Origin of the sequence: Salinibacterium sp. SWN248 (genome assembly GCF_015864575.1) — a bacterium.
Lineage (GTDB): Bacteria > Actinomycetota > Actinomycetes > Actinomycetales > Microbacteriaceae > Rhodoglobus.
Window position 1 is genome coordinate 571,051 of record NZ_JADYWW010000001.1, and the last position, 56,213, is coordinate 627,263.

Here is a 56,213-nt window from a genome sequence, read left to right on the forward strand (position 1 = left end):
TTGCGTCGTTGGGTCAGTTCCATTCCGGTCGCGCCTGCCACGACGCCCGCCGGTACCGCGGCGGCCGCGCGCGCTGCTAGCGCTCAACGGTCATCCGCCACTCCCACCCGTGTGCCGGCCGCCTCGCGACGTGACTTTCTGCGCATCGTCGGCGTCGCCTCCGTCGGTGCGGTGCTCGTGGGAGTCGGCGCGCGCGTCGTCAACGCCAGTGCCACCGTCGTGGATGCCGTGCGCACTGCTCTCAAGCTGCCGGCGCCGGCCATTGCTGCCCCTGCAATTCCGGCCAGCGCGAGTCTCGATGTGCCCGGAATCTCATCGCTCATCACCCCGAACTCAAACTTCTACCGCATCGATACCGCCCTCGTCGTTCCTAACGTCGACGCGGATGAGTGGCGACTGCGCATCACGGGAATGGTCGAAAACGAGATCGAAATTTCGTTCGCCGAACTGCTCGAGCTTCCCCTCGTCGAGACCGCCGCGACACTCTCGTGCGTATCGAATGTGGTCGGCGGCAACCTCGTGGGCAACGCGATGTGGCTCGGCTACCCCATCCGGGATCTGCTGGCGAAGGCGAAGCCGCTGGCCGGCGCCGACATGGTGCTCTCCCGCAGCATCGACGGGTTCACCGCGAGCACTCCGCTCGAAGCGCTGCAAGACGAGAACCGCGAGAGCATTTTGGCGGTCGGGATGAACGGCGAACCGCTTCCGCAACAGCACGGCTTTCCGGTGCGGATGGTTGTCCCCGGCCTCTATGGCTACGTGTCGGCGACCAAGTGGGTTGTCGAAATGCAAGTCACGCGCTTCGCTGACGCGACCGCCTACTGGACCGATCGCGGATGGTCGGCCAAGGGCCCCGTCAAGACTCAGTCACGCATCGATGTGCCGAGCTCAAGCGCCACGGTCACCGCAGGTAGCGTCGCTGTCGCGGGTGTCGCCTGGGCTCCGCACACGGGAATCACCGGCGTCGAAGTCCGCATTGACGGCGGCGAGTGGCAGGCCGCCGAGCTGGCGACCGCAATCTCCGCCGACACGTGGGTGCAGTGGGTGTACCCGTGGGAAGCCACGAGCGGCAGCCACATCATCGAATCACGCGCGACGGATGCCGGCGGCACCACTCAATCCGGAGACCCCGTGCCCGTCGTGCCCGACGGTGCCGAGGGTTGGCACCGTGTTGGGGTGCAAGTCTCGTAACTGCCACCGCTCATCGCTAGCCGGCTCTGATCTCGGCCCGCGACTGTCCGCCGCGCCCCTGCCCGCTAGGCGCGGTCGTGCAGCGTGATGTTGTAACCGTCAAGGTCGGCGAACGTGAAGGTGCGACCGAACGGACCATCGACGGGTGCCGCGGTGATGGTGATGCCGTCGGCAGCGAGAGTGTCGTGGATGCCCTGAGCGTCGGGAGCGTGCATCCAGATGCCGACACCCAGCCCGAGTTGCGTGACCGAATCGAGGTCAACGCCGGGGGCAGCGGAACGTACGGCGAATGCGGCCGGGGTGGTGCCGAAAACGATCGCGTGGGGTGGGCCTGGCTGGCGGGTCAGACCGAGGTACTTTTCGTAGAAGGCGCCGGCGGCGTCGAGGTCGCGAACCTGCAGTGAGATGAAGTCGGGGCCGGATGCGGTAGTCATGGTCCTCCTTGGATGCATGTCAATTAGTTGACACTGCACACTCTATGTCAGAATATTGACATGACGCAACAGGCGACCGGAATCGATCTTGAAACCTCGCTGGGCTACCTCCTGAAGGAAGCCTCCAGCGCCCTCCGGTCGTCGATGGAGGCCGTGCTGCGCCCGCACGGGATGAACATCACGCATTACTCCTGCCTCGAACTGCTGGCCCAGCGCCCCGGCCTCTCGAACTCTGAACTTGCTCGCGGAGCTTTCGTTACACGCCAAGCCATGAACGTGCTGCTGCAGTCCCTTGAGCGCGACGGACTCATCACTCGAGCAGAGCAGCCGGTTGCCGGGCGCGTTCTGCCGGCCGAACTCACGGTGAAGGGTCGTGGCCAGTTGGCCACTGCCAGTGCGGCCGTCAAAGAAGTTGAAGACCGGATGAAGTCCACCCTGAACGCGGGCGAGCAAGCGATGCTGGGGGATCTCCTCTCGCGGTGCGTGACATCGCTGCGCGAGCAACCGGCATCCGTTGCCCAGCAGGCCGGATCACGGCCGCGATCGTGAGCGAGTCGGTCTATCGTCGCGTGCTCGGTGCCGAACTCGACGAGCTAGCACCCGAGCTTCGCCCCTACTTCGACGGCGGGCAGCGCGTCGGCGTCGGCAGCGGCGTTTTCGACGTTGCTGGGTCGCCGCTGCGCATCCTGAAACCGGTGCTGGCGTTCATGGCGTGGCAGCGCATCCTCTTCCCGGAATACGCACGAAACGTGCCGTTCGATGTCACCAACACCCCAACCGCGGATGGTGCCCTTGGCGCGGTGCGCACCTTCCACTTCCCTGGTCGTGACCGCGCACTTAACGACGAGATGCGCGTCGTTGACGGCCAGTTGCACGACTTTCTGGGGCGCAACGGCGGCTTCGAGGTTCGCATGGCGCTGAGTGTGACCGCTGGGAGGATGCGGCTGCGCTCCGACCGCCAGTGGCTGCACCTCGCTGGCCTGCGCCTCCGCATCCCCGCGCTCGCCACCGTCACGGTCGACGAGTCCTGGGCCGACGGCCGTCAGCACGTGGATGTTCGGCTCACCACCCCGCTGCTGGGCGACTGGTTCCGCTACGCTGGGCACTTCACCTACGGCTACCAGTAGATCGGTGGCGGGGATCCCCGCAACCACCCGTTTACATCGGCGTACCTCAGGCGCAGTATTGGACTCATGAGCCCACAGCGCGAGTTGCTTCAGGTCGAAATCGAAAAAGTCGAGATTTCCGGTTTGGCGAGGATGCTCACCACGTTCACCACCGGCGTTCCGAACCAAACGCTGCGGTTCATCGGTCGCGTCGGCGACGAAGCCCGCTATACGAGCGGCCCTTTCTCGTCGAACCACATGTTCGACCCGATGAACCCGGATGAGGCTTACGCGCCCCGCATGGCCGAAATCTTGGCCGAGCTTCGCCACGAGATCGAAGCGGATGGCTGGGTTGAGACCGCCCAGGGCGAACAATCGTGGGCGCTCACATTCGGTCGACCGATTAGCGAGTAAGGCGAACCGCTCTGAGGTCGCTGCTTCTCACCTCCAGAGCTGGAAGGTCCGCCAATGCTCAGTCGTACCGAGAGCGCCAAAGTTGAGGCCACTGTCGAGTGGGAATGAGCTGAGTGCAGCGGGGAGCAATCTTTTGTTGTGCCCCTGAGTTTTCGAGCTGAGGTGCTGCACCAGAGAGAGCATCCCGAAGGTGCTCTGCTTTGACGCTGCGATCTCGTCGAGGGCAGGGTTTTCGCCAAGTCTCGTTAGCTTGGGCGATATGGCGTAGTGGCGATTGAAGAAACGTGAGTGATGAGCGCAGACATTTCGTGCCGTGTTGAGGGATCTGAGCCACGAGAGAAGCTGCGCCGCGCTGAGATCGAAGTGCGCGGCCACGGTCTCGCGCTCGCGAAGCGGCATGAAGCTGTAAAGGTACGAGAGTCCGCCCCAGTCGAGAACGTCGACGGCGACCCACACGGGGATAACGTTCTCACGGTTATCGCGATGGTGGATCACGAAGTCTTCGCGCGAATCCTCTACTTTTGCCTTGAGCTTTGCCGACCACACGCGGTAGTCCTTCGTTCTCGAGATCGACAGCAGCGCGGGCTTCATATGGATGAGTGGATCAACCGCTCCCAATGAGTATCCGATGAGGGCTCGAAGGTGGGTCTCAACTGTCTGTAGCGAGGCAAAAGTAGCTGCTCGGAGTCGATTGTCGAATGCCCACAGGGCATGGATGCTCTCGAACGTAGTGCCCTCGCGGAATCGTTCAGAGCGCGAGCCGTCAGCGGCCTTAAGCCTGAACGTATGTGAGTACCCGCTCAGCGTGTAGTAACCGGCCCGTTGAAGAAGAGCCAGCGCCGCGCCATCATCCTCAACTAACATGCTGCGATCTTTAAGCACCGCTAGCTGTTCGGCGTATGTTTTGTGCGGCTTTGGTTCCACGGGCGAGGACCTGTCTGGGCAAAGTAAAGACCGGCCCTGGACCCCTCAGGGGCGGAACCGGTCGTGTTGGTACTAATTTAGCAGACCCCGCGGAGAACAGCGGAGTTTTCCACAGAGTTTAATCCGTCGTGAACAAGTTTCCGCGGTCTGAAGCGGAGCGGGAGAGGCGCCGCTAGATCCACCCCTGCTGCCACGCCTTGTCGGCGGCATCGTGCCGCGATTGCGCGTCGAGTTTCGTCATCGCCGCCGACAGGTAGTTGCGCACAGTCCCGGGAGCCAAGTGCAGAGCGTCGGCGATTTCTTGCACGCTCATCGTGGAGCGGCTGAAGCGCAGCGCGTCCAGCTCGCGGTCAGTAAGAGGGCAGCGTTCGGCGGTGAGGGCCGTCGCCGCAATTTCTGCATCGATGTAGCGTTTGCCGGCCACGACATCCCGAATCACGGTGGCCAAATCTTCGGCGGGCGTCGACTTGGGAACGAAGCCCGAGACGCGGGCGGCGAGAGCGCGACGCAGCACTCCGGGGCGAGCGTGGCGGGTCACGATCACGACTTTCGTCGCGACAGTCGAGAGGATGCGCGTGGCCGCTTCGATCCCGTCGGCCCGGGGCATTTCTAGATCGAGCAGGCAGACATCCGGTTGCAGCTCAAGGGCTTGCTCGGCTGCCGCATCACCGTTGTCGACGCTCGCGACGACCTCGATGTCGGGCTCGAGATTCAGCAGCGCGCTGAGGGCGCCGCGAATGAGGTGTTCGTCGTCGGCAATCAGAAGGCGGATGACGCGGGCAGGCGCCTTAGGCTCCGGTGCCGCAGGTGCAGTCAGGCCAGTCTCGCTCACGCCAGTCTCGCGCATGCCAGTCTCGTTCACGCCTTCACGCCTTCACTCCCTCACGAGCGGGAATCCGCACGCTCAGTTCGAAGCGCTCGCCGCTGGAGTCGAGAGCGGCCACAAGTTCCCCATCAAGCGCGGCGACCCGACCGCGCAATCCGGCGAGCCCGCTGCCGGGAGTGCTGCTCGAGGAGACATTGGTCTGCACAGCATCATTGCTGATCGAAAGAGTGCTTTCGGCGTCAGTGGAGTCGAGGTGAAACGACACCTGAGTGGCTTCGCTGTGGCGCAGGATGTTCGTGGTGGCTTCCCGCACGACCAGACCAAGCACGCGCCGAGCGTCAGCGTGCGCTGGCATCTCGCCGACAACGAGCTCGCACGCTGCGCCAGCTGCGGTCAGTACTTCGCGCGCATTCTCCAGCTCGTCGCCGAGCTCGACTTCGCGATAGCCGGCCACGAGCGAGCGAGTTTCTTCCATGGCCTGTTTGGCGATCATCCGCGTCTCGTGAATGTGTTCGCGGGCTGCTTCGGGATCGATGGCGAGCATCCGTTCGGCTAGCTCAGATTTAAGGGCGATCACTTGCAGGTGATGTCCCTGAATGTCGTGCAGGTCGGAGGCGAAGCGCAGTCGTTCTTCGGCGACCGCAAGTTCGGCGGTGCTGGAACGGAGTCGGTCCAGGGTGACAACAATGTCCCACCACCACAGCCCAGAGAGCACCATAAGTGGCAGGAGTAGCCCGTAGAAAAGCACGAGCCAGGCATCGGCAGTCGATTCGGCACTGACGGGGTTGCCAAAAATGGCGGCCGCGAGCACAGGGTGGGCGATCGATACTGCGAGCCCGCCCGCCAAGAGGCTCCAGCGTTGGCGTCGAGGAAAGAGAGGCGCGATCACGCAGGCGGCCATCCAGAGCGGAACTGCTGCCAAGAACCCGACCTCAGGCCGGAAAAGCCCTATCGCCCACACTGCAGCGGCGGGCGCCACCAACGTAATCAGCCAGACAGCGTTCGGGATGCCCTCTCCGCGCCCCGTGCGCAGGAACCAGCATCCGCGTATCTGGGCCGCAGCCGCAACCAGAGTGAGCGCGATGAGAAGCGCGTCGACCGGTGAGCGGCTGAGCGCGAGAACCGCCAACAGATTCAGCACCACGACCGCGTTCAAGACGACGTAGAAGAACACAATAGAGCCGAGCGTGTAGTTCCAAGTGGCGCGCACTCCGCGAACAGGCGCAAGGGCAGTCGAGGCAGGCATGGCCTCCAGCGTAGAGCAGTGACATTTGTCACGGTCGCGGGTGCGAAAGTGCTGCGGATGCCGTGACACGGGGGCACTGCCGGGCCGCGTAATCCGCGGCGAAGATTGAATCATCGCCGGCACCCCAGCCGATGACGAGCCGGGCGATTCACGTCATCACCTCACGAAAGGCATTTCATGTACGACGCTTTCACCTCTTTCACTTCTGGACTCCCCGAACTGCTGCAGTGGGTGGGCGTGATGTTGATCGCGGCGATCCCGTACGTGGAGTCGTATGGCGGCTCGGTGATCGGGATTGTCGCCGGCGTGAATCCGGGCGTGGCGATCATCGCTGCGATCGTCGGAAACGTGATCTCGATGCTGATCTTCGTGTTCGTCGCCCACGGGGTTCGCGCCACGGTGGCAGCGGGTCGTGAGCCCAAGCCGGAAACGCCGCGTCGCCAGAAGTTGCGCGAGCGTTTCGACCGCTACGGAGTTGTCGGAGTCAGCCTTCTCGGCCAAACCCTGCTGCCTAGCCAGATCACCTCGGCCGCGATGGTGTCATTCGGGGCTTCGCGCAACGCCGTGATCCTCTGGCAGATCATCTCGATAATCATCTGGGGCGTCGCCTTCGGGGTGCTCGCCACGTTCGGGATCACCGCTCTGCGCTGAGCGACGCGACGCGGCGTGCGTGCGGGTGTGATTGCGCAACAACACCCGCGCGCTGTCGGTCAATTCGACACTTTCTCTTGTTTAACTCTTGCGACACAAGGTATGTTCAACCGCATGGTTGAAAGCGCAGCAAGCACCCAACTCCGACGAGGAGTCGTTGGCCCGTGCATCCTTGCGCTGCTCTCGACCGGCCCGCGCTTCGGGCTACAAATCGTTCGCGAACTGAATGACGTCGGTCAGTTGCTCACGAGCCAGGGCACCGTCTACCCGCTGCTCAGCCGACTGCAAGAGGCCGGGCAAGTCAGCAGCCACTGGGAAGTGAGTGACAGCGAGCGACCGCGCCGCTATTACAGCCTTACGGATGTCGGTCGTCGCGACCTCGAACTCTTCCGTGAAGATTGGCGCCAATTTTCGGGCTCTGTCGGAACGCTTCTGCAGACCATCCCTTCCGCATCCACTGAAAGCGAGCAGTCATGAATTCTGCAGCCGAGCATCCACTGGTCACGGCCTACCTTCGCGAGTTCGATGCCTCCTCCGTGCCCCTCTCTGCACCTCGTCGTCTCGAGCTTCGCGAAGAAATTGCGAACCACCTGCGCGAGACGGTTCCGCCGGAGTCGTCTGATCTCGAGGCGATGCATTCGATCGCCGCCTTCGGCTCGCCCGCCGAGATTCTGGGGCAAGAGGGCGTCACGGATCGCGGCGGCGCAACTACTGACCCCCAGCAACGCCGTACAGCGCTCGTGCTCGGCGCCGTCGTTATCGCTGCTGCGGGTCTCGCGGCCGGGATGTTCTTCTGGCCGCCGACACCGACGGGCAGCGGCACCGACTCAGAACCGCAGCAGCCCGCGGCCGGGCCAACCTCGGTGGTGAACGAAAGCCCGACGGGGCCTGATCGCGTCACCGATGGCACCGCTTATTTCGAGTATCTCGCCGCCATCGAAACTATGCCCGAGCCGCTGCCTGCCGGTGCGGCCTACCCCACTGGGGTGCCAGCGGGTTTGGATTCCGGACAAACGGATGACGGACTGCTGCAGTCTGGTGCGGGCGCAACGGTCGCCCGCTTCAGCTGGTTGTGCGCGTGGGAAGCGGAGTACTTGAACGCCGCCGCGGGTGGCGATGCCGAACGCCAAGTCGCCGCCGGGGCGATGCTCGCGGAGTGGCCAAGCTACGGTTTCGTCGCTGACCCCGATGGCGGCTGGGCGACGAACGTTCTCGAACCCTTGAGTTTCGGTGATGTGGGTGGGCTGCAGAAAGATCTCCCGCAGACATGCGCGCAGGCGGGCATCCTTAACGTCACTGCTCCGTAGAGGGCAGCGCTGCGGTGAGTCGAAGCGGCGGTATCGACCCGGCTGCCTTGTGTCGTTGGGAATAGTGCTGTTTCCCGTGGTTCGCGTTAGATGTTTCATTTTGCGTACATTGTGAGCGACGATGCGTTGCACGTACATTTGAAGCGCCGGCGAGCTGTAAGCGTGGCGACTTCCGCAGGAAAGGGCGCAGACGATGGCAATCCTTACTACGTCAATGGCTTTGAGTTTCGGGATCCGCGAAAAACGCAGAGAATTGGGCCTCACTCAACAAGAACTGGCTAATCGAGTTGGTGTTGCTCGCCAATGGGTAGTAAAAATCGAGAGCGGTAAAACCCGAATCGACCTCGAAGCGCTGCTTCGCACTCTGGTGCTGCTCGAGCTCGAGCTGCACCTCGATGACGCACCGCCGGCAGGCGACCTCGACGACTACGTGCAGTCGTTCGTGAGTGGCGACTTCGCCTGATCCCGACTGCTATAGCGACGGCGTATCGGCTGACACCGTTCGCAGTTCTACACTGGGCAAATGCCGATCCGCCTACTCAATGCGTCTGACCGGCCGCTTCTGAGAGAGGCGACGCTGGCGAACATGAACTGGTGCGGTTCACGCTTCAGCTTCGACGACCTCGACCAGTCAGCAGAACTCGCGCACTACTACTCCGACTTCCCGGGCGAGAACGACTTCGGGATGCTGGACGAAGCTGGCGGTGTTGCCCGCGCAGTCGCCTGGCTGGTTTTCTTTTCCGCAGAGCACCCCGGCTACGGTTTCATCGAGGCGGCCACACCCGAGCTGAGCATCACGACGTTCGAAGGTTTTCGCGGGCAAGGCGTCGGCTCGGCCCTCCTGGAGCAACTCATCGCGGAAGCCGCAGCGAGAAGCGTGCCCGGCATCAGTCTGAGCGTGGAAGATGGCAACCAGGCCCGCTCGCTGTACGCGCGGCTGGGGTTTCAGGTGGTCGGCCGCTCGGGCGACTCCGACACGATGCTGCTGCGATTGCCGCGATTGCCGCGAACGGCGTCGACGAAGTCGCAGCCTTAAAGAAAATCAGCCCGAGCCGTGAGGCGAGCGGGCTGATCGTGATTCATTCAAGCTAACACTCAACTACGCCGTAAGTCGCTCAATTAGCTCGCGATAGCGCGCCGCGGTCTGCTCCACGATGTCGGCGGGCAGCTCAGGCGGAACGCCCTGCTTGTCCCAGTGGGCGGAGAGCCAGTTGCGCACGATCTGCTTGTCGAAGCTGGCGAGGCGGCCGGGGCCGCCGGCGGCGTAGAGTTCGGCATCCCAGTAGCGGCTCGAGTCGCTTGTCAGCACTTCGTCGGCCAGCACGAGAGCACCGGTCTCGGGGTCAGCGCCGAATTCGAACTTGGTATCAGCGAGAATCACGCCACGAGTTTCCGTAATGGCGGAGGCACGGGCGAAGATGTCGAGCGAAGCATCCCGAAGCGCAGTCGCAACCTCAGCACCGACGAGTTCGACGGTGCGCTCAAAGCTGATGTTCTCGTCGTGCTCGCCCAGCGGCGCTTTCCACGCCGGGGTGTAAATCGGCTCGGGCAGGCGGTCGCCATCGCTCAAACCGGCCGGCAGCGCGATGCCGCACACGCTCTGCGATTCCTGATATTCGAGCCAGCCACTTCCCGACAGGTAGCCGCGAACGACACATTCCACGGGATACATCTCCAGGCGCTTCACGATCATCGACCGATCGGCGAGCTCTGCCGGAGCCTCGACGTTGGGATTCGCGACACCGGCGGCATCCGCCAAATGGTTCGGCATGTCTGCCAGCTGCTCAAACCACCACTTGCTCAGTTGCGTCAGCAAAGCACCCTTGCTCGGGATGCCCGGCTCCAGCACATGGTCAAACGCACTGACCCGATCACTGGCCACCATGAGCACAAGCTGTGGCTCGTCGGCGCGCACGTACAGGTCACGGACTTTGCCGGAATACGTCAGCGTCCAGGCGCTCGACGCAGCATCAGCCGAAGCCGAGTCAGAGCCAGCAGCATCAGCCGGCGCAACACCGTTCACAGCGTCACTCACTGGGCGACGCGCAAAGCGATATCGCTGCGGAAGTGTGAGCCCTCGAGGTGAATATGCTCGAGAGCTTCGTAGGCACGTTCGCGGGCGACCGCAAAGGTTTCGCCGGTCGCGACGACGCTCAGCACGCGTCCGCCGGTGGCGACAAACTCGTCACCCTTTTTGGCGGTGGCCGCGTGGGCGATGGTGATGCCGGGAACGGCGAGGGCGGCATCCAGTCCGGTAATCGGGCGACCGATCTTGGGGTTCTCGGGGTAGCCCTCGCTCGCGAGAACAACCGTCACGGCAACGTCGTCGCTGAAAACAGGCGATGCGTGGTCGGCAAGGCCGCCAGTTGCTGCGGCGTAGAGCAGCGAGCTGAGCGGGGTGACCAAGCGGGGGAGCACAACTTGCGTCTCGGGGTCACCGAAGCGGGCGTTGAACTCGATGACGCGGATGCCGTCCCGAGTGACAATGAGGCCACAGTAGAGCAGTCCGATAAATGGTGTCTGTTCTTCGGCGAGCTGGCGGATCGTGGGCAGCGCGATGGTGTTGATCACTTCGTCAATGAATCCGTCGGGGAGCCAGTTGAGCGGCGAGTACGCACCCATGCCGCCCGTGTTGGGTCCGTCATCGCCGTCGTAGGCGCGCTTGTAGTCCTGCGCAGGCGAGAGCGGAACAACGTTGTGGCCATCGCTCAGCAGGAAGAGGGAAACTTCTTCGCCGGCTAGGTATTCCTCGACGAGCACGCTGCCGTAGGTGAGCCAGTGCTTGGCGTGATCGACGGCGGCGTTGCGGTCGCCCGTGACCAGAACACCCTTGCCGGCAGCGAGGCCGTCGGCCTTCACCACGTAAGGGGCGCCGAACTCATCGAGAGCCGCAGTGGCTTCGTCGAGCGAGCCGGCGCGGTGGGCGCGACCGGTGGGCACGTTGGCGGCATCCATGATGCGCTTGGCAAAAGTCTTGCTGCCCTCAAGAGCAGCGGCAGCCTTGCCGGGGCCGAACACGGCGATGCCGCGGCGGCGAAGAGCATCAGCGACGCCCTCAACCAGGGGAGCCTCGGGCCCGATGATGACCAGTTCGATGTCATTGTCGAGGGCGTATTCGGTAACAACGCTTCCCCGAGTGGGGTCAAGCGCGACCGTCTCCACGACCGATGCGATACCGGCATTGCCGGGCGCAGCCGTGATTTCGTGCGTCTCCTCCTCACTGAGAAGTGACGTCACAATGGCGTGCTCGCGGGCACCGGATCCAAGAACAAGAATTCGCACAAGCACAGCCTAACCAAGCCCACAGCCACAGTTGTTAGCGTTAAGCTATGGCACAGCTGAAAATAGCCCCCATTGCTGGTGAAGCGAGCATCCGGATGGTGCGCGACGGTCGAGCCGACCGCGACGCCACCGCAACCGCGGTGCGCTACCTCTTGCAGGTGCTCGCGAAGAATGCCGAAGGCAACTCGGTTGAAGTGCGAGTGCCGCCGTTCGGTGCCGTTCAAGCGATCGAAGGCCCCAACCACACGCGCGGCACCCCGCCCAATGTTGTTGAGATGGATGCCGCGACCTGGATTGCCTTGGCCACAGGAACACGAGAGTGGGCCGAGGCCCTCGACTCCGGCGACATCAGTGCCTCAGGGTCGCGTGCCGACCTCAGCGAATACCTCCCAGTTGTGTGGGAGAGAATAGTGCCGTGAGTATTACGCCAGATCATGAGCCCGCGGCATCCGCCCCGCAGCAGCCTGCGATGAAGACCACGGTCGAATCAACGGGCGTGAGCATTCGCCGTGCGCCTAAGTACAGCGCGTTCATGATTGTCGGTGGTGGGCTCGGTGCCGCCGCCACGTTCATTCTCACGATGTCGTTCCCCGCTGACCCTTCGGTCGGATTCGGGGCTCTCTTTGGCTACTTCAGCCTCTTTGGAATTCCTGCCGGTGTTGCCGTCGGAGCTCTCGTCGCGCTCATCGCCGACCGTTCCTCGCGCCGTCGTGCCAAGACCGGCACGGCCGAGCACGAGATCTCGGAGCCAGAAGCGTACGAGGGCACGCTCGAATAACGAGCGCTTTGCTGGTTGTCACTAAATCGAGGATTTTTTAACAAGGAGACTCCATCTGCTGCTCTGAATGGCATACTCCACTCTATGAAGCGCACGAGAATGGCTGAGGCGGGGAAGTGCGCGGTTTCCGCGGGAACGATGTTGCTCCTAGCCATCGGGCTTGGCGGCTGTAAACAACTCGACCGAGAATGGGTTCAAGAACGCCAAGACAATCTCAATGCGGCCGTGGCGGAATTCCCAACATCGACTCTCGGAGAAGTAACCTGCGAAGGATCCGGGGGCAAGCCAACCCCCAACAATGGTTTTACCCATTTCTTCGTTATAGAAGGCGACGATATCGTCGCGAAGGTCGCCACACACCTCGAAGCGGCGGGTTATCTCGGAACCCATCGCCCAGACATCATCACGTACTCGCGCGAAGACGGGATAACTATAGAAGGATATTCGATTGGCGACAGCGACTACGCGGATGAGCTTAAGTCTTCACTGATAGACAGCGAATGCAGTGTTCCGACTACCGACGCGATCTGGGTTCAGTTCCGCGAACGTATTCCTACGACAGGGACTGCTGGCTAGGCGCCTGCGTGTGTCATTGTGCGTAGCGCCCACTGGGCAGCGCAAGCCGAGGATTTTTTAGTAAACACGCTTCCGTCGGTGCTTCAACTGGCATACTCCCGCTATGAAGCGAACGAGAACTGCAGCGGCAGGCAAGCGCGCAGTTGCCGCAGGAATGGTGTTGCTCGTCGCCGGCTCGCTCAGCGGCTGCTTCTTGTTGGACCCGAACTGGAAGCAAGAGCGCCAAGATAACCTCGACGGAGCGGTAGCCGAATTTGAGGCAATGACCGTTGGTGAAGTTATTTGCGAAGGGGCCGGTGGCGAGCCCACTCCGAAGAACGGGTACACCCACTACTTCGTCTTTGCGGGAGCCGATATTCCCGCAGCGGTCGGCGCCCGACTCGAAATGCTGGAGTACACCGGGTTCACTCGGCCAGATTCTCTGAGCTACACACGGCCCGATGGAATTGCGGCCGTTGGGTATGTGATGGACGACAGTGATGAAGCCGGCCGAATTGAAGTGTGGCTGGCGGAAGACGGTTGCGAGTTCCCGAGTACCGATGCGATGTGGGTGGAGTTTCAAGAGTCGCCTTAGGCAGGAGGTGCTTTCAGGTACACGATCCGGAAGAAGGCACCGCCAATTTCGAGCGAACCGGAAACTGGCATAACGAGCGCTAGCTCAGCTGCGTCTTCTCGAGCCAGTCGAGGTAGTCGGGCGTGATGTTGCCCGAGACGTATTCGCCCGTGAAGCAGCTCATTTCGAGCTCGGAAACGTTCGAGCCCTCCACGATGGCGGCTTGCATGTCGGCGACCTCTTGGTAGATGAGGGCGTCAGCACCCATTTCCATGGCGATCTCGGGAATCTTGCGACCGTGAGCGACGAGTTCGGCGCGAGTCGGCATGTTGATTCCATACACGTGGGGGTAGCGCACGGGCGGTGCTGCTGAGGTGAAGGTGACCTTGTTGGCGCCAGCTTCGCGGGCCATCTGCACGATCTCTTTCGAGGTGGTGCCACGCACGATGGAGTCATCCACGATCAGGATGTTCTTGCCCTTGAACTCGGTGCCCATGGCGTTCAGCTTCTGCTTCACGCTCTTTTTGCGCTCGGCCTGGCCGGGCATGATGAAGGTGCGACCGACGTAGCGGTTCTTGTAGAAACCTTCGCGGTACTCAACGCCGAGCTTCTGTGCAACCTGCATGGCGGCGGGGCGTGACGAATCCGGGATGGGCATCACAACGTCGATGTCGCCCATCGGCGTGTACTTCGAAATGGTGTCGGCGAGCTTGTCACCCAAACGCAGGCGAGCTTCGTAAACGGAGATGCCGTTCATGATCGAGTCCGGACGAGCCAAGTAAACGTATTCGAACGAGCACGGAATCAGCACCGGTGCCTTGGCGCACTGCTTGGAGAACATTTCACCATCGGGCGTAATGAAGATCGCTTCGCCGGGCTCAACATCCCGCACCAATTCGTAGCCGGCACTTTCAAGCACGAGAGATTCGGATGCCACGATCCACTCGTTGCCGACCAAGCCAGTCTGGCGGCGGCCCAATACGAGCGGGCGGATGCCGTAGGGGTCGCGGAACGCGAGCAAGCCGTGCCCGGCGATCAGTGCGATCGCGGCGTACGAGCCCTCAACGCGGTCGTGCACGCGCGAGATGGCGGTGAAGACTTGCTCGGGGTCGAGGTCGTTTCCCGAAACCTGCTCTTGAAGTTCGTTGGCCAACACGTTGACGAGAAGTTCGGTGTCGCTCGTGGTGTTGAGGTGGCGGCGGTCAATGCGGAACAGTTCGTCAGTGAGCTGCTGCGTGTTGGTGAGATTGCCGTTGTGAACAAGGATGATGCCGTACGGCGCGTTCACATAGAACGGCTGCGCTTCGTTCTCATTGAAGGCGTTGCCCTTGGTGGCGTAACGCACGTGGCCGAGGCCCGAGGTGCCCACGAGGTTGCGCATGTCGCGAGTGCGGTACGCCTCGCGAACCTGACCGTTGGCCTTCTGCAAGTGCAGGGTGCTGCCGTCGGAGGTGGCGATACCCGTGGAGTCCTGGCCGCGGTGCTGCAGAAGCAGCAATGCGTCATAAACCTGCTGGTTGACGGGCTGAGAAGAGACGATACCGACAATGCCGCACATGCTTTCGCGTGGCTCCCTGAGGTCGTAGAGCGCGTACCCGGTGTGAGTACGGTCTAGCTTCTCACATCCGGCCGTTCTGCTGCTGCGCTGTGGCCGTCGCGACTGCGTGCGAGAAGGCGCAGACCGGTACGCTGGAGCCGTGACCGAGAACTCTTCTTCTAGCTATGCCGCAGCCGGTGTTGACACCGCCGCTGGCGACCGTGCCGTCGAACTCATGAAGGCGGCCGTCAGTGCCACTCATGGGCCCAACGTTGTGGGAGGGTTCGGCGGTTTCGCAGGTCTCTACGACGCTTCGTTCCTCAAGGACTACACGCACCCGCTGTTGGCGACATCGACGGATGGCGTGGGCACGAAGGTTGCGATCGCTCAGGCGCTCGACAAGCACGACACCATCGGCCAAGACCTCGTCGGCATGGTTGTTGACGACATCATCGTCGTGGGCGCTAAGCCCCTCTTCATGACCGACTACATCGCGTGTGGCAAGGTCGTTCCCTCGCGCATTGCTGACATCGTTGCCGGTATTGCTCGTGGATGCTCGGCTACTGGCACTGCGCTGGTTGGCGGCGAAACGGCAGAACACCCCGGTCTTCTTGGGCCAGACGACTACGACGTTGCCGGTGCGGCAACCGGTGTGGTCGAAGCCGGATCGCAGCTCGGCCCGCACCTCGTGGCCGATGGCGATGTTGTGATCGCGATGGAGTCCTCAGGCATCCACTCCAATGGTTTCTCGCTTGTTCGCCACATTCTGGCCAACAACAAGGTCGGTTACAGCGACCACCTCAACGAACTCGGCGGAGTTGTCGGCGAAGTGCTCCTCGAGCCGACCCGCCTCTACACAATGCCGCTGCTCAACCTGCTCGATGCGCAGCCCGGCGCTGTGCACTCGCTCAGCCACGTCACCGGTGGCGGAATCGCCGCCAACCTCGCACGCGTGCTGCCGGTTGGCTCGTGGGTTGAAGTTGAGCGCTCGACCTGGTCGCCGCCCACCGTATTCCGGGTGCTGTCTGATCTGGCTGGTTCCAGCCTCGAAAGTGCCGAAGGAACCTGGAACCTCGGGATCGGCATGATCGCGATTGTGGCCGCGGATGCTGCTGACGCGACCATCGCCGCCCTGACCGCCGACGGCATCCCGTCGTGGGAAGTCGGTCGCGTCTCGATGACCGCTCGCGATTTCACCGGCTTCGAACAGGGTGCCAAAGGCGTCAACGGTGGTGCGGTGCGCCTGAGCGGTTCATACGCGAACTAGCTTTTTGAAGCGCGAGCCGCGGTTGCGGCTTCGAGCGCGAGCTCAGGTGCAAGCTTGGGCTCTCGTTCAGGTGTGTTGAGTAGCGCGCGGATGGCACGCACGGCTGGTGCCTCCGTCATCGTTGCTCGCCAGATCAGCGTGACGGGCCGCGTGGGCACGGGTTCCCTCAAAGGGATTGCCACAACGCCAGAGGGAAGCAGCCCTCGTCCGAGGCGGGGCACGAGAGCAACAGCGAGTCCGGCCTCCACGAGCGCAATCTGCGACGCGAACTCGCCGCACCGGTAATCGATGCGGGGCGGGTTCGGGTCGCCTTGATACATGTGGCAAAACCACTCGTAACAAATCGTGCCGTCGGGGGTGCACGTCCACGTGTGGTTTCGCACATCGCTCGGCGTCACGAATGCGCTGTGCGCGAGGGGATCGTCTTCGTGCACCAGCACGTCAGCAACATCGCGAAAGAGTTCTTCGCTGCAGAGGCTCGGCGGCATCGTCATTCCCACGCCCTCCCAGTGATGCACGAGTGCAATGTCGAGGGCACCAGCGGCAACGGCGGCAACCGCATCCCAGGGCTCGAACTCGGAAACCGTCACGCGAAGCTCGGGAAAGTCCGATCTGACGTGGGCGAGAAGTTCGGGAATTACCCCGCGCACCGCCGTGGAAAACGCGCCCAGCTTAAGGGTGCCTGCCGGGCGGGTGCCGGCGTCGTGCAATCGTGAACGGAGTTCTTCCACGCGTTCGCGCAGCATCCCGCCTTCGTCAACAACGCGGCGGCCGGCAGCAGTGAGCACCACTCCGCGACCTTCTCGATCGAGCAATCGCGCACCAAGGTCGCGCTCAAGTCGTTTGATCTGTTGCGACACTGCGGAGGGCGTAAAGCCGAGATCGGTGGCGGCGGCGTGAACCGTGCCTGTTCGCGAAATGGCGATGAGAGCGTCGATGGCAGCCAAATCGATCATGCAGTCATTATGTACCCACGGCACTGAATAACGTGCAAAATTGTGCGCTGGTGCTTCCTGATTGAAGCCGTGAGACTACTGAGCATGCCCCTTCGTTCCGCTCTCGCCGCTGTTCTTGTCGCCGTCATCTGGGGCCTGAACTTCGTCGTCATCGATCTCGGGCTCGAGGGTATGCCACCAGCGCTGTTCGTCGCGCTGCGTTTCGCTGCCGTCGTGGTGCCCGCAATCTTCTTTGTGCCGAGGCCCACCGCACAGTTTCGCGACGTGCTCCTCATCGGGGTGTTTATGAGCTTGGGCCAGTTCGGGCTGCTCTACACGGCACTCGCGATCGGGATGCCGGCTGGCCTCGCCTCGCTCGTGCTTCAAGCTCAGGTCGTGTTCACCGTTCTTTTCGCGGCGCTCACCCTCCGCGAGATGCCCACGCGGCACCAGCTCGTCGGGGTGGCGATCGGTGCCGTCGGACTCGTCGTGGTCGGCAGTGGGCGTGGGGTCGATACCCCCGCACTCGCCTTCATCGTCACGCTTGCCGCCGCGGCATCCTGGGCGCTGGGCAACGTCGTCGCTCGCCGCATTGGACGCACCAGCACGTCATCCGCACCGCTTGCAGGGCTTTCTCTCACCGTCTGGTCAGGGCTCGTAGTTCCCGTGCCCATGGTGTTGCTCGCCCTTGTTCTGGACGGACCAGACGCTGTCGGCTTCGCCCTCACCCACCTCACCATTCCGCAACTGCTGTCGACGGCCTATACCGCGTGGCTCGCGAGTCTCGTGGGCTACGGCATCTGGAACACGCTGCTGGCGCGCCATGCGGCATCCGCAGTCGTGCCGTTCACGATGCTCGTACCCGTCGTAGGAATGGTGACCGCCTGGTTGGTCTTGGCTGAGATTCCGACACCGGCCGAAGCGGGCGGCGGCGCGATGCTGCTGCTGGGCGTCGCGATCACCACGGGGATACTGCGCCGTCGCCGTGGGCGCGCGCCCAGCTAGGCAACGACTTCGCCGCAGCAGTGTTTTCGCTATGACCCGGGTGCCACCGAAGCGAATCCGGTGCTGTGCGCTTGAATGGGCGCTATGGCAACTAAGCAGCCCGATAACTCGGTTGACGTCGATAACGGCGAGCAACTCGCAGAACCCGAACACGAGCACACCGTGGTGGATGAGCAGCACGACGGCGACGACGATGTCGCGGATCAAGCGGACGCCACAAACCGCCCCGAACCGCTGCTGACCCGCGATGGTTCCCCGGCCGCCGCACTCTGGAGTCTGAACTCCCGCTGGCGCCACATCAACCACGGCTCCTTCGGTGCAGTCCCCGTCTTTGCCCAACTACGTCGCCTCGCCTACCTGCAAGAAACCGAGAGCGCACCGCAGCGTTGGTTCATGGCCGCACCCGAGCGTCTCGCTCAGGCCCGCGAAGGTCTCGCCGATTTCCTTGGCGTGGATGCCGACCGTTTCGGTTTCGTCCCCAACGCCAGCGCCGGAATGACGGCCGCCATCCGCGCCCTCATGCTCAACGTCGGTGACGAGCTACTCATCACCGACCACGCCTACGGAGCGGTCGCGTTCTCGGCTCGCCGTGAAGCCCGCCAGCGCGGAGCCAAAGTGCGCACCGTGCCCATCGAACTCGATGCCACGCCCGAGCACATCCTTACGGTTCTCGGCAAAGCACTCGCCAAGAAGCCTGCCGGCCTCATCATCGACGCCTCAACCTCGTCCACCGCGCGCGAGTTCCCGGTCGTGGCGCTCGCCGAGTTGGCCACGAAGCACGGGGTGCCTCTGCTCGTGGATGCAGCCCACGCCCCGGGAATTCAGCACCGCCCGGCCGAGGGCATTGCGGCATCCGCCTGGGTCGGCAATTTGCACAAGTTTGCCTGCGGTTTTCGGGGCAGCGCAGTGCTCGTGGCCGAAAAGAAGTTCGCCAAAAACCTGTACCCGATAATCGATTCCTGGGGAATGGATGAGCCCTTCCCCGGTCGCTTCGACCACCAGGGCACATTCGACTACACGCCGTACCTTGCTAGCGTCGACGCCATCACGGGGCTCGAAGACCGCATCGGCTGGGATTCCATTCGCGGCTACATCGAGTCACTGCTCGACTACTCGACCGACGTTGTTGCCGATGCGCTCGATGCTGCGTCCGGTGAAGAGTCGCGGGTGGATGTCGCAGCCCCCGCTCCGGGAATGACCCTCTTGCGGCTCCCCGGCACCCTCGGCGCAAGCCATGACGATGCGCAAGCTGTTCGCCAACGCATCACGGACGAACTCGGATTCGAGACTCAAGTCACTAGCTTCCGTGACACCGGCTATCTGCGGCTTTCGGCGCACGCCTACAACACTGCCGACGACTACGAGCGCTTTGCCGAAGACGCTGTGCCGACTCTCGTGGAGTGGTCGCGCGAGCGCTAGCCCGGCGCCGCGTTAACGCACGAAGCGAGCATCCGACCCCGGAGGGTCTGGTGCTCGCCTTGTGTGCAGAAGGTGCGTTATTAGGCGCTACGAGTTTCCTCGTCGTCCTCGTCATCTTCTTCAACGTCGTATTCGTCGCTGTATGAACTACCAGCGGAGTACTCCGGCCACTTTTCGCTGTCTTCCGACACCGGAGCAGCGCTTTCTGACCCGCTCAACTCGCGAGCGAGTGCACCATAGTTGGTGTCTGGGCTGAAGTACTTCAAATCCCGAGCAACCTTGGTGTGCTTTGCCTTTTGACGGCCGCGTCCCATTCGAGACCCCCTCATGCTTCTGTCCCGGTGCACTGACGGTGGCCAGCGAACGAGCGAACAGGGATGGATGAAAACTAACCTGAAGTTTAGCACGATGGACAGAAAGGTCTTCGTGGGCGGTGCACAGGTGGGGTGTTCACGGGTAACGTTAGCCCGTGACATCCACCACTGAAACCGACACCTCTGTTGTCGTTATTGGTGCTGGCCAAGCGGGCCTCTCTGTTGCCTACTATTTGCGACGACTTGGCCTCGACCCCGGCAACGACTTTGTGCTCCTCGACCGCGGCCCCAATACGGGGGGCGCGTGGCAATTCCGGTGGGAAGCGTTGCGCATTGGTTCCGCCCACCGCATCAATGATCTTCCCGGTCTCGACGAGCTGGGGCTCAGCTTTGAGACCGCCGACAAACACATGCCGGCCAAGAAAGTTGTCGCCGACTACTACCGCGCGTATGAAGAGCACTACGGACTGCAGGTCGTGCGAAATGCGGATGTCATCGCCGTCGATAACCTCGGCGAACATCTGAATGTGACCTTCACCCTCGATGGCGAAGAAACAAAAACTGTCAGCACGATGCTCGTCATCAACGCCACGGGCACTTGGGGTGCACCGTTTATTCCGTGGTACCCGGGGCTCAAGTCGTTTGAGGGCCGCCATCTTCACACGAGCGAATACCGCAGCGCCCGCGAGTTCACCGACCAGAGTGTTGTCGTGGTTGGCGGAGGAACGTCAGCGATCGGGTTCCTGCTCGAACTCGAAAACATCGCCAGCAATCTCACCTGGGTGAGCCGCCGCCCCATCGACTTCCTCGAAGATGGCGGCCTCAACCTTGAAGCGCGCAAAGAAGCTGTGCTGGTGCAGGATGAGGCGGCGCGAGCAGGCCGAGCCCTCCCCAGCATCGTCAGCGGCACGGGCGTTCCGCGCACCCGCCGCATTCAAGCCGGCATCGAGCGGGGCGTTTTGACGCCGCGCCCCATGTTCTCCAGCATCGAACCCGGTGGGGTGCGATGGAAAGACGGTGCCTTCCAGCAGGCGGATGCCATCATCTGGTCCACCGGATTCCGCCCAGAACTGCGCCACCTTGCTCCGCTGAAACTGCGCGAGAAAGAGGGCGGCGTGGCCGTCGGGCAGGGCGTGGCGTGGAAAGACCCTCGCATCTTCTTTGCCGGGTATGGGCCGCAGGCATCCACTATCGGTGCCAACCGTGCGGGGCGGATGATCGCCCGCCAGGCCATCGCCACCCTCAGCAAGATTCAAGCCATGAAGAACGGGCGCTAGCGAGCTGATCTTGCACGAACCGCTGGCGAGAGTGCGGTGGCTAGCCAACGGATGCCACCTCGCGAATAAGATCGCGAAGAGCGGCGAGCTGGGGCCGGTTGTCGTTTGCGCGCCATTGCATTTCGAGCGGCAGCGTTGCGGGCTGCGCGAGTGGAATCGCCACGAGGTCTTCTGGCAGATGACCGATCAGGGCAGCGGAGACGAGTGAGAAAGCGCGAGACTCTGAGAGCAGGTAGAGCCGCGACCCCACAATGCGGGGTGGGCTGACGAGCAGCAGCGGGCTGAGCCCGCGCGAGGTGCAGATCTCCAATAGGTAGTCGAAGTAGGCCGGGTTTTGTTCGCGAGGCCACAGCAGCAAAGGTAGGTCACCGAGTTCGGGCAATTCGATGTCGGTCGTGTTTGCCAGTGGGTGGTTGCGGCTGACGGCGACGAAGATTTGTTCGCGCACGATCACTTCGCTCTCGTAACCTTCGGTAGCCTCCAGAAAACGGCCGAGGCCGATATCAGCGTGCTCGCTCACGAGGTGGGCGGAGACTCCACCCGTGTCGACGAGAACATCTTCGATACGAACGGAGGAGAGGCTCTGCTCGGCCCGGCTGATCACGGCGGGGAGAAGTCGGTTGACTACGCTGGGGGAGGCCACGACGCGGGCGGTGCGGATGCGGCTCGGCTCGAACAACTGCACATCGCGAACAACCTGATTCGCGTGGGTGAGCAGGTGACGGCCCTCGGTCGCCATCGCCTCGCCCGCCTGAGTGAGCGTTGCTGAACGGCCGGAGCGGTCGAGCAGCGCGACTCCGAGAGCGCGTTCGAGGCGGCTCACTTCTTGGCTCACCGTCGGCTGTGAGATCTCCAGTGCCTCAGCGGCTCGTCCAAAGTGCCCGGCATCGGCCACGGCAACGAAAATCTCTACCTGACGAAGCGTAATTTTCATAGGCTAAGGCTATCTAAACTGCATCCACTCTTTCTGGATTCTTTGCTATCGACTAGTTACGGTTGAAGCAGCGGTACGCCTCCGGCGAAGCTGCAGCAACGAGCACCAGCGAAGAAAGAGATTGACCATGTCTACACCTGTCATTCACGTTTCCCAAGAAGTTCAGGATGCGGTTCGCGAGAACCGTCCCGTGGTCGCCCTCGAATCGACCATCTTCACTCACGGCCTTCCTCGCCCGCGCAACCTCGATGTCGCGCTTGAGGCAGAAGCCGGTCTTCGCGCGCAGGGCGTCACGCCCGCCACGATCGGTGTCTTCAACGGAGTGCCGACTGTCGGTCTCAGCACTGAACAGATCACGGAACTCTCGAACACCGACAACATGGCCAAGGCCAGCCTGCGCGACCTTCCCGTCGTGCGCGCCCTCGGCATCCACGGTGGCACCACGGTTGCCGCAACGGCATTCCTCGCCCACCACGCTGGCATCAAGGTCTTCTCCACCGGTGGCCTCGGTGGCGTGCACCACGGTGCAGCCGCGTCATTCGATGAGTCTGCAGACATGACCACGTTGGCGCAGGTTCCGATCCTGGTGATCAGCGCCGGCGTGAAGTCGATCCTCGACATCGCCGCGACCCTCGAACGGTTCGAGACCCTCAACATCCCCGTTATCGGTTACGGCACCACCCAGTACCCCGGCTTCTACGTCACCGACTCCGGCTTCACGATCGGTTACTCGGTCGACACTCCTGAAGAGGTTGCCGCCGTCGTTGCCGCCCGCGATGAGCTCGGACTCCCGCAGTCGGTGCTACTGGCCAACCCCATCGCCGCCGACAAGCAGCTTCCGCCGGAACAGCTCGACGACATCCTCGCTCGTGCCTGGGCTGAGGCCGAGAAGCAGGGCATCAGCGGCAACGCCTCGACCCCGTTCTTGCTCGACTTCATCCAGAAGGACACCAAGGGCGTCAGCCTCGACGTCAATGTCGAGGTCTACCGCGGCAACGTTGCGCTCGGTGGACTCGTCGCCACGGCGCTCACGCGCTAGCGGCAGTCGACACGTGCTCGGAATCATCGGCGACCTCGTTGAAGACGTGGTCGTCTGGCTGGCTGAACCGCTGAGGCATGGCACCGATACGGCGGCGGAGATCTTCCACACCCGCGGCGGTAGCGGTGCGAACGTTGCCAGCTTCGCCGGCCGCCTCGGCCCCACGCGCTTCATCGGCTGTGTCGGCAACGACCACCTCGGCACCCTGCTTGTTGAGGGTCTCGAGGCGGAAGGTGTTGACGTACGCGTGCAGCGCAAACACGTCACCGGCACCGTCATCATCCTGATCGACCAAGACGGCGAACGCAGCATGGTGCCGAACCGGGCGGCAGCGACAATGCTCGATGAGGTTCCGGATGAGTGGCTCGACGGCCTCGAGCTGCTGCACGTCTCGGCCTATTCCTTCAACGGTGCTCCGGTCGGGGAAACCGTGATTAACGTCATCCGTCGCGCTAAGAAGCGGGGCATTCTGGTCTCGATCGACGTCTCCTCCACGGGGATGCTCGCCCAGTACGGCATCGACCGTTTCATTGATCTCATGGCTGACCTCAGCCCCGACTTCTTGATCGGCAACGCGAGCGAAATGGAATGCCTTGGAGTCGTCGTTGACGGGCACCCCGGCGCTGTTGCCGCCCGGCTCTCGAAGACCATCATCGTGACGAAAGCGGGAGCGGATCCCACCCTCGTTCACGAGCCTGGTCGGGAGCCGCTGACGGTTGCGGTGCCACCGGTTCCCGAGGTCCGAGACCTCACCGGTGCCGGTGATGCTTTCGCAGCGGGATTCTTGACGTCGTACTTGGCTAGCCGCGACCTGCAGAAGGCGTGCGTGGGCGGTCACGCCTCCGCGGCCCTCGTGCTGGCATCGCCGGGAGCATCCTCCGGAGCAGCGTCGAAGTGACTCGCCTCTTTGTGAAAATCTGTGGCATCAGCACTGCGGATGCCGCAGCGGCGGTCGCCGACAGCGGCGCAGACGCGATCGGGTTCGTTTTCGCTCCCGGCAGCCCCCGTGAGGTCAGCGCCGAGCACGCGCGTTCCCTCATCGCGGGCCTTCCGTCCGCGTTGGAAACGGTGGGCGTTTTTCGCAACCAGCCGATCGATACGGTGCTCCGCACCGCGAGCGCTGCCGGGGTAGCGACTGTGCAGTTGCACGGTGATGAAACTGAGGCAGAGTTCGACCGGCTGCGGGCGGAGGGCTTCGGCACGATCCGCGCCCTGTCGATTGATGATTACCGCCGGCTCAGTCGTGACGGAGCGTTGCGCGCCGACGACCGATTGCTGATCGATGCGGTAACTCCGGGTGGGGGAGCAGCGTTCGAACCCACCCTGCTGACGGATGCTGCGCCTGACGGCTTCTGGATTCTGGCCGGTGGCCTCACCCCGCAGAATGTGGCGGAGCTTGTCGGCATCATGCAGCCGGGTGGTGTTGACGTCTCAAGCGGCGTCGAGGCGAGTCGCGGAGTCAAAGATCCAGCCCTCATCCGAGCATTCGTGGAAGCCGTTCGCGCCGTCTCAGCGGCGAGGTAAACCCCACTGGCGACGCAGCCGAACGACGAGGCTAAGTCGCGAGCGCGATGAGGCCGAAGTAGGTCGCGGCGGCGACGCCGATGCCGAGCACGAGGTTGGCGGCAACGCTAGCGACGGCGGTCTGGAGTCGCTTCATGGTGGCGATCTGCATTGTTTCAACGCTGAGGGTGCTGAAGGTGGTGAGTCCGCCGCAGAGTCCGGTGAGCAGCACGAGCTCGAGGTTGGGGTCGATCGTGCCAATGTGCGCCATACCAGCCAAGGTGCCGCCGAGGGCAGAGCCGATGACGTTGACGACGAGCACGGCCCACGGGAACCGCTTGTTCGGAACAAACGCGCGTGCGGTGAGGTAGCGCAAGACGGCCCCGGCGGCTCCGGCGCCCAGGATCGCAAACACCACGCCCGCGGTCATTCGTTCACCAAATCAGGGCGGCGTGCGCGAGCGAAACCGAGGCGCAGGCCCAGTGCGGCTGCGGCGAGTCCGAGCACCATGGTGGCCGCGAGGTAAATGAGGGCGGGGATGAGCTGGTCAGCTCCAATGAGTTGCACGACGGCGACGGCCAAAGCAGAGAACGTCGTGAAGGAACCGAGAAGACCGGCACCTAAGCCGGCGCGGGCCCAGACCGGAGCGGGTGTCCATAGCTCGGCGACGACGAGCGCCAGCACGAAACTGCCGACGATATTGGCGATCAGGGTGGAGAGGGGAAACAGCCCATCGTCGGTGGCAAAGGCAAGATCGAGAGCGAACCGCATTCCGGTGCCGATAGCACCGCCAACGGCAACGGCAGCGAGTTCACGGATCATGCGCTGCCTTTCAGATGCCAGTTCTGGGGGCTGTACTGCCTACCAGTCACCTTATGGCAACCGGGCGCGGACCTGTGCCACGCGCGCAGTCCTAGACTGAAGCCATGACCCGAACTGCTGCGCGCCGCCGCCGTTGGCCGTGGATCGTGCTCGCCGTAGTTGTGGTGTTGCTCGTGCCCATCGCCATCATCGTCGTGCCGATTCTCACGCACGAGAGCGCGGGCCAGTCGAGCCAGCAGCTCGTCGACGGAGAATGGCCGCTCTCGGTCACCGCCGAGGGGGATGACGGTCGTACCCGCACGTTGACGCTCGCCGGTGAAAATGGCGAGCCTATCGACACGGAAGCACTCGTTCGCGACGAGCGCGTCGTCGTGACAGGAACCGGGTATGACGGAACGCAGGGTGTGTACGTTGCCGTGTGCGTCATCCCAGAAACGTCTGCCGACAAGCCGGGGCCCTGCATCGGCGGAGTGCCGTCGCAGCAGCAAGAAAACGTGGCCGAAGGCACCGTGCAGTGGGCCCCGAGCAACTGGATCAACGCCGATTGGGCGTGGCGGCTCTTCGGCGCTCGCAGCTATGACGACACCGCCACGGGCACCTTTACCGCGTATCTCGAGCTGGGCGACCCGCTCGGCGAGGACGCTGATTGCATCACCAATGAGTGCGGCATTTTCACCCGCAACGACCACACGGCGCTCAACGACCGGGTGCAGGATGTCTACGTACCGGTGAAATTCACCGAATAGTGCCGCGCCGCTTGACATTGACGTAACGTCAACCTCTACCGTCGAGGTATGGCCCACGACACCCCACCACTCGCCGACCGTTCGATCAACGATGTCGCCCGCATCACGGGAACGACATCGCGCACGCTGCGGCACTACGACGACACGGGGCTCCTGAAGCCGAGCCGAGTGGGCACCAATGGCTACCGCTATTACGACGCGGATGCTCTCGCTCGCCTTCAACGCATTCTGCTGTTGCGCGAACTCGGGCTCGGCCTTCCGGCCATTGCCGAGATTCTCGCCGGGCAACGGGATGACACGGCCGCACTCAGAGAGCACGTGCGCCTGCTCGAAAGCGAGAAGCAGCGCATCGATCGGCTCATTGCATCGGTGAGCACCACGATCCATAAACTCACAGAAGGAGAGCCACTCATGGCTGAAGAAATGTTCGACGGATTCGACCACACCGCCCACAAAGACGAAGTGGAGCAGCGCTGGGGTTCAGACTCTTACGCGGCGAGCGACAACTGGTGGAAGGGGATGGGCGCCGCCGACCGGGCAGCTTTCGTTGCAACGCAGAAGCAGTTAGCTGCAGACTGGGCCGCTACTGCCGAGCGCGGCGATGACCCTGCGGGGGCTGCCGCTCAGGCGCTCGCGCAGCGTCAGTTCGACGGCCTCGTCGGAATCCCCGGCACCCCCAGCGAGGGCAAGTTGGGCCCGCCGCGCGAGTACTACCTAGGTTTGGCCGATATGTACGTCGCCGACCCGCGCTTCGCTCGTAACTACGGCGGGCAGGCCGGTGCCGAATTCGTGCGCGCCGCTATGGTCGCGTTTGCGACCGAGCGCTGGGGCTAGACGGGAACTGGCCCGGTGGAGTCGCGCACTACGAGCTCGGTGGCGAGCTCAAGGCGATGTGTCGCCAAGGTTTGCCCTTCCAGCAGTTGCGCGAGCATCTGCACCGCCGTCGACCCAATCTCAAGAAAAGGCTGTTTGACGGTCGTGAGCCTCGGCGAGGCAGACGTCGCTTGAACCGCATCGTCAAAGCCAACAACCGACAGGTCGCGGGGGATCCCCACTCCCATACCGCGGGCGGCGTCAAGAACCCCGAGTGCCTCGAGATCATTGGTCGCGAAGATCGCAGTCGGAGGTGTCGGTAGCGAGAGCAGTTGCTGGGCGGCTTCGCGGCCCTTCGCGTACTGGAACCCACCGTTGACGAGGTATTCCGGATTGGGGGCGATGCCCGCACTCTGGAGTGCGGAGTGGTAGCCAGCTAGGCGAGCGTTCGCGCACTCAGACGAAATCCCCTGAACGATTGCGATATTGGTGTGGCCCAAGTCGATGAGGTGGCGCGTGGCGAGGTAGCCGCCGTTGAAGTTGTTGGCGCCCACGGAGGGCAGGGGACGCTTCGGTGTGTTTGCGGGATCGATCACCACGAGGGGAACGCCGGCTCGCGAGAACTCGTCCTGGTTCTTCTCGTCTAGCCGTGAGGTCACGAGAATGAGCCCGGAGTGATGAGCTTCAGTAACGATGTCTACCCATCGTCTGCCGCCGAAGTCTCGGGGGGTAATTTTGACGACTACGTCGAGGCCCGCTGCTTCGCCGCCCGCGATAACCCCCTCCAGGATGCGGAGCACGTTGGTGTTGGTGAGGGAGTCGAAGTGCAGCTCGATGGCTCCGGCATCGGCTGAGCTCAACGGCGAGCGGTAACCGTGCTCGGTGAGTAACTCTTGGATGCGAGCGCGCGTAGCGGCGGAAACATCTTTTCGCCCTTTGACCACTTTCGAGACGGTGGGCACAGAGACGCCGGCTTGTTCTGCGATGTCGCGCAGGGTCGGTTTGCGATCTCCCTGCGAATCCGTCGATGGATTAGTAGTCAATGACGCCTCCGCTACTTGACAGTGTGTGTGGGTAACCGTAACCTCTCACAAGAACTTTACGCAAGGTTTCGCGCAAAGTTTCGTAAAATTCAATTAATCAACCACAGCGTAGTGAGGGAAAAATGAGTAGACCATCATGGCGGGCGACCGCGGCTACCGCGTTGGCCATTGGCGTTGCATTGGGAACAATCGGATGTTCGAGTGACAGCACTGGCGCAAGCGGCAGCGGAGTTTCAGTCTGGACAACGTCAGGCACCGAGTCGGTGCTCATGACGTCGCAAGAGCAGCACAATGCCGAAGAGGGCTCCGTGCCGCTCGACGTGCAGGTCTACGAGAACGACCCGTACAAGACCAAGCTTCGCACCGCCATCAGCGCCGGTCAGGGCCCGACCGTCTTCTCCGGCTGGGGCGGCGGCGGACTCGCCGCCTATGTCGAGGCTGGCGAAGTTGAATCGCTGCAGGCGGCGTTTGATGCCGCTCCCGAGCTGCGGGACCGTATCTTTCCCTCGGTTCTCGCCGGTGGAACGATCGACGGCGAAATCTACGGCACGCCTTACAACGGCGTTCAGCCCGTCGTGATCTATTACAACGAAAACGTCTTCGCCGACAACGGCGTAAAGGTCCCCGAGACCTGGGACGAGACGATGGACGCTGTTGCAGCGTTCAAGGCTGAGGGCATCACGCCGTTCTCGATCGGTGGAGCCGGGCGCTGGCCGTACCTGATGTGGATCGCGTACCTCACCGACCGCATCGGAGGCCCCGAGGTATTCGACGCCGTGGTTGCTGGTGAAGAGGGTGCGTGGGAAGACCCCGCCATCGTCACGGCAGCATCCATGATTCAAGATCTCGTTGAAGCCGGCGGCTTCGGCGATGGCTTCTCCTCAGTTGACCCCAACCAGGGTGCACCAGAGGCTCTCGTCTACACCGGACGCGCCGCAATGCAGTTGCAGGGCGCCTGGGGCTATTCCAGCGCCTACCTCAGCGGAGATCCCGAGTTCGTCGAAGATGGCCTCGGGTGGACAACCTTCCCGTCTGTCGAGGGTGGGCTCGGAGACCCGAGCAATGTCACCGGAAACCTCTCAGCGTTCTTCTCCGTGAGTTCCAAGGCAGACGCCGAGACAAAAAAGGCCGCAACCGACTGGCTTGTCAATGGTGTGTTTGACGACGACTACATTGACGGCCTCATCGGGATCGGAGCAGTTCCTCCCGTATCGGGAATTGAAGACAAGATCGCGGCCGCTCCCGCTGCGGACTGGAACACCTTCGTGTACAAAACCGCTCAAAATGCCGGTAACTTCCAGCTCTCGTGGGACCAGGCCATCAGCCCGGAAGAAGCAGAAGTGCTTCTCACCAACCTCGAAAAACTGTTCTTACTCGAGATCACGCCCGACGAGTTCGCTAGCAACATGAACGCGGCTGCGTAGTTTTCATGACTCACGTTTCGAAGGGAGGGGCCGTGGCGGTTCGCCGCCAGGGTCCCTCGCCCCTTCTCGCCCTTCCCGCGCTCATCTTCTTCGGAGTCTTCGCGATCATCCCGCTCTTCGTGGCGCTCTATCTCAGTTTCACGAAGTGGAGCGGGCTGGGCTCGCCGACGTGGGTGGGCTTCGACAACTGGGGCACGCTCTTCAGCACGCCCGATACGTTTCGATCTTTCGGACTAACCCTGTTGCTCATGGGGCTGTCGTGGGTGTTCCAAACGCCTATCTCGATCCTTCTTGGTGTCTTTCTTTCCGGACACCAGCGCTACCGCGAAATCTTCGCGGTTATCTACTTCGTTCCCTTGCTGCTGTCCTCCGCAGCAATCGGTATCGCCTTCCGCAACCTTCTTGATCCCAACTTCGGCCTCTTCGCCTCGCCCGGGCTGGAATGGTTGAACCTCGGTTGGCTCGGCAACCCCGACCTCGCGTTTTACGCAATTGTGTTCATCATTTCGTGGCAGTTCATCCCCTTCCACACACTCCTCTATCAGGGCGGTGCCCGTCAGGTGCCGCAGTCGCTGTACGAGGCAGCTGCGCTGGACGGCGCAGGTCGAATGGCTCAGTTCTTCTCGATCACGCTTCCTCAACTGAGGTACACGATCGTCACGTCAACGACGCTCATGCTGATTGGGGCGCTCACCTATTTCGACATCATCTTCATCCTCACGCAGGGTGGCCCCGGTGATGCGACCCGCATCCTTCCGGTCGACATGTACCTCACGGGGTTCGTCGGCAACCAAATGGGTCTCGCAAGCACGATCGCCATTGTGCTCGTGCTCTTCGGGATGCTTGTTTCCTTGACCATCTCAAAACTGTCCGGCTTCACGCGGATGGAAAGCCAACTGGACGGGGAATGAGATGACAACAACAGCTCGCCGCGCATCGCCGGCAAAAATCATCAACTCGGGCCGCCCAGACTCGGGCCGGAGCAGTACCCGTCGTCCTAGTCGAGTGCGCGCAAGCAATCGTGGTCTTCGGCCGAACTTCCTCGGTGCAAGCGCATCCGTGGTCTGGCTCATCATTGTGCTCATCCCGCTGTACTGGATCGTCATCACGAGCTTCCGTAGCCAAGAGGGGTTCTTCGACGACCATCCGTTGGCTTTCCCGGCACAACCGACGCTAGACAACTACGTGTTGGTGCTGGAGAACGACTTCGCGAGATACCTCATGAACTCGGCCATCGTGACCGTCGTGGCCGTTGCCCTGATCGTGGTGTGCGGATTTCTCTTCGCCTACACGATCTCCCGCACGACGAGTCCGCGCGTGCGCAAACTCTTCAACTTAATGTTGCTGGGTTTGGCGATTCCTCTTCAAGCGACGATCATCCCGGTGTATCTGATGATCGTAAAAGCCGGTCTCTACGACAGCCTGCTGGCGATCATCCTGCCGTCGGTGGCGTTCGGACTCCCCATCACAGTGCTGATTCTCGTGAACTTCATGCGAGACATCCCGGGCCAGCTTTATGAGGCGATCCGCATCGATGGGGCCTCGGAGTGGGTAACGATTCGCAGCCTCGCGCTCCCGCTGTCGCGACCGGCCATCACCACGGTCGCGATCTACAACGGGCTCAACGTGTGGAACGGATTCCTGTTTCCGCTGATCCTGACGCAGAGCGCAGACAATCGCGTATTGCCGCTGGCTTTGACCTCCTACCAAGGGCTCTTCAGCATCAACGTGCCCGCCGTTATCGCAGCTGTCGTCCTGTCTAGCCTGCCCATCATCGCGCTCTACATTCTGGGGCGACGACAACTACTTGCTGGCATGACCGCCGGCTTCGGAAAGTAATTTACATGCCACACACTGTTCCAGCATCGCCGTCTGCGGTCGTGCGCAATCCGATCATCCCGGGGTTCAATCCCGATCCGGTGATCGTGCGTCGTGGTGATGACTACTACCTGGCGACATCCACTTTCGAGTGGTTCCCGGCGGTGCAGTTCCACCACTCGACCGACCTCGCGAACTGGTCACTGATCGGTCATGCCATTACGGATGACAGCATCGATCTTCGGGGCATTCCTGCGTCGGGCGGGGTGTGGGCGCCGTGTCTCACCGTGGAACCTAGCACCGGCCGTTTTTACCTGGTTTTCTCTGTGATGAAGAGCCAAGAGGCTGAGGTCTTTGATGTAGACAACTACATCATCTGGGCAGACGACATACTTGGCCCGTGGTCCAAGCCGCTCTACGTGAACAGCTTGGGCTTCGATTCCTCGCTCTTTCACGATGACGACGGCACCAAGTGGCTGGTTACGTTGGAGTGGGAGACGCGGCCGGGACATGAGCATCCGGGCTGGATTGTTGCCCAGCAGTTCGACCCCGAAGATGGAACTCTCACCGACCCCGTTCGTATTCATTATGGTTCCACCGACCGCGGTGCCCTCGAAGCACCGCACCTTTACAAGGTTGACGGTCGCTACTACCTCATGACTGCTGAGGGCGGAACGGGATACGGCCACGGGGTGTGCTTGGCGCGGGCAGATTCGCCGCTCGGCCCCTATGAGTCTGACCCGGGTAGTCCTTTTATTACGAGTTCACCGGAGCCCTATAACGGTCGCAATTACCGAGACTTTCTGCGACCAGAATTCTTCAACCCTCAAGCATCCATGCAGAAGGCCGGGCACGGCAGTCTTCTTCAGGCTGCCGATGACAACTGGTACGTGGCGCATTTGTCGTCGCGACCGTTGCCCGGCACTACCTCCTCAGTGCTCGGGCGAGAGTCATCGCTGCAAGCAGTGCACTGGGATGACGACGGCTGGCTGCGGATGACCGCCGGCGGCGTATTGCCGCAGGAGTACATCACGATCCCGGGTGCCACTATTGATGAAGAGCGTTCGTCGCTGGATGTCGTGACCGATTTCCGAACGCCACTGTCGCCGCACTTTGCGGTTCCGCGTGGTCCCATCGATGAGTCGTGGTGCGCGCCCACCCAGAACGGTCTGGAACTTCGTGGTCGCGATTCGTTGCACTCGCGATTCGACGTCTCGTTAGTGGCGACGCGCTTGCGCGCATTCGAGGCAACGGCAGAAGCGGAAATCGAGTTTGATGCCCGCCACTTCGCTCATGCCGCCGGGCTCACCGTGTACTACGACATCAAGAATTATGTCTTCGCGCGGATATCGTGGAGTGAGATGGAGAATTCTCGCACTATCGCGCTAGTGATCGCGCGCTCTGGCCCTGGAATTGACGAGGTGATCGGCGAGGTCACGATCGCCGACGGACCGGTGCGGTTGCGTGCAGAAATCACGCAGGGCGACCTTCGGTTCGCCTGGCAGATGGCGGGAGGCCAGTGGAGCGAACTCGGGGGCGTTGTCGGCTCCCAGTTCATGTCCGACGACGCGATCAGTGGGTTCACGGGGCAGTTTGTGGGCGTGGCGGCGGTGGATGCCGCCAACAAGAGCACGATTGCCCGAGTGAAGTCGTTCGGGCTGACCTACTAAACCTTCTCAGGGCTCGGCTTCGCCGTCTCGACGCTATCGCCAGAGACGGCGGCCGGCACCATCAGCCGCGGAATCGTGAAGTGCACAAGGGGGCCGATGAGCAGCGCGAACGCGAGCGTGCCCCAGCCGAGGTTTCCGCCGAGGATCGCGCCGATCGTCAGCACGACGAGTTCGATGCTGCTGCGCACGATCCAAATCTTGCCGCCGTAGCGGTGGTGGATGCCGGTCATGAGGCCATCGCGCGGGCCCGGCCCGAAGCGTGCGCCAAGGTAGAGGCCGGTTGCGATTCCGAGCAGTAGCAGGCCGGCGACGAACACGAGGATGCGCAGGGCAAGTCCCTCAATCTCGGGCAGCATCCACAATCCAAGTTGGGCGCTGGGGCCGACGAGCGCCACGTTGAAGACGGTTCCGATGCCGGGCTTCTGGCGGATCGGGATCCACAGCAGCAACACGATGAGGCCAATGATGTTGGTGACGAAGCCAAAGGGGATGCCAGTGCTGAGCGAGACGCCCTGGCCGAGAACGTCCCAGGGCGCGACACCGATTTCCGCACGAATCATCAGCGCGATGGCGAAGCCGTAGAGGAAGAGGCCGGTGCCGAGCTGAACGATGCGTCGTGTCATGGTGAGGCGGGGAGTCATGTAAGTATCCAATTACGGAATTGGACTCGGAACAAGAGTCCAATCGCGGTATTGTGGCCTCATGAATAGCCTTTCTGCCCGCGCATTGGTCGTGATGATGGGCGAGTGGCGTGCGAGTGGATCGAACGCTGCCTATCTGGCCGTCTCTGACCGCATCCGCCTCCTCATCATGGATGGCCGCATTCTGACCTCGACGCGCCTGCCAGCCGAGCGCGAGTTGGCGCTCGCTCTCGGGGTGAGCCGCACCACGGTGACGGCGGCCTATTCGGCGCTCCGCGAGGGCGGTTACGTCGAGAGCACGCGTGGCTCAGGCAGTGTTGCTCAGTTGCCGCATCGCGCGAGTCTGATTCCCGATTCGGCGGCCCCGCAGATGCTCGATTTCAGTAAGTCGACCATTTCGGCCGCTCCCGAGGTGATTGAGGCATCCCGTCGTGCTGCCGAACAACTGCCGGCCTACCTGGGGGAGTCTGGCTTCGACCCGGTAGGGATCCCGGCGTTGCGTGAGGCCATTGCCCAACGCTATGTCGACCGCGGCCTGCCGACGAGCCCCGACCAGATCATGGTGACGCTCGGCGCACAGCACGCCATCGCGCTGATTTCGCGCACCCTCATGTCACGCGGTGACCGCGCCCTCATGGAAAACCCGAGCTACCCGCACGCCCTCGATGCGCTCCGGGCGGCTGGCGCGCGACTCGTGCCGGTCGGTGTTTCGACCGAAACCGGTTGGGATGCCATCGCTGTCGAGCAGGCTATCCAGCGCACGAGCCCCTCGCTTGCGTACCTCATGCCCGACTTTCACAACCCGACCGGTCAGTCGATGCCCGAAGAGCTGCGCGAAAAAATACTGACCCTCGCGGAACGCCACGGCACGGCAGTCATCGCCGACGAGACAATGGCCGAACTCGATCTGGACGGCAACGGCATCCGGCTGCCCTTCGCCGCTCACGGCAACGCGATCTCCGTGGGTTCGGTCGGCAAGACAGTGTGGGGCGGTCTGCGCACCGGCTGGATCCGCGCCGACCACGCCACCATCCGCCAGCTCGTTCGTGCTCGCTCCGCCGGTGACCTTGGCACCCCGCTGCTCGAACAGCTCGTCGTCACCAACATTCTTGAGAGCTATCCGGCGATTCTGGATGCTCGGCGCACTTCTCTTCGGGCCGGGCGCGAGCACCTCTCCTCCCTGCTGGCCGAGCAACTGCCGTCGTGGCAGGTGCCGCACACCCCGGGTGGAATGACTGCGTGGATCAATCTCGGCCAACCCGTGAGCTCGCAGCTCGTGCTTGCAGCCCGCAACGAGGGTCTCGTGATTGCTGCTGGTCCGCGGTTCGGCATGGATGGCGCCTTCGAACGCTTCCTGCGCATTCCGTTCAGCGGGGGCGCGGCCGACCTGGAACAGGGCGTCTCGGCGCTCGCCGCAGCGTGGTCGACGGTGATGCGGCATCCGTTCTCGCCAGCGAGCAGTGAATTCGCGAACGTCGTCTAAGTCACACGACGGAGAGAGCGTCGTTTCGGCTTCGCACCTTTAACGTAGATGTAATCTCGCGAGAGTACGCGGAATAATGAGCGTGCTGAGAGAATTGCACTAACCAAGAAGTGGTTTTTGCGACCGCGCCCGCGTTTAACAGCAACGAAAGTTCTCTCGTGCACCTGCTTTCTGTCTTCTCCCTGCGTAACCGAGCGCTCATCGCGCTCGTGACGATTGTTATCGGAATCTTTGGTGGCGTTGCTTTGACGTCGCTCAAGCAAGAGCTCATTCCATCGCTGTCGCTGCCGCAAATCTTTATCGTCTCGACGTACCCTGGCGCATCGCCCGAGGTCGTTGACAATGACCTCGCCGGTCCCATCGAAGCTGCCATCCAGGGCGTTGAGGGGCTCGAGTCGACCACGTCGACCTCGAACTCGAACTTCGCCAACATTTCGGCCTCGTTCGAATATGGCACCAACATCGCCACCGCTGAGCAGAAGATTCAGCTCGCCATCAACCGCATCTCTGGCCAGCTACCCGACTCGGCAGACACTCAAGTCTTTACCTTCAACTTCACTGATCTTCCGGTCGTGCAGATCGCGGTATCCAGCGACCTCGACCCACTTGAGCTCTCCACCAAGCTCGAAGCATCCACCCTCGTTGAGCTCAATAAGTTGGATGGCGTCAGTGACGCAAGCCTGTTGGGCACGTCGACCCAGCGCTTGGTCATCACTCCCGATCAAGATGAACTCTTCCTCAACGGTCTGAGCAATCAAGACATCATTTCCGCACTCGACGACAACGGCGTGCTGCTGCCCGCCGGTGAAATCACCGAGGATGGCCAAACCCTCACCGTGCAGGCCGGTCAACGCATCACGACAGCCGACGGTGTAGCCGAACTACCTCTGCTGGGCGGATCGAGCACCGAGATCGTGACGATCGCTGACGTCGCAACCGTTGAAGTGATTGACGACCCGGCAACCGGAATCTCTCGCGTGGATGGTGAGCCTTCACTCACCATTGCGATCACCAAGAGCCCCGCCGGCAACACTGTCGCCGTCTCCGAGGCCGTTCTTGAAGCAATTCCTGAACTCGAAAGCGCCCTCGGAAGCAACACCAAATTCACGGTCGTCTTCGACCAAGCCCCCTTCATCCAAGAGTCGATTGACAGCCTCACCACCGAGGGATTGCTCGGTCTTGTCTTCGCCGTGATCGTGATTCTGGTGTTCTTGCTGTCGATTCGATCGACGCTGGTCACCGCGATCTCGATCCCGGCATCCGTTCTCATCACCTTCATCGGTATGCAGGTCTCGGGCTACACCCTCAACATCATCACCCTCGGAGCCCTCACGATCTCGATTGGTCGAGTGGTGGATGACTCGATTGTGGTTATCGAGAACATCAAGCGACACGTGTCGATGGGGGAGCCAAAACTGCTGGCCATCCAGACCGCGGTGAAGGAAGTTGCGGGAGCCATCACGGCATCCACCGTGACGACGATCGCGGTGTTCTTGCCGCTCGCCCTTGTCGGAGACATCACGGGAGAACTGTTCCGCCCGTTCGCGCTGACGACCGCCATTGCGCTTGCCGCATCACTCTTTGTGTCGCTCACCATCGTGCCGGTGCTCGCCTACTGGTTCCTCGGTAACAAGGCTGTTCCGCGTCACACCGAAGACGCTGTCGAGCACGCGCACGCAGCGGGTATGCCTCAGGAGGAGAAGACCAACGCCCTGCAGCGCGGCTACCTGCCCGTGATCAAGTGGACGCTTAAGCGCCCCGTTGCCACACTCATGACTGCTGTTCTCCTGCTCGGTGGAACCGTGGCACTCGTGCCGTTCATGAAGACCAACTTCATTGGTGACAGTGGACAGAACACGCTGACCGTCAACCAGTCGCTGCCACTCGGCGCAAGCCTCGAAGCTCGTGACGAAGCCGCGAAGAAGGTTGAAGAGGTCCTCATGGATCTCGACGGCATCGAAACCGTGCAACTCTCCATCGGCTCCAGCGGCGGCTCACTGCGTGCCGCATTCTCCGGCAGCGGAGCGAACGCATTCTCGCTCACCACTGACCCCGATCTCGATCAGACCGAGCTGCAAGAAGACGTGCGCGAGGCTGTTGCCGACATCGAGGATGCCGGTGAGATCACTTTGGCCGCGGCATCGAGTGGTTTCGCCTCGAGTGACATCGAGATCAACCTCACAGCCACCAGCGATTCTGAACTGCGTGAAGCATCGGATGCCCTGCTCGAGCAGGTGCGCGACCTCGACGTCGTAGCCGAAGCCACGAGCAACCTCTCGGAGCAGCAGCCGTTCATCTCGATCGTTGTTGACCGTGACAAGGCCGCGAAGGTCGGACTGAGCGAAATTGCAGTTGGCGGAATCGTCACCGGTGCGATGAACCCGAATGCGGTCGGTAGCGCCGTCATCGACGAATCGACGCTCTCGATTTACATTCTCAATGACCTTGCGCCCACCACGATTGAAGAGTTGGAAGACTTCGAGATCCCGGGTGCCACCGGACTCATCCCGCTGACGGATGTCGCCACAGTGTCCGTCGATGACGGCCCCGCGAGCATCACCTCGGTCAAGGGCGTACGCAGTGCGACCTTGAGCGTGACGCCGAGCAGCGACGACGTGGGAACGGCATCCGCTCTGGTTGCTGCCGCTGTTGACGAAGCAGAATTGCCCGCGGGCGCTTCGGCTGAACTGGGCGGCGTCGCTACTGAGCAGACGGATGCGTTCCAGCAGCTTGGCCTCGCGCTCCTGGTCGCAATTCTCATCGTGTACGTCGTGATGGTGGCAACCTTCAAAAGCCTCCGCCAGCCGTTGCTGCTGCTGGTCTCGGTGCCCTTCGCGGCAACCGGTGCCATTGCGCTTCAGGTGATCTCGGGCATCCCACTCGGGGTCGCCTCGCTCATCGGTGTGCTCATGCTCATCGGTATCGTCGTGACGAACGCCATCGTGCTCGTTGACCTCATCAACCAGTACCGCGTGAAGGGCATGCGTGCTCGCGAAGCCATCATCGAGGGTGCATCGCGTCGACTTCGCCCCATCCTGATGACCGCTGCGGCGACAATCTTCGCGCTCCTTCCCCTCGGCATCGGTGTCACGGGTCAGGGCGGCTTCATTTCGCAACCGCTCGCCATCATCGTGATCGGTGGACTCGTCTCCTCGACGGTTCTCACCCTCGTGGTGCTCCCCGTTCTCTACTACCTCGTTGAGGGAGCCAAGGAACGTCGCGAAGACAAGAAGGCAGCCGGCACCGATCGCAAGAGTCGTCGCGCGGCCAAGAAGGCCGGTCGCGAGACTCCGGTGGTTGCCACCGCAGAGTAATCCGTGAGTGGTCTAGTTTCCCCACGCCGGTTCAGCTGCCGTGGGGAAACAGAATTTCTGTCACTATTGCAACTGGCTTGCCGCGGATAGAAACGGATCACTCATGCTCGACAACATGTCATCGTTCACGACTCTCGCCATACTGCTGCCCGTTGTGCTGCTTCTTGTGGGGGTATTACTGGTTTACGGCATCATTCGAGCTGCCGTGGTCGGAGCACTGCGCGATCACCACAAGTGGCTCGAGCGTCGCGACGTGAAGGCGAATTCGCAACCGCAGCCTGTTCAGCAGACTGACCTCCGGGACTTCCCCTACAACCACAACGTTTAGCTGGCGGCTTGGGCTGAGCCGAAACCTGGCTGCAGCACCGTGCTCGCTGCTGCGCCTCGTCCGGTAGACCACTTGGCCTGATGCGCTCGTTCAATTGAACAAATGTCAGTGCCGTCCGACAGGGTGAGTAAGTAACCACGCGGGGGCGTCTAGGCGATACCGGCCAGATGAGATCACTCATCACTCGGCCAATTGTCGTGTGCCTCGGCGTGCGCGCACAACAACGTGCGCGGCGTGAATCACAGTGCGCGCGTTTCTCTTCATTACCCGAACGAAAGAGGCTCCATGTCAGACGCCACACCTACACCCGAATCGAACGCGCAAGACATTCCGGATAGTGCACCTCCTGCAGCTCCGACTGCACCTCCTGCAGCTCCGACTGCGCCCCCACTGCCTCCGATCGCTGGCAAGTCGTTTGTCATCACGTGGCTTTTCGCTCTCCTGCTTGGTTTCTTCGCCGTCGACCGTTTCTACCTCGGCAAAGTCGGTACCGGAATTCTGAAGCTCATCACTTTCGGTGGTGCAGGAATCTGGGTCTTAGTTGACATCATCCTCACGCTCAGCGGGGCTCAGCGCGACAAGGCAGGCAATGCGCTTGTCGGATACAACGAGAACAAGAAGGTTGCTTGGATCGTTACCGGCGCACTCATCGTTCTCTCGATCGTCACGTCGAGCCTCAACGGAGGCAACACCGAGACAACTGATTCGAGTGACACGAGCGCTATCTCAGAGAGCGCTGACGTAGAAGAGTCGGACGCTGCTGAGGAAGAGCCTGCTGAACCAGAAGTACCGGCAGTGCAGGGGTGGGCGGATGACGCCTTCGGCACGTTCGACGCCATCACCGAGACTGGCACGGGCGACAGCATTGTCGATCTGCCTGTCGGCGCGACAGCAGGAATCGTTACCGCTTCACATTCCGGAGCGTCGAACTTCGCAGTCTCAGTACTCAACGAAGATAACGAGAGCACTGGCGAACTGTTGGTGAATACGATCGGAGACTACGCGGGCACAACGTCGTATGGATTCAATGCGCTCTCAGACGGCGTTACGCTTCAGATCAAGGCGGATGGTGCGTGGTCGTTGCTCATTGCTCCTGTTTCGGCAGCCCCGCTGCTAGCCGAATCTGGCACCGGCGATGCAGTGTTCCTGTACAACGGCGATGCGGCTAAGCTCACGGCTACCCACTCGGGCGATAGCAACTTCTCCATTATTGAAGAAACCGACAAGGCCTTCGCGTTTGGCCTCCTCGTTAACGAAATCGGCTCCTACAATGGCACCGTTGCACTGAGCACGGGTCCGTCGGCGATCACGGTAGGCGCTGACGGCGCCTGGACGCTCGCAGTCGAGTAATTGATCGCTGGGGTCGAGCGGCTGTGTCGCTTGACCCCAGCATCCGCTCGGCCCTCGCTATTGAGGGCTCGATCGAGTAACGTAGTCAAGTCGGCTCAAGACAGCGCGAAATCTCGCGTATGGGTTTGTAAGTCTTGCGGGCCGGTTTGCCAGTCCATCCAACTGGTGACAATCACACGAATGTATGTGACGGCCTCGGTCAAAGACTGCCCGGGTTCAGTAGTGCAGCGTACGAATACTCAAGCTAATTAGAAGACAGCCAATCGGTTTCTAACCAATCGGTGTCTCGCTAACTAAATGGTGAGTGTTGGCGTGCGCGCGTGCTCCACGCACTAGATGTGTTCCATCTAAGAACAACCCGGAAAGAACAATGCCTAATTTCAATAAGCCTGCCACCGGTCGTGGCAACAAAAACTTCAACTCTGGAGCGCCCAAACGTGGCGGTTCACGCAGCGAAGGTCACCGCGGATTCCGTGCCGATGAGGGCGATGCCCCCAAGCGTCGCTGGAGCGCGGATGACCGTGCCGCTCGCACCGGAGACCGCAAGCCAGGAGCCGCTCGTGGCGGACGCGACGAGCGTCGCCCCGACTGGACTCCCCGCGAAAAGCCTGCCCGTGGTGGACGCCCCGAGGCCGGCGGCCGCGGAGATCGCCCCTCCTACGGTGACCGCCCGCAGCGCAACGAACGTGGCGCCTACGGCGACCGTCCCCAGCGCAGCAACGATCGTCCCTCGTCGGGTGACCGTCCCGAGCGCGGCGGACGCCCCACGTATGGCGACCGCAACGAGCGCCCGCAGCGCAGCAACGATCGCCCGTCTTACGGCGACCGTCCTGACCGCGGCGGCAACGCCGGTCGCAGTGAGCGTCCGTCGTACAACGACCGCAATGACCGCAACGAGCGCCCGCAGCGCAGCAATGACCGTCCTTCGTATGGTGACCGCCCCGACCGTGGCGGCAACGCCGGTCGCAGCGAGCGTCCGTCGTACAACGACCGCAACTCGAGCGGCCGCAGCGAGCGTCCGTCGTACAACGACCGCAATGCTGGTGGCCGTTCAGAGCGTCCCTCCTACGGTGACCGCCCCGACCGCGGTGGCCGTCCCTCCTACAACGACCGCACTGAGCGTCCGTCGTACAACGATCGCAACGCTGGTCGCACTGAGCGTCCCTCGTACGGTGACCGCGGCGCATCCGCTGGTCGCACCGAGCGTCCGTCGTACAACGACCGTGCTCAGCGCACCGAGCGCCCCGCGTACGGTGACCGTCCCGACCGCGGTTCACGCCCCGAGCGTTCAGAGCGTCCCGCCTACAACGAGCGCCCGCAGCGTTCCGAGCGTCCCTCGTATGGCGACCGCCCCGACCGTGGTTCGCGCCCGTCGTACAACGACCGCAATGACCGCAACGATCGTCCGCAGCGTTCAGAGCCGCGCGAAAGCGCCTACTACCCGGCCCGCGATGGCAAGTCGTCGCACTCGCAGCAAGAAGACGTTGTACTTGAGCGTCTCGTAGCCAAGACCGTTACCGCCAGCGATGTTGAAGGCAAGTCCTTCATCGACCTAGGCATCGGTTCGAACATTTCGCGTCAGCTCGCATCCATGGGCGCAGAGTCGCCGTTCCCCATCCAGGCAGCAACCATCCCCGACGTTCTCGCCGGCAAAGATGTTCTTGGCCGCGGAAAGACCGGATCGGGCAAGACCATTGCTTTCGGTGCGCCCCTCGTTGAGCGCCTCATGGAAAACAACGGTGGCAAGGATCGTCAGATGGGTCGCAAGCCTCGCGCCCTCATCCTCGCTCCGACCCGCGAACTTGCTCAGCAAATCGACCGCACCATTCAGCCCATCGCTCGCAGCGTTGGCCTGTTCACCACGACCATCGTGGGTGGCGTTCCTCAGTACAAGCAGGTTGCAGCTCTCACCCGTGGCGTCGATGTCATCATCGCGACCCCCGGCCGTGTTGAAGACCTCATCGAGCAGGGTCGTCTCGACCTCAGCCAGGTGAAGGTTACTGTTCTCGACGAAGCAGACCACATGTGCGACCTCGGGTTCCTTGAGCCTGTTCAGCGCATTCTGCGTGAGACCAGCGAGGGCGGCCAGAAACTGCTGTTCTCGGCAACCCTCGACAAGGGTGTTGCCACTCTCGTCAAGGAATTCTTGGTTGACCCGGCCGTGCACGAGGTTGCTGGTGAAGACCAGGCTTCTTCCACGATCGACCACAAGGTTCTGCTGATCGAACAGCGCGACAAGCGTGCGATCATCAAGCAGCTTTCCGCCGGCACGGGCAAGACTCTCGTCTTCACCCGCACGCGTGCGTTTGCTGAAGAGATGGCCGAATTCTTGAGCATGGGTGGAACCCCAGCCACGAGCCTTCACGGTGACCTCAACCAGTCGCGTCGTACCCGCAACCTGCAGATGCTTACGAGTGGCAAGGTCAACGTGCTTGTCGCGACAGACGTTGCAGCCCGCGGCATCCACGTGGATGACATCAGCCTCGTTATTCAGGCTGACGCTCCTGAGGAGTACAAGACGTACCTGCACCGCGCTGGCCGTACCGGTCGCGCAGGCAAGGCCGGAACTGTTGTCACGCTCATCCCGCGCAACCGTCGTCGCAAGATGGACGAACTCCTCGGCCGCGCCGAGATCGATGCAGAGTCGGTCGACGTAGCGCCTGGCGATTCGTTCGTCGACAAGCTGGCTGCGCTCTAACAAGCACCCCGCTCACTCGAGTATAAGAAAGCCCCGGATGCCCCACTCATGTGGTCGGCAGCCGGGGCTTTCTGCATGTGTCCGCTGTGGTTGACGGGCATGGCATCCCGTGGTTCTATGGAGCGCACGCGTTGTTGCGATTAAACCTCAAATAACAAGATTGTTGGGTAACCACAGATGAGTATTCGATCGCAACACACCTCTCGGATCGCGACCCCGGCGGGCGTTCTGCTCATCGCTGCCAGTTTTCTGCTGTCGTCATGCTCGACCGGCACTGTCGGGTTGGAGTCTTCAGGCATCGACATCGAGCCCTACGCACACGTAACCGCCACCCTCGACTTCGAGGCGGGCACCGTGGTTCTGCCGGTGGATGCCATTAATCGGAATGCGCCGCAGGTCGATGAACTCCGGCGTGAAGCGTGGCAGGTGTTGACTGACGCGTGTCTCGCCGAGAGTGGGCTGCCTGGCTACAGCCGGTCAGAGACGGTGTCGAGCGAAGAGGATCGGCTCTTTGGGCTGTGGAGCGTTCCGCTCGCTCAGAAGTACGGTTTCGAAATTGCCGCCCTCATCGACCAGGTACCCCCGACTCCGAGCGATGAGGAGCTGCGCTGCCTCGATGAATCCAAAGAAGAGATGAGAACACGCTTCAATCTGGACGACGGCTACTCGTTCGATGCGCAGATCGCGGACGCTGCCTACGATGCCGCCTTCGCTTCGGAGCCAGGCCAAGTAGCGCTCGCTGTGGCCAAGGAGTGCATGGTTGAGCAGGGGCTAGAGTTCAGCGCCGACCTACCGATGCCTCAGTTCGACTACGAATCGGACGGCGACAGCGCCGAGAACCGACGAATCGCGGTGATTCAGGCCACCTGCAACGTTGAGACCGGCGCTATTCAGACGCTCTACGACCTCACTGCTCGCTACCAGTCGGCACTTATTGAGGCGAGCGAAGCCGATGTCAAGGAAGCTGCTGAGGTTGTCGCGACGCGCATCGCCGACTTCGAGGGCGTTATTTCGACGAGCAAGTAGAGAACCCACTCGTAGAATCAGCCTATGAACCAGAAACGAACAGTCGCCGCGCGTGCAGGCGTGGCGGTAGGGCACGCGGCAAGTTCCGCCGCTCATGGAACGCGCGAGGCGATCCGCAAGAACCCCAAGGCAGACCGCGTCTATCGCACGACCGTTGGTGTTGTTGGCGGCACGACCGTCGCTCTTGGTGTGGTGCTCATCCCATTGCCCGGGCCGGGTTCCCTCGTAGCGATCGGTGGGCTCGCGCTTCTGGGCACCGAGTTTGAAATGGCAAAGAAGGCCAGCGGCAAAGCGAATGCCCTCGCCCGTAAGGCGCTTGCCGCGGCCAACGAGAAGCGTAAACGGCGGGCGGCTGTGCGGGCTGCCGCCGATACCGATGCTGCTGTTGCTGGCGTCGGCGACCACGACGCTTCCGGAGACTGAGCGCTCTCGTTCAGTGATCTCCGTGGCGTGTTCGAAGCGCTGCGGACACCGCAGTCACGGCTCTAATCGGCGCTTGGCTAGTTGGCGGCATCCGCCAAGACGGCTTTCAGTACAGCCCCAATTCTCGCGGGGAAGCTGTCGGGAACATTCTCGGGCAGAGCGTTCGTGGCGAACCAGCGCACGTCTTCACTTTCGTCGCTGGCCGCGAAGACGGCATCAGCGGCGGCAATGGCAACGAATCCCACATCCCAGTGAGCGGCGCACGCGAAGCCTCCGTGCAGCTCGTGCCGGTCAAGATCAACGATCGAGTCCGAGTGGAGGGCGAGGGCGGCAATGCCCGACTCCTCACGAGCTTCGCGTAGTGCGGCATCCGCGACGGACGCATCCTGTGGCTCAATGTGGCCACCGAATTGAACCCAAAACTGTCCTTTGCGGTGAAAGCACAACAGCACGCGCTCGAAGCCAGGCGAGAAGACGAAACAGGATGCCGTCACATGCTCGGGCCCACCATCGCGCTTGAGCGCATCCGATCCGCCCGCCGTAACAAAGGAGAGGTAGGACTCGCGGGCGGGTGAAGCCGGGAGTGCGGCAAGGCTGGTCAGGAAGTCATCGACGATCACTTGGCCATTATCCGATACGACGGTCTCGGCGTCGGAGTGGCAACCGCGGGAGACTTCATATGCACTCCTGCAGAGCAGTTGTGCAGAAACACGCGAACACAAGTGTGGCGGCCGTCGCAAAAGTGCAATAGGGTGTCGGCATGTCGGATACTCATAACGAACGTGCCCTTGAAGACGAGATCATCACCGACTTTAGTAAGCGGATGTCGTACGGCGCCTACCTAGAACTCGACACCCTGCTGAGCGCCCAGGCTCCGCAAAGCACCCCTGAGCATCACGATGAGATGTTGTTCATCATCCAGCATCAGACCACCGAGCTGTGGCTCAAGCTCGTGATCCACGAACTCACCTCGGCCCGCGATCTCATTGCGAGCGACAACCTCTCTATTGCGCTCAAGCGCATTGCACGCGTCAAGCACATTCAGCGCACCCTCACTGAGCAGTGGTCGGTGCTCGCGACTCTCACGCCGAGCGAGTATTCGCAGTTTCGCGACTACCTGGGTAGCTCATCCGGGTTCCAGTCGTATCAGTACCGAGCGGTCGAATTTCTGCTCGGCAACAAGAATGCGGGCATGCTCAAGGTGTTCGAATCGCATCCCGAAGCGCACGCCCTGCTCAGCAAGTTGCTCGCCGAGCCCAGCGTCTACGATGAGTTCTTGCGCTACCTCAGCCGCCACGGCTACGAGATTCCTGACGCCGTGCTTAACCGTGACGTGACTCGCGGCTACGAGCAAAACGACGAGCTCATCGAGACCTTCCGTCACATCTACGACAACGAAAGCGAGCACTGGCTCGCCTACGAAGCCTGCGAAGAATTCGTTGACCTTGAAGACAACTTCCAGCTCTGGCGCTTCCGTCATATGAAGACCGTCATGCGCATCATTGGTATGAAACGCGGCACCGGCGGCTCGAGCGGCGTCGGCTTTCTCCAGAAGGCACTCGACCTCACCTTCTTCCCTGAACTCTTTGCCGTGCGCACCGAGATCGGCCGCTCGTGACCGAACAACCGAACCCAGCTCCGCAGCTCCCCACGGCGACCGGACCAACTACCGAGTCGGCCCTCACCGTCGACTACGCCGTCGACGGCTACTGGCTGCGTGAATGGCACGGCCCGGCCACAGTGCGGGTCAGCCCCCATGGCATTCGAGCGATAGCGGATTCCGCAATCCCGACCGCGGTGCGTCTTCCGGGAGTGCTGCTGCCGGGCTTTCGCGACGCACACGTGCATCTCGGATTGACGGAGCCGCGCGCTCTCGTGGCTGGCGGCCTCGCTGCGGTCGACGATTTGGGTGGGCATCCCGATCGTCTTCAGGAGTGGGCTCTTGACGATGCGGTTCCCGCGCTGAACCACGCGGGCGCTTTCATCACCGCGCCTCATGCTTACCCGGCGAATCGTGCGTGGGCGGCCACGCTTGCGGTTGCTGAAGTGGAGACCGGTGAGCAGGCGATGGCTGCGGTCGCGCGGCAGCTCGCCGCTGGTGCGACCTTTGTGAAGGTTGCGTTGAACGCTGAAGATGGCCCGGTCATTGACGATGAGACCTTGTGCGCACTGGTGGAATACGCGCACAGTCGCGGCGCCGAAGTTGTCGTTCATGTCCAGGGGCCTGGGCAAGCGCAGCGGGCGTTTTCTGCCGGAGCCGATCGCCTCGCGCACACGCCCTGGACAGAGAAACTCAGTGACGCCCTGATTGCTGAGATGGCGCAGCCGAACTCCCGCTTTCTTGCCGGACGCCACTCGTGGATCAGCACCCTCGACATCCACGGCTATGGCCAGCGTGGTCGCGACTTCGAGACTGCGAGCGACAACCTGCGACGCTTTCACGCCGCGGGCGGCACCGTTCGTTATGGCACCGACATGGGCAATGGCGATCTTCCTCCCGGCCTCAACCAGCGCGAATTGACGGCGCTGCAGGATGCCGGGGTGCGCTACGACGCCCTGTTGCGGGCGCTGTGTTTGCCCGGTTTCGGCAGCACCGTGAGCTACTTGCCGACGGTGCCGACCGCGGATGCCGATCTCGCGTCGTGGCTCATGACCGCCACCGTTGTCACGGCCCGCGAGCTGCTTCACCCTGACTTTGCCGTGAGCGCGACCCGCGCGCACGCGGCTTGGGACGGCGACAGCGCTGTTCCCACCGCAACAACCCCCATCCCGACCCCATGGAGGATCGACCTATGACCGACACCCACGCGCCGACTGCTGCGCACGATGACGCGACGGCTGCGCCCACCGGAGCCAGCTCTCCCGTCGACACGAGCGCCGCAGCTGCCGCAGTCTTGGATGCCGCTGACCCGCTGAAGCAGTACCCGACCAAGTTTGTGCGATCAACCGAAGTGCGCGCCTACCTCGACGGCAACTCGCTCGGGCGACCCACGACCGCGAGTGCGGCCCGCTTAGCCGAGTTCGTTGACGAACAGTGGGGTGGCCGCCTCATCCGTGGCTGGGATGAAGCGTGGTACGAACTGCCTCTCACTTTGGGTGACCGCCTGGGCGCCGCCACTCTCGGGGCTGCGCCCGGCCAAACCTTCATCGGCGACTCGACCACGGTGGTGCTCTACAAGCTGATCCGCGCTGGCCTCAGTGCCCGCCCGGAGCGCAGCGAAATCGTCATCGACACCGGCAACTTTCCGACCGACCGCTATCTGGTCGAGGGCATCGCCGCCGAGCTCGGCAAGACGCTGCGCTGGATCGATCCCGCCAGCGACGAGGGAGTCACCGCCGACGAAGTGAAGGCTGTGCTCAACGAGAACACGGCTCTCGTCGTGATCAGTCACGTCGCCTACCGCTCTGGTCACCTCGCCGATATGCCCGGCATCACCACCCTCGTCCACGAAGCCGGAGCGCTCGTGCTCTGGGATCTCTGCCACTCCGCCGGCGTCGTCGAAACCGAACTCGATGCCTGGGGCGTCGACCTGGCTGCTGGATGCACGTATAAATACCTCAACGGAGGCCCGGGTTCCCCCGCCTTCGGCTACGTGCGCGCCGAGCACATCGAAGCCATGACGCAACCGATCCAGGGCTGGATGGGTAGCAACAACCCCTTCGAAATGGGTCCAGGCTATGCGCCGCACGAAGGCATCCGTCGTTTCATCAGCGGCACGCCATCGGTCGTCGGTTCGCTCGCCATGCAAGACATGCTCGGGCTCATCGAAGAGGCAGGCATCCCGGCGATCCGCGCCAAGTCGATCGCTCTCACCGAGTACGCCCTCGCGCTCATTGACGAACTGCTCGTGCCGCTCGGCGTCACCGTCAGCTCGCCGCGGGATGCCGCCGAACGCGGCAGCCACGTCACGATCGACCACGAGAGCTTCGCCGCCGTGAATGCCGAACTCTGGAAGCAGGGGATCATTCCTGACTTCCGTCGGCCTCACGGCATCCGCCTCGGGTTGTCGCCGCTCAGCACGACCTTCGCCGAAGTGCAGCTCGGCATCGAGGCCATTCACGCACAGCTCACCACGTAACCGCCATGATTCTGGATGACTTCGACTCCCGCCCCGGGAGTGCAACAGCCCTGCTCCGCACCTTTGTGGGCTCGCAGCTGCGTCAGCTTGGCGGCTGGATCTCGTCGGCGCATCTCGTGCGCATCATGGAAGCGTTGGGAGTCTCTGCCAATGGCGCCCGCAGCGCCATTGCACGCGTTAAATCAAAGGGCCTGCTGGTGCCTGAAATGGTCGATGGCCAACAGGGCTACCGTGTGAACGCGGATGCCGTGCCGATGCTCGAGAGTGGCGATCGCCGTGTCTTCAGCTTTCGCCAGCAGCGCGAAGATGACCCGTGGTGTCTGATCTCGTTTTCGATCCCCGAATCACGCCGCGATGAACGCCACCAGCTTCGTCGCAGGCTCGGCTGGATCGGGTGCGGCACCGTCGCCACCGGGCTCTGGATTTGCCCGGCGCACCTCAAGCCAGAAGTGGTGCGCATTCTGGAACACCTCGAACTGAGTGAGTGCGCAACGCTGTTTATTGCGGGCCGGCCCGAGACGACTCAGTCGTTCGCGGATGCCGTAGCCCAGTGGTGGGACCTCGACCGCTTGCGTGAATTGCACGACAGTTTTCTGGCCCAGCACTCCGCCCTGGTGGGCCCGGCGTCGACCGATGCTGAAGCATTCGCGTGCTACATCCATGCTCTCGATCAGTGGCGTGTGATCCCGTACGTCGATCCGGGGTTGCCGGATTCTGCGTTGCCCGAGGATTGGCCGGGGCGAGCAAGCATCGACCTTTTCGGTCGACTTTCGCGTTCGTTGGCGGCGCGGGCGCACGCTTTTGTGCGCAACTCGGCCCAGTAACGGCGTCGCAGACCGACGCACGGAGCGGGTAGCTGGCCGAGTCGCGAGGCCGCACGCTTCGCACAATAACAACGGGTTACGCGCACATGAGCAATTCGTTTAAAACCTTGGAATGAGCTGTGGGCAGGGCTATCGTCTGACATACCCCCATTGGGGGTAGACCGTTGATTTCACAATTCATAAGGGGACTGCCCGCTATGTATCCACGAAGCAGCAGGCCAACGCGGCTCACGATCGGGGCTCTTGCCACGTCGTGCGCCATCGCGTTGACCGCGATCACCGCTCCGGCCGCCCTAGCGGCCGAAGCAACAGCAACTATTGCCGACGTTCAAGGCACTTCAGCCTCGAGCACCATGGTCGGCACCACCGTCACCGTCGAGGGTGTTGTCACCGCTGACTACCGTGGGGCCTCCGGCTACCGTGGCATTGTCATCCAGACTCCCGGATCGGGTGGGGCGAACGATGCTACGCCCGGCGCCTCCGACGGAATCTTCATCTTCCTGGGCAGTGCGAACCCCGCAGTGTCAATCGGAGACAAGGTCACCGCAACCGGCCCCGTCGCTGAATACTTCGGGCTGACCCAGCTCGGTTCGGGCACGGCCGTCGAACTCGTGACGGCCGCCGCCGACCTTGACCCGGCTGACCGTGTTGAGGCGTCCGCCCTCGATGCGAGCGTCGTCGGCAACGACCGCGAGCCTTTCGAGTCGATGCTCGTTGCCCCCACCGGTGACTACCTCGTCAGCTCGAGCCACCAGCTCTACAACTTCGGCACCCTCTGGCTCAGCCCAGAAGAGCTCGCCGTCAAGAGCACCGAGACTACGGATGCCGGAGCCGACGCCGACGCGATCGCCGCCGCCAACCGTGCCAGCCGCATCTTCCTCGATGATGGCTACAGCATCCAAATCTCTAACGGTTCTCACCCCGGTGAGCAGCCGTACTTCTCAGCAGACACTGTTGTGCGCAACGGTGACACTGTGGAGTTCCCGGCGAACCCGTACGTTCTGAGCTACGGCTTCGACGACTGGCGTTTGCAGCCGACCGTGGCGATCAACGATGCGAGCCCGGCGGAGTCCCTGCCCACGTTCGAGTCGACGAACCCGCGTGAAGAGTCGGCTCCTGTTGTGGGTGGAGACTTCAAGGTTTCGGCCTTCAACGTCTACAACTACTTCACGACGCTCACGAGTGAAGACTCGGATGCGCGTGGTGCAGATACTGCTGAAGAGTTCGCTGTTCAGCAGTCGAAGATCGTTGCGGCTATCAACTCGCTCGATGCGGATGTCATTGGTCTGATGGAGATCGAGAACTCCATCAAGCTGGGTGGCAACCTCGACGAAGCGCTCATGGATCTCGTCGGTGCGCTCAACGCCGCCGCCGGTGCCGGAACGTGGGATTACGTTCGCACGCCTGCAGCGCTGAACGATGCGGCCATCACGGACTTCATCACGAATGCGATCATCTTCAAGCCAGCAGCAGCCACTCCGGTGGGCGACAGCTTCACTGCCGTTGACGAGTCGGTCTGGGACATCGCGCGCGAGCCGATTGCTCAGACGTTCGAGTCGAACGGCGAGCTCATCACGGTGATTGCTAACCACTTCAAGTCAAAGGGTGGCTCGGGAGCCGTGCCAACTGACGGCCAGGGTTACTTCAACGTGGAACGCGTTGAGCAAGCCAATGCGGTCAAGGATCTCGTTGACTCGATCTCTGCTGACGAAGCGAAGAGCGACCAGGTTGTTCTCGTCGGTGACTTCAACGCCTACTCCGAAGAAGACCCGATTCAGGTCTTCACCGAGGCCGGCTACGTCGACACCCTCGCCGCCGAAGGTGACAACAAGTACACCTACACCTTCGATGGTGAACTGGGATCGCTTGACCACATCATCGTCTCGCCGTCGCTTGCCGATCACGTGACCGACGCTGCTGTCTGGAACATCAACTCGCCCGAGTGGGGCGATCGCGGCTACGCTTTCGGCGCCGCCGAAGCGGGAAGCGTGTTCCGCTCGAGCGACCATGACCCGATCAGCATTGGCCTCAGCACTGAGGCTGTGCCGGTTGAGATCGAGATCCTCACCACGAACGACTTCCACGGTCGTATCGAGGCAGATCGTGGCATCCCCGGTGCAGCTCAGCTCGGCGGAATGGTGAACTACTGGGAAGCCATGAACCCCAACACCACGTTCGTTGGTGCTGGTGACTTCGTCGGAGCCACGACATTCACCTCGTTCATCCAGAACGACCAGCCCACGATAGACGTGCTCAACGAAATCGGACTCGACACGAGTTCCTTCGGTAACCACGAATTCGATCAGGGTCGTGCCGATGTTGACGACCGCATCCTGGATGCCGCCGACTGGCCCTACCTCGCAGCGAACCTCTACGACCGGGATACCAACGCTCCGGCCTACGACGAGTACTTCCTGCAGGAGTTCGATGGCGTGACCGTCGGATTCATCGGTGCCGTTACTGAAGACCTCAACGAGTTGGTCAGCCCTGCTGGCATCGAGTCGCTCGAGATCCGCAGCATCGTGACTGAGGTTGACCGTGTTGCGGACTACCTCACCGATGGAAGTGACGCCAATGGCGAAGCAGACGTTCTCGTTCTGCTCGTTCACGAAGGTGCGGCATCCACCGACATCGCAGCATCGACTGACGACTCGGCCTTTGGCCAGATCGTGATGGGCCTGAGCCCGAAGGTCGAAGCGATCGTCTCGGGTCACACTCACCTCGCGTACGACCACGAGGTCACTGTTCCCGGCATGGACCGCCCTCGCTTGGTCGTTTCGGCCGGACAGTACGGAGCCAACTACGGCCACTTCGACCTCAACGTCGACCCAGCAACGAAGGAGATCCTCGACTTCGAGGCTGAGGTTCTGCCGATTGAGGGCTTCGAGCCGGATGCCGCTGTGCAGGCGATTGTCGACGAGGCTACGGCCGCGGCGGCTGAACTGGGCAACGCCAAGGTCGGAGAGATTTCCGACAGCATGTATCGCGCAGTGCAGACCCCGGTTGACGGAACCCCGTTCCCTGAGAACCGCGGTGGCGAGTCGACCATCGGCAACTTCGTCGCCGATGTTCAACTGTGGGCAGCATCCGATTCGGGCGCCGAGATCGCGTTCATGAACCCGGGCGGTTTGCGCACGGACCTCGTCTACGAAGCATCGGGTGCTGGCGACGGTGACGGTGAAGTGACGTACCGCGAGGCTGCGAACGTGCAGCCCTTCGGCAACACGCTCACGACGATGTCGCTGACCGGTGCTCAGATCAAGTCGGTCCTCGAAGAGCAGTGGCAACCCGCAGGTGCTCAGCGTCCGTTCCTCAAGCTCGGAGTTTCGGAAGGGTTGACGTACTCGTACGACCCCACCGCGGCTCAGGGTGAGCGAGTAACCGCGATGTACCTCAACGGTGTTCCGGTGGATGTTGCAGCCAGCTACACGGTGGTTGCTAACTCCTTCCTCGCGGCCGGTGGCGACAACTTCGCTACTCTCGCCGAGGGAACCGATCGCGCCGACAGCGGCCGCGTCGACCTGCAGTCCATGGTCGAGTGGTTCGAAGAGAACACGATCGCTGACCCGCCGCTCGAACAGCGCGCCATTGGTGCTGTTGTTTCAGCTCCGGATGCTGACGGCTACAACCCCGGAGATGACGTCACGCTCGACCTCTCGTCGCTCACCTTCAGCCGTGGCGGCTCAGACGCCACCACGGTCGAGGTTTCGGTTGATGGAGACGTGCTCGGTTCGGCAACGATCGACCGCACCATCGTCGACACCACGGATGAGCAGGGCCGCGCTAGCGTGACCGTTACGATCCCCGCCGGCGCACCTTCGGGCACGCTCGCGCTGACCGTCATGGTTCCGGGAACCGACACTGCGGTCGTAGTGCCCATCGAGGTCGCGACGACTGCTGAAGCCATCGAGAACACGAAGGCACCGAGCATCCGCGGCAAGGTCGAGGTTGGTAAGACAGTCAAGGCCGTGCACGGTAACTGGAGTGTGGCTTCGGCCGATTACAGCTACCAGTGGCTGCGCGACGGCGCACCGATTGCTGATGCGACCGACAGCCGCTACCGCATCACGACCGACGACATCGGAACCGAACTGAGCGTGCAGGTCACGGCCAGCAAGGATGGTTACTCGGATGGTGTTGCAGAATCGGACGCCCAATCGGTGGAGAAGATCTCCTCGAGTGTTCGCTCGAGCCTCTCCTCCTGGTTCGTGTGGGGCAACCGCTCCGTCACGGCGGATGCCAGCGTCTCGGTCGGCAAGGATGGCACGACCGCAGGCGAGGTGACCTTCTACGACGGTCGCACCGCTGTCGGCACGAGCACGGTAGACAAGCGCGGCAATGCCTCGCTGAAGCTGCCGAAGCTCAGCCGCGGCATCCACTGGATCTCGGTCGAGTACTCCGGTAACGACCTCGTGGAGTCCAGCACAAGCTGGCCGCGACTGGTCTTCGTCTTCTAGGCGAAAGCTGGCAGCTAGCTGCATAACGCGAAGAGGGCCCCGCACAACGCGGGGCCCTCTTTTCGTACTTTTACCCAGATTGATGAAATAAATTTGGCCTGCTGATTGCTACTAACTATGGTGAGCAAGCTCCCATCGATCTCCAACCTGCAAAGGAACCCCTGAATCATGGCTAGTCGTATCTATAAGAACATCACCGAACTTGTCGGTAACACCCCGTTGGTTCAGCTCAACTCCGTCACAGACGATGCTGGCGCTACGGTGCTGGCGAAGCTCGAATTCCAGAACCCCTCGGCCAGCGTGAAGGACCGCATCGGTGTTGCGATCATCGACGCCGCTGAGAAGGCCGGGGCCCTGAAGCCCGGCGGAACCATCGTTGAGGGCACCAGTGGCAACACCGGCATCGCCCTCGCCATGGTCGGCGCAGCCCGCGGTTACCGCGTTGTTCTCACCATGCCGGAGAGCATGAGCAAGGAACGCCGCATGTTACTTCGCGCGTTCGGTGCAGAACTCGTCTTGACCCCTGCCGGCGAAGGAATGCGTGGCGCCGTTGAGAAGGCTGCCGAAATCGTTGCTGCTACTGAAGGCGCCGTTGCCGCACAGCAGTTCGCAAACGCTGCAAACCCCGCTATTCACCGTGCAACCACGGGCCCAGAAATCTGGAATGACACCGACGGTGCCGTCGACATCTTCGTTGCGGGAATCGGAACCGGTGGAACGATCACGGGTGCTGGCGGTTACCTCAAGGAACAGAACCCTGAGATCAAGGTTGTCGCTGTTGAGCCCGAAGAGTCCGCGATCCTCAATGGTGGAGCTCCTGGCCCCCACAAGATTCAGGGAATCGGCGCCAACTTTGTGCCTGAGATTCTCGACCGCGATGTCTACGACGAGGTTCTCGACGTCAACATCACTCAGTCGGTCACGATGGCTCGTCGCCTCGCTGCCGAAGAGGGCATCCTCGCTGGTATCTCCTCGGGAGCAACCGTTCACGCGGCTCTCGAATTGGCCAAGCGCCCCGAGAACGCGGGAAAGACCATCGTTGTCATCATTGCGAGCTTCGGCGAGCGTTACCTGTCGACGCTTCTCTACGAAGACCTCGTCGACTAGGGGCTTGTCGACTAAGACCGAGTCACCTCAACTCAACGCCGCTAACCACCACTAACGACGGATCCCTCTATTGTTTGCTCGAACTCGTGAAGACATCGCTGCCGTGCGCGAACGCGACCCCGCAGCCCGTGGTGCCTTCGAGATTTGGCTCACCTATTCGGGGATGCACGCCGTGTGGGGTTACCGCTTTAGCCACTGGCTCTGGACTGCGCGGGCATTCTTTCTTGCCCGCGTAGTCTCCCAGTTTGTCCGCTTCTTGACCGGCGTTGAGATTCACCCTGGCGCTCAACTTGGTCGCCGCGTCATCATCGATCACGGCTCCGGAGTCGTCATTGGCGAGACCGCCATCGTGGGCGACGACGTCTTGATTTACCATGGTGTCACGCTGGGCGGCACGAGCTCACAGGGCGGCAAACGTCACCCCACGCTCGGCAACGACATTGTCGTGGGCGCTGGGGCTGCCGTTCTTGGCGACATTACGATCGGCTCCGGCTCGGTGGTCGGTGCTGGTGCTGTAGTGGTGGCGGATGCTCCCGCCGATTCGCTTCTCGTTGGGGCCCCCGCCGTGGCGCGCCCCAAGGGCCGCACTAAGGCCCCCAAAGACGGCTTCAACTACATCGATCCCGCGATCTACATCTAGTCACTCGGGCTCGGCGGAGAGCCTGTCGCGTTCAGGCGGCCTCACGTAGTGCCCCTTGAGCGCACCGTTCTCCCTGCACCCTCAGGGTCGGTTTCGTCAGTTATGCTCAGCATTATGACGTCAGTTGAGGCAGCGCCCATCGAGCCCGAACGAAGCGAACTAGCGCCCGGCGGGATCGTCGTCGAAAATGTCGCACGATCGTTTGGCGAAGTCCACGCGGTGCGCGACGCCAGTTTCGTCGCGACTCCCGGAACCGTCACCGGCCTCATCGGGCCCAATGGTTCCGGCAAGACCACGCTCATGCTCATGCTGGCATCCCTGCTTCAACCGGATGCCGGCAGCATCCGCATTGCCGGTCACGATCCCGTCACCGAGACGGCAGCGGTCCGCTCGCAGCTCGGCTGGATGCCTGATGTGCTCGGTTCGTGGCCCACGCTCAGCGTGCGCGATACTCTCAGCTACACCGCGCGCATGTACGCAATGGATAAGGCGGCCGCGGCCGCACGCGCAAGCGAACTCATTGCGCTCGTCGACCTCACCGAGCTTGCCGACAGCCCCACTCGCGTTCTTTCGCGCGGGCAGAAGCAGCGCCTGAGTCTCGCTCGCGCGCTCGTGCACGACCCCAGCGTCCTGCTGCTCGATGAACCCGCCTCGGGCCTCGATCCGGTTGCCCGCGGTCATTTGCGCACGCTTGTTCGCCGACTTGCTTCCGAAGGAAAAACGCTCCTCGTCTCCAGCCACGTGCTCTCGGAGCTCGACGAAATGGCCGATGGCGCGGTGTACCTGTCGAAGGGCGTCACGGCGTCCGCGGAGGCCTTGGCGCGCAGCCGCGCCACTGCTCGTCCCTGGCGCATCCGCTCGAGCGACGTCGTGGCCCTGCGCGCGGCACTCGTCGCGGAGGGAATCGAGGAGGCTGCGATAGCGACCGATCGCACGGAACTTCTTGTTGCGCTTGAGGGGGAGGCTGCGGCATCCACGCTACTTGCTCG

The 56,213-nt window shown here is 62.3% G+C and carries 56 protein-coding genes (2 of these 56 only partly in view); 41 read left to right on the forward strand and 15 right to left on the reverse strand.

The features are described 5' to 3' along the window. Positions 1-1,191 carry the 3' portion of a molybdopterin-dependent oxidoreductase gene (locus I6E73_RS02580; protein ID WP_197122893.1) on the forward strand. It extends 462 nt beyond the left edge of the window, so 1,191 of the gene's 1,653 nt are visible here — the last part of the coding sequence; its start codon lies off the left edge, out of view; the stop codon is at positions 1,189-1,191. Positions 1,192-1,256: 65 nt separating this feature from the next. Here I6E73_RS02580 and I6E73_RS02585 read toward each other — a convergent pair whose 3' ends face one another. Beyond that, positions 1,257-1,625 carry a VOC family protein gene (locus I6E73_RS02585; protein WP_197122731.1) on the reverse strand — a complete coding sequence of 123 codons (369 nt, stop codon included), beginning with the start codon at positions 1,623-1,625 and terminating at the stop codon, positions 1,257-1,259. A 60-nt stretch (positions 1,626-1,685) separates the two neighbouring features. Here I6E73_RS02585 and I6E73_RS02590 point away from each other — a divergent pair, with 60 nt between their 5' ends. From I6E73_RS02590 to I6E73_RS02600, 3 genes are all read left to right on the forward strand, one after another. Beyond that, positions 1,686-2,174, forward strand: coding sequence for a MarR family winged helix-turn-helix transcriptional regulator (locus I6E73_RS02590; protein ID WP_197122733.1), 489 nt, complete (start codon positions 1,686-1,688; stop codon positions 2,172-2,174). Then, positions 2,105-2,752, forward strand: coding sequence for a DUF4166 domain-containing protein (locus tag I6E73_RS02595; protein WP_307784203.1), 648 nt, complete (start codon positions 2,105-2,107; stop codon positions 2,750-2,752). The genes I6E73_RS02590 and I6E73_RS02595 overlap by 70 nt, the downstream gene beginning before the upstream one ends. Positions 2,753-2,818: 66 nt before the next feature. After that, a complete protein-coding gene (locus I6E73_RS02600; RefSeq protein ID WP_197122896.1) occupies positions 2,819-3,145 on the forward strand; it encodes a hypothetical protein in 327 nt (108 codons plus the stop codon). A gap of 27 nt (positions 3,146-3,172) precedes the next feature. Here the strand turns inward: I6E73_RS02600 and I6E73_RS02605 are convergent, their stop codons facing one another. The 3 genes from I6E73_RS02605 to I6E73_RS02615 form a co-directional block, all read right to left on the reverse strand. Then, positions 3,173-4,009 carry an Abi family protein gene (locus tag I6E73_RS02605; RefSeq protein WP_197122898.1) on the reverse strand — a complete coding sequence of 279 codons (837 nt, stop codon included), beginning with the start codon at positions 4,007-4,009 and terminating at the stop codon, positions 3,173-3,175. 232 nt (positions 4,010-4,241) lie between these two features. Continuing rightward, on the reverse strand, positions 4,242-4,916 hold the full coding sequence (locus I6E73_RS02610; RefSeq protein WP_231600717.1) for a DNA-binding response regulator: 675 nt from the start codon (positions 4,914-4,916) through the stop codon (positions 4,242-4,244). A 19-nt stretch (positions 4,917-4,935) separates the two neighbouring features. Further along, positions 4,936-6,141 (reverse strand): sensor histidine kinase, encoded by a 1,206-nt coding sequence (locus tag I6E73_RS02615; protein ID WP_197122900.1) that lies wholly within the window; start codon positions 6,139-6,141, stop codon positions 4,936-4,938. Positions 6,142-6,318: 177 nt separating this feature from the next. On the opposite strand from I6E73_RS02615, the gene I6E73_RS02620 reads away from it, so the two are divergent. From I6E73_RS02620 to I6E73_RS02640, 5 genes are all read left to right on the forward strand, one after another. Then, positions 6,319-6,792 carry a hypothetical protein gene (locus I6E73_RS02620; protein ID WP_197122902.1) on the forward strand — a complete coding sequence of 158 codons (474 nt, stop codon included), beginning with the start codon at positions 6,319-6,321 and terminating at the stop codon, positions 6,790-6,792. Between the two features lie 114 nt (positions 6,793-6,906). After that, positions 6,907-7,269, forward strand: coding sequence for a PadR family transcriptional regulator (locus I6E73_RS02625; RefSeq protein WP_197122904.1), 363 nt, complete (start codon positions 6,907-6,909; stop codon positions 7,267-7,269). Next, positions 7,266-8,099 carry a hypothetical protein gene (locus tag I6E73_RS02630; protein WP_197122906.1) on the forward strand — a complete coding sequence of 278 codons (834 nt, stop codon included), beginning with the start codon at positions 7,266-7,268 and terminating at the stop codon, positions 8,097-8,099. The genes I6E73_RS02625 and I6E73_RS02630 overlap by 4 nt, the downstream gene beginning before the upstream one ends. A gap of 193 nt (positions 8,100-8,292) precedes the next feature. Then, the gene (locus tag I6E73_RS02635) at positions 8,293-8,562 is read left to right on the forward strand and encodes a helix-turn-helix transcriptional regulator (RefSeq protein WP_197122908.1); all 270 of its coding nucleotides are present in this window, start codon (positions 8,293-8,295) and stop codon (positions 8,560-8,562) included. Between the two features lie 60 nt (positions 8,563-8,622). Continuing rightward, positions 8,623-9,135: a GNAT family N-acetyltransferase gene (locus I6E73_RS02640; protein WP_197122910.1), complete on the forward strand. Its 513-nt coding sequence runs from the start codon at positions 8,623-8,625 to the stop codon at positions 9,133-9,135. A 63-nt stretch (positions 9,136-9,198) separates the two neighbouring features. Here the strand turns inward: I6E73_RS02640 and I6E73_RS02645 are convergent, their stop codons facing one another. Together I6E73_RS02645 and purD are read right to left on the reverse strand one after the other, a co-directional pair. Then, a complete protein-coding gene (locus tag I6E73_RS02645; RefSeq protein ID WP_231600718.1) occupies positions 9,199-10,047 on the reverse strand; it encodes a phosphoribosylaminoimidazolesuccinocarboxamide synthase in 849 nt (282 codons plus the stop codon). 83 nt (positions 10,048-10,130) lie between these two features. Beyond that, positions 10,131-11,381, reverse strand: a complete 1,251-nt coding sequence (purD, locus tag I6E73_RS02650; RefSeq protein ID WP_197122912.1) for a phosphoribosylamine--glycine ligase — start codon at positions 11,379-11,381, stop codon at positions 10,131-10,133. Positions 11,382-11,428: 47 nt separating this feature from the next. On the opposite strand from purD, the gene I6E73_RS02655 reads away from it, so the two are divergent. The 4 genes from I6E73_RS02655 (at position 11,429) to I6E73_RS02670 (ending at position 13,309) form a co-directional block, all read left to right on the forward strand. Beyond that, entirely contained in the window at positions 11,429-11,800 is a 372-nt protein-coding gene (locus I6E73_RS02655) for a sterol carrier family protein (RefSeq protein WP_197106631.1), read from the forward strand. Continuing rightward, positions 11,797-12,159 (forward strand): hypothetical protein, encoded by a 363-nt coding sequence (locus I6E73_RS02660; protein WP_197122914.1) that lies wholly within the window; start codon positions 11,797-11,799, stop codon positions 12,157-12,159. The genes I6E73_RS02655 and I6E73_RS02660 overlap by 4 nt, the downstream gene beginning before the upstream one ends. A gap of 84 nt (positions 12,160-12,243) precedes the next feature. After that, positions 12,244-12,735, forward strand: a complete 492-nt coding sequence (locus I6E73_RS02665) for a hypothetical protein (RefSeq protein ID WP_197122916.1) — start codon at positions 12,244-12,246, stop codon at positions 12,733-12,735. A gap of 103 nt (positions 12,736-12,838) precedes the next feature. Next, the gene (locus I6E73_RS02670; RefSeq protein WP_197122918.1) at positions 12,839-13,309 is read left to right on the forward strand and encodes a hypothetical protein; all 471 of its coding nucleotides are present in this window, start codon (positions 12,839-12,841) and stop codon (positions 13,307-13,309) included. A 79-nt stretch (positions 13,310-13,388) separates the two neighbouring features. Here I6E73_RS02670 and purF read toward each other — a convergent pair whose 3' ends face one another. After that, positions 13,389-14,846 carry an amidophosphoribosyltransferase gene (gene purF, locus I6E73_RS02675; RefSeq protein ID WP_197122920.1) on the reverse strand — a complete coding sequence of 486 codons (1,458 nt, stop codon included), beginning with the start codon at positions 14,844-14,846 and terminating at the stop codon, positions 13,389-13,391. Positions 14,847-14,985: 139 nt separating this feature from the next. On the opposite strand from purF, the gene purM reads away from it, so the two are divergent. Continuing rightward, positions 14,986-16,092, forward strand: coding sequence for a phosphoribosylformylglycinamidine cyclo-ligase (gene purM, locus I6E73_RS02680; protein WP_197122922.1), 1,107 nt, complete (start codon positions 14,986-14,988; stop codon positions 16,090-16,092). On the opposite strand, the gene I6E73_RS02685 is transcribed toward purM, so the two are convergent. Then, positions 16,089-17,048 (reverse strand): LysR family transcriptional regulator, encoded by a 960-nt coding sequence (locus I6E73_RS02685; protein ID WP_197122924.1) that lies wholly within the window; start codon positions 17,046-17,048, stop codon positions 16,089-16,091. The genes purM and I6E73_RS02685 overlap by 4 nt on opposite strands. Positions 17,049-17,132: 84 nt before the next feature. Here I6E73_RS02685 and I6E73_RS02690 point away from each other — a divergent pair, with 84 nt between their 5' ends. Both I6E73_RS02690 and I6E73_RS02695 read left to right on the forward strand, forming a co-directional pair. Beyond that, on the forward strand, positions 17,133-18,032 hold the full coding sequence (locus I6E73_RS02690) for an EamA family transporter (RefSeq protein ID WP_197122926.1): 900 nt from the start codon (positions 17,133-17,135) through the stop codon (positions 18,030-18,032). An 84-nt stretch (positions 18,033-18,116) separates the two neighbouring features. Beyond that, the gene (locus tag I6E73_RS02695; RefSeq protein WP_197122928.1) at positions 18,117-19,451 is read left to right on the forward strand and encodes an aminotransferase class V-fold PLP-dependent enzyme; all 1,335 of its coding nucleotides are present in this window, start codon (positions 18,117-18,119) and stop codon (positions 19,449-19,451) included. Between the two features lie 80 nt (positions 19,452-19,531). Here I6E73_RS02695 and I6E73_RS02700 read toward each other — a convergent pair whose 3' ends face one another. Continuing rightward, positions 19,532-19,765: a DUF3073 domain-containing protein gene (locus I6E73_RS02700; RefSeq protein WP_197106626.1), complete on the reverse strand. Its 234-nt coding sequence runs from the start codon at positions 19,763-19,765 to the stop codon at positions 19,532-19,534. Positions 19,766-19,920: 155 nt separating this feature from the next. Here I6E73_RS02700 and I6E73_RS02705 point away from each other — a divergent pair, with 155 nt between their 5' ends. Further along, the gene (locus I6E73_RS02705) at positions 19,921-21,042 is read left to right on the forward strand and encodes an NAD(P)-binding domain-containing protein (RefSeq protein ID WP_197122750.1); all 1,122 of its coding nucleotides are present in this window, start codon (positions 19,921-19,923) and stop codon (positions 21,040-21,042) included. A 40-nt stretch (positions 21,043-21,082) separates the two neighbouring features. On the opposite strand, the gene I6E73_RS02710 is transcribed toward I6E73_RS02705, so the two are convergent. Beyond that, the gene (locus I6E73_RS02710; RefSeq protein ID WP_197122931.1) at positions 21,083-21,976 is read right to left on the reverse strand and encodes a LysR family transcriptional regulator; all 894 of its coding nucleotides are present in this window, start codon (positions 21,974-21,976) and stop codon (positions 21,083-21,085) included. Positions 21,977-22,103: 127 nt separating this feature from the next. Between I6E73_RS02710 and I6E73_RS02715 the strand changes: the two genes are divergently transcribed. Genes I6E73_RS02715 through I6E73_RS02725 form a run of 3 tightly spaced genes read left to right on the forward strand, consistent with a single transcriptional unit; the run spans position 22,104 to position 24,539 of the window. Next, the gene (locus I6E73_RS02715) at positions 22,104-23,015 is read left to right on the forward strand and encodes a pseudouridine-5'-phosphate glycosidase (RefSeq protein ID WP_197122933.1); all 912 of its coding nucleotides are present in this window, start codon (positions 22,104-22,106) and stop codon (positions 23,013-23,015) included. A gap of 13 nt (positions 23,016-23,028) precedes the next feature. Beyond that, positions 23,029-23,913 carry a carbohydrate kinase family protein gene (locus I6E73_RS02720; RefSeq protein ID WP_197122935.1) on the forward strand — a complete coding sequence of 295 codons (885 nt, stop codon included), beginning with the start codon at positions 23,029-23,031 and terminating at the stop codon, positions 23,911-23,913. Next, complete coding sequence (locus I6E73_RS02725; RefSeq protein ID WP_197122937.1) at positions 23,910-24,539, forward strand: phosphoribosylanthranilate isomerase; 630 nt, start codon at positions 23,910-23,912, stop codon at positions 24,537-24,539. The genes I6E73_RS02720 and I6E73_RS02725 overlap by 4 nt, the downstream gene beginning before the upstream one ends. 31 nt (positions 24,540-24,570) lie before the next feature. Here I6E73_RS02725 and I6E73_RS02730 read toward each other — a convergent pair whose 3' ends face one another. Together I6E73_RS02730 and I6E73_RS02735 are read right to left on the reverse strand one after the other, a co-directional pair. Continuing rightward, a complete protein-coding gene (locus I6E73_RS02730) occupies positions 24,571-24,948 on the reverse strand; it encodes a CrcB family protein (RefSeq protein ID WP_197106620.1) in 378 nt (125 codons plus the stop codon). Beyond that, positions 24,945-25,340, reverse strand: coding sequence for a CrcB family protein (locus I6E73_RS02735; protein WP_197122939.1), 396 nt, complete (start codon positions 25,338-25,340; stop codon positions 24,945-24,947). The genes I6E73_RS02730 and I6E73_RS02735 overlap by 4 nt, the downstream gene beginning before the upstream one ends. 104 nt (positions 25,341-25,444) lie before the next feature. Here I6E73_RS02735 and I6E73_RS02740 point away from each other — a divergent pair, with 104 nt between their 5' ends. After that, the gene (locus I6E73_RS02740) at positions 25,445-26,086 is read left to right on the forward strand and encodes a hypothetical protein (RefSeq protein WP_197122941.1); all 642 of its coding nucleotides are present in this window, start codon (positions 25,445-25,447) and stop codon (positions 26,084-26,086) included. A 48-nt stretch (positions 26,087-26,134) separates the two neighbouring features. Next, positions 26,135-26,920 (forward strand): MerR family transcriptional regulator, encoded by a 786-nt coding sequence (locus tag I6E73_RS02745; RefSeq protein ID WP_197122943.1) that lies wholly within the window; start codon positions 26,135-26,137, stop codon positions 26,918-26,920. On the opposite strand, the gene I6E73_RS02750 is transcribed toward I6E73_RS02745, so the two are convergent. Beyond that, a complete protein-coding gene (locus tag I6E73_RS02750; protein ID WP_197122945.1) occupies positions 26,917-27,942 on the reverse strand; it encodes a LacI family DNA-binding transcriptional regulator in 1,026 nt (341 codons plus the stop codon). The two genes, I6E73_RS02745 and I6E73_RS02750, sit on opposite strands and share 4 nt — an antisense overlap. 122 nt (positions 27,943-28,064) lie before the next feature. Between I6E73_RS02750 and I6E73_RS02755 the strand changes: the two genes are divergently transcribed. The 4 genes from I6E73_RS02755 to I6E73_RS02770 are packed head-to-tail and all read left to right on the forward strand — an operon-like array spanning position 28,065 to position 32,854. Next, positions 28,065-29,366 (forward strand): extracellular solute-binding protein, encoded by a 1,302-nt coding sequence (locus tag I6E73_RS02755; RefSeq protein ID WP_197122947.1) that lies wholly within the window; start codon positions 28,065-28,067, stop codon positions 29,364-29,366. Between the two features lie 32 nt (positions 29,367-29,398). Then, on the forward strand, positions 29,399-30,277 hold the full coding sequence (locus I6E73_RS02760) for a sugar ABC transporter permease (RefSeq protein WP_307784204.1): 879 nt from the start codon (positions 29,399-29,401) through the stop codon (positions 30,275-30,277). A 1-nt stretch (position 30,278) separates the two neighbouring features. Continuing rightward, positions 30,279-31,205 carry a carbohydrate ABC transporter permease gene (locus tag I6E73_RS02765; protein ID WP_197122952.1) on the forward strand — a complete coding sequence of 309 codons (927 nt, stop codon included), beginning with the start codon at positions 30,279-30,281 and terminating at the stop codon, positions 31,203-31,205. A gap of 5 nt (positions 31,206-31,210) precedes the next feature. After that, complete coding sequence (locus I6E73_RS02770) at positions 31,211-32,854, forward strand: glycoside hydrolase family 43 protein (protein ID WP_197122954.1); 1,644 nt, start codon at positions 31,211-31,213, stop codon at positions 32,852-32,854. Here I6E73_RS02770 and I6E73_RS02775 read toward each other — a convergent pair. Next, positions 32,851-33,495: a YitT family protein gene (locus tag I6E73_RS02775; RefSeq protein ID WP_197122956.1), complete on the reverse strand. Its 645-nt coding sequence runs from the start codon at positions 33,493-33,495 to the stop codon at positions 32,851-32,853. The genes I6E73_RS02770 and I6E73_RS02775 overlap by 4 nt on opposite strands. Positions 33,496-33,556: 61 nt before the next feature. Between I6E73_RS02775 and I6E73_RS02780 the strand changes: the two genes are divergently transcribed. The 7 genes from I6E73_RS02780 (at position 33,557) to I6E73_RS02810 (ending at position 44,117) form a co-directional block, all read left to right on the forward strand. After that, complete coding sequence (locus tag I6E73_RS02780; RefSeq protein ID WP_197122958.1) at positions 33,557-34,978, forward strand: PLP-dependent aminotransferase family protein; 1,422 nt, start codon at positions 33,557-33,559, stop codon at positions 34,976-34,978. A 158-nt stretch (positions 34,979-35,136) separates the two neighbouring features. Further along, positions 35,137-38,292: an efflux RND transporter permease subunit gene (locus I6E73_RS02785; RefSeq protein ID WP_197122960.1), complete on the forward strand. Its 3,156-nt coding sequence runs from the start codon at positions 35,137-35,139 to the stop codon at positions 38,290-38,292. A gap of 103 nt (positions 38,293-38,395) precedes the next feature. Then, on the forward strand, positions 38,396-38,620 hold the full coding sequence (locus I6E73_RS02790) for a hypothetical protein (protein WP_197122962.1): 225 nt from the start codon (positions 38,396-38,398) through the stop codon (positions 38,618-38,620). 285 nt (positions 38,621-38,905) lie between these two features. Next, entirely contained in the window at positions 38,906-39,970 is a 1,065-nt protein-coding gene (locus tag I6E73_RS02795; RefSeq protein ID WP_197122964.1) for a TM2 domain-containing protein, read from the forward strand. A 370-nt stretch (positions 39,971-40,340) separates the two neighbouring features. Continuing rightward, complete coding sequence (locus I6E73_RS02800; protein WP_197122966.1) at positions 40,341-42,668, forward strand: DEAD/DEAH box helicase; 2,328 nt, start codon at positions 40,341-40,343, stop codon at positions 42,666-42,668. A gap of 177 nt (positions 42,669-42,845) precedes the next feature. Continuing rightward, a complete protein-coding gene (locus I6E73_RS02805; protein ID WP_197122968.1) occupies positions 42,846-43,694 on the forward strand; it encodes a hypothetical protein in 849 nt (282 codons plus the stop codon). A 24-nt stretch (positions 43,695-43,718) separates the two neighbouring features. Next, entirely contained in the window at positions 43,719-44,117 is a 399-nt protein-coding gene (locus I6E73_RS02810; protein WP_197122970.1) for a PGPGW domain-containing protein, read from the forward strand. Between the two features lie 77 nt (positions 44,118-44,194). Here the strand turns inward: I6E73_RS02810 and I6E73_RS02815 are convergent, their stop codons facing one another. Then, on the reverse strand, positions 44,195-44,737 hold the full coding sequence (locus I6E73_RS02815; RefSeq protein WP_197122972.1) for an NUDIX hydrolase: 543 nt from the start codon (positions 44,735-44,737) through the stop codon (positions 44,195-44,197). 140 nt (positions 44,738-44,877) lie between these two features. On the opposite strand from I6E73_RS02815, the gene kynA reads away from it, so the two are divergent. The 8 genes from kynA to I6E73_RS02855 form a co-directional block, all read left to right on the forward strand. Further along, positions 44,878-45,735 carry a tryptophan 2,3-dioxygenase gene (gene kynA, locus I6E73_RS02820; protein ID WP_197122974.1) on the forward strand — a complete coding sequence of 286 codons (858 nt, stop codon included), beginning with the start codon at positions 44,878-44,880 and terminating at the stop codon, positions 45,733-45,735. Further along, complete coding sequence (locus I6E73_RS02825; RefSeq protein WP_197122976.1) at positions 45,732-46,913, forward strand: amidohydrolase; 1,182 nt, start codon at positions 45,732-45,734, stop codon at positions 46,911-46,913. Before kynA ends, I6E73_RS02825 begins: the two co-directional genes overlap by 4 nt. Beyond that, positions 46,910-48,196 (forward strand): kynureninase, encoded by a 1,287-nt coding sequence (locus I6E73_RS02830; protein WP_197122978.1) that lies wholly within the window; start codon positions 46,910-46,912, stop codon positions 48,194-48,196. Before I6E73_RS02825 ends, I6E73_RS02830 begins: the two co-directional genes overlap by 4 nt. A 5-nt stretch (positions 48,197-48,201) precedes the next feature. After that, positions 48,202-49,020, forward strand: coding sequence for a PaaX family transcriptional regulator C-terminal domain-containing protein (locus tag I6E73_RS02835; RefSeq protein WP_197122980.1), 819 nt, complete (start codon positions 48,202-48,204; stop codon positions 49,018-49,020). 197 nt (positions 49,021-49,217) lie between these two features. Further along, positions 49,218-53,477, forward strand: coding sequence for an ExeM/NucH family extracellular endonuclease (locus I6E73_RS02840; protein ID WP_197122982.1), 4,260 nt, complete (start codon positions 49,218-49,220; stop codon positions 53,475-53,477). A 168-nt stretch (positions 53,478-53,645) separates the two neighbouring features. After that, positions 53,646-54,584, forward strand: coding sequence for a cysteine synthase A (cysK, locus tag I6E73_RS02845; RefSeq protein ID WP_197122984.1), 939 nt, complete (start codon positions 53,646-53,648; stop codon positions 54,582-54,584). Between the two features lie 70 nt (positions 54,585-54,654). Further along, positions 54,655-55,224, forward strand: coding sequence for a serine O-acetyltransferase (cysE, locus tag I6E73_RS02850; protein ID WP_197122986.1), 570 nt, complete (start codon positions 54,655-54,657; stop codon positions 55,222-55,224). Positions 55,225-55,338: 114 nt separating this feature from the next. Beyond that, positions 55,339-56,213 carry the 5' portion of an ABC transporter ATP-binding protein gene (locus I6E73_RS02855; protein WP_197109384.1) on the forward strand. 97 nt of this gene lie beyond the right edge of the window, so only the first 875 of its 972 coding nucleotides appear in the window; its start codon is at positions 55,339-55,341; its stop codon lies beyond the right edge, outside the window.

Excerpts from the sequence above, each read along its gene's own strand:
- I6E73_RS02585 (WP_197122731.1), bottom strand. The coding sequence starts at position 1,625 with ATGACTACCGCATCCGGCCCCGACTTCATCTCACTGCAGGTTCGCGAC.
- I6E73_RS02590 (WP_197122733.1), top strand. The coding sequence starts at position 1,686 with ATGACGCAACAGGCGACCGGAATCGATCTTGAAACCTCGCTGGGCTAC.
- I6E73_RS02600 (WP_197122896.1), top strand. The coding sequence starts at position 2,819 with ATGAGCCCACAGCGCGAGTTGCTTCAGGTCGAAATCGAAAAAGTCGAG.
- I6E73_RS02605 (WP_197122898.1), bottom strand. The coding sequence starts at position 4,009 with ATGTTAGTTGAGGATGATGGCGCGGCGCTGGCTCTTCTTCAACGGGCC.
- I6E73_RS02610 (WP_231600717.1), bottom strand. The coding sequence starts at position 4,916 with ATGCGCGAGACTGGCGTGAGCGAGACTGGCCTGACTGCACCTGCGGCA.
- I6E73_RS02615 (WP_197122900.1), bottom strand. The coding sequence starts at position 6,141 with ATGCCTGCCTCGACTGCCCTTGCGCCTGTTCGCGGAGTGCGCGCCACT.
- I6E73_RS02620 (WP_197122902.1), top strand. The coding sequence starts at position 6,319 with ATGTACGACGCTTTCACCTCTTTCACTTCTGGACTCCCCGAACTGCTG.
- I6E73_RS02625 (WP_197122904.1), top strand. The coding sequence starts at position 6,907 with ATGGTTGAAAGCGCAGCAAGCACCCAACTCCGACGAGGAGTCGTTGGC.
- I6E73_RS02630 (WP_197122906.1), top strand. The coding sequence starts at position 7,266 with ATGAATTCTGCAGCCGAGCATCCACTGGTCACGGCCTACCTTCGCGAG.
- I6E73_RS02635 (WP_197122908.1), top strand. The coding sequence starts at position 8,293 with ATGGCAATCCTTACTACGTCAATGGCTTTGAGTTTCGGGATCCGCGAA.
- I6E73_RS02640 (WP_197122910.1), top strand. The coding sequence starts at position 8,623 with ATGCCGATCCGCCTACTCAATGCGTCTGACCGGCCGCTTCTGAGAGAG.
- I6E73_RS02655 (WP_197106631.1), top strand. The coding sequence starts at position 11,429 with ATGGCACAGCTGAAAATAGCCCCCATTGCTGGTGAAGCGAGCATCCGG.
- I6E73_RS02665 (WP_197122916.1), top strand. The coding sequence starts at position 12,244 with ATGAAGCGCACGAGAATGGCTGAGGCGGGGAAGTGCGCGGTTTCCGCG.
- I6E73_RS02670 (WP_197122918.1), top strand. The coding sequence starts at position 12,839 with ATGAAGCGAACGAGAACTGCAGCGGCAGGCAAGCGCGCAGTTGCCGCA.
- purF (WP_197122920.1), bottom strand. The coding sequence starts at position 14,846 with ATGTGCGGCATTGTCGGTATCGTCTCTTCTCAGCCCGTCAACCAGCAG.
- I6E73_RS02685 (WP_197122924.1), bottom strand. The coding sequence starts at position 17,048 with ATGATCGATTTGGCTGCCATCGACGCTCTCATCGCCATTTCGCGAACA.
- I6E73_RS02690 (WP_197122926.1), top strand. The coding sequence starts at position 17,133 with ATGCCCCTTCGTTCCGCTCTCGCCGCTGTTCTTGTCGCCGTCATCTGG.
- I6E73_RS02695 (WP_197122928.1), top strand. The coding sequence starts at position 18,117 with ATGGCAACTAAGCAGCCCGATAACTCGGTTGACGTCGATAACGGCGAG.
- I6E73_RS02700 (WP_197106626.1), bottom strand. The coding sequence starts at position 19,765 with ATGGGACGCGGCCGTCAAAAGGCAAAGCACACCAAGGTTGCTCGGGAT.
- I6E73_RS02710 (WP_197122931.1), bottom strand. The coding sequence starts at position 21,976 with ATGAAAATTACGCTTCGTCAGGTAGAGATTTTCGTTGCCGTGGCCGAT.
- I6E73_RS02715 (WP_197122933.1), top strand. The coding sequence starts at position 22,104 with ATGTCTACACCTGTCATTCACGTTTCCCAAGAAGTTCAGGATGCGGTT.
- I6E73_RS02730 (WP_197106620.1), bottom strand. The coding sequence starts at position 24,948 with ATGACCGCGGGCGTGGTGTTTGCGATCCTGGGCGCCGGAGCCGCCGGG.
- I6E73_RS02735 (WP_197122939.1), bottom strand. The coding sequence starts at position 25,340 with ATGATCCGTGAACTCGCTGCCGTTGCCGTTGGCGGTGCTATCGGCACC.
- I6E73_RS02740 (WP_197122941.1), top strand. The coding sequence starts at position 25,445 with ATGACCCGAACTGCTGCGCGCCGCCGCCGTTGGCCGTGGATCGTGCTC.
- I6E73_RS02745 (WP_197122943.1), top strand. The coding sequence starts at position 26,135 with ATGGCCCACGACACCCCACCACTCGCCGACCGTTCGATCAACGATGTC.
- I6E73_RS02755 (WP_197122947.1), top strand. The coding sequence starts at position 28,065 with ATGAGTAGACCATCATGGCGGGCGACCGCGGCTACCGCGTTGGCCATT.
- I6E73_RS02765 (WP_197122952.1), top strand. The coding sequence starts at position 30,279 with ATGACAACAACAGCTCGCCGCGCATCGCCGGCAAAAATCATCAACTCG.
- I6E73_RS02770 (WP_197122954.1), top strand. The coding sequence starts at position 31,211 with ATGCCACACACTGTTCCAGCATCGCCGTCTGCGGTCGTGCGCAATCCG.
- I6E73_RS02775 (WP_197122956.1), bottom strand. The coding sequence starts at position 33,495 with ATGACTCCCCGCCTCACCATGACACGACGCATCGTTCAGCTCGGCACC.
- I6E73_RS02780 (WP_197122958.1), top strand. The coding sequence starts at position 33,557 with ATGAATAGCCTTTCTGCCCGCGCATTGGTCGTGATGATGGGCGAGTGG.
- I6E73_RS02790 (WP_197122962.1), top strand. The coding sequence starts at position 38,396 with ATGCTCGACAACATGTCATCGTTCACGACTCTCGCCATACTGCTGCCC.
- I6E73_RS02795 (WP_197122964.1), top strand. The coding sequence starts at position 38,906 with ATGTCAGACGCCACACCTACACCCGAATCGAACGCGCAAGACATTCCG.
- I6E73_RS02800 (WP_197122966.1), top strand. The coding sequence starts at position 40,341 with ATGCCTAATTTCAATAAGCCTGCCACCGGTCGTGGCAACAAAAACTTC.
- I6E73_RS02805 (WP_197122968.1), top strand. The coding sequence starts at position 42,846 with ATGAGTATTCGATCGCAACACACCTCTCGGATCGCGACCCCGGCGGGC.
- I6E73_RS02810 (WP_197122970.1), top strand. The coding sequence starts at position 43,719 with ATGAACCAGAAACGAACAGTCGCCGCGCGTGCAGGCGTGGCGGTAGGG.
- kynA (WP_197122974.1), top strand. The coding sequence starts at position 44,878 with ATGTCGGATACTCATAACGAACGTGCCCTTGAAGACGAGATCATCACC.
- I6E73_RS02830 (WP_197122978.1), top strand. The coding sequence starts at position 46,910 with ATGACCGACACCCACGCGCCGACTGCTGCGCACGATGACGCGACGGCT.
- I6E73_RS02835 (WP_197122980.1), top strand. The coding sequence starts at position 48,202 with ATGATTCTGGATGACTTCGACTCCCGCCCCGGGAGTGCAACAGCCCTG.
- I6E73_RS02840 (WP_197122982.1), top strand. The coding sequence starts at position 49,218 with ATGTATCCACGAAGCAGCAGGCCAACGCGGCTCACGATCGGGGCTCTT.
- cysK (WP_197122984.1), top strand. The coding sequence starts at position 53,646 with ATGGCTAGTCGTATCTATAAGAACATCACCGAACTTGTCGGTAACACC.